Genomic DNA, 57,671 nt, shown 5'->3' with positions numbered 1-57,671 from the left:
TGGCTCCCTCCACGTGGCTGGAGGCGTTCGGCCTGGTGGTCGTGGAGGCGATGGCGGCGGGGGTCCCGACGGTCGCCGCCGGTCACGGCGCCTTCGTCGAACTCGTCGAGGACGGGGTGACCGGGCTGCTGCACCGGCCGGGCGAACCCGCCTCGCTCGCGTCCTGCCTGCGCCGGATCACGGCCGAGCCGGCCCGCAACCGGGAGATGGGCCAAGCAGCCCGGCGCCGTTACGAGCGGGACTTCAGCCCGGCCGTCGGGCTGGAGCGCCTGGTGGAGGGGTACCGCACCGCGATCGCGGGACGGTCCGGCGGCGGGGACAGCCCGCCGCCGGTAGGGGACAGAACTGGCTCGCGGCGGGTACACCCGCGCGAGCGGGATGGGGGAAGTTGATGACACGATGCCGACTCTGCGGCGCGGTGGGACTGGCCAGCGTCGTCGATCTCGGGACGACCCCGCCGTGCGAGAGCTTTCTCGCCGCGGACCAACTGGACCAACCGGAGCCTGCGTACCCGCTGCACCTGCGGGTCTGCACCGACTGCTGGCTCGCGCAGATCCCTCCGCTGATCACGCCGGAGGAGACGTTCACGCAGTACGCGTACTTCTCCTCCTACTCGACCTCCTGGGTGGAGCACGCGCATTCGTTCGTCGCCGACGCCGTACAGCGGCTGGATCTCGGCACCGACGCCTTCGTGGTCGAGGTCGCGAGCAACGACGGGTACCTGCTGAGGCACGTCGTGGACCGCGGGATCCGCTGCCTGGGCATCGAGCCCTCGGTGAACGTCGGCGCCGCGGCGCGGGACGCGGGTGTGCCCACGCTCACGGAGTTCCTGAGTCCGGACACCGGCTCGGCCGTCCGCACCGAGCACGGCCCGGCGGACCTCGTCGTGGCCAACAACGTGTACGCGCACATCCCCGACGTGGTCGGGTTCACCCAGGGGCTGCGCGCCCTGGTCGCCGACGACGGCTGGGTCTCCATCGAGGTGCAGCACCTGCTGACCCTGATCGAGGAGAACCAGTACGACACGATCTACCACGAGCACTTCCAGTACTACACGGTCGCGTCGGCGATCCGGGCGCTGGCGAGCGGCGGGCTCACGCTCGTGGACGTCGAGCTGCTGCCCACGCACGGCGGCTCCATCCGGCTGTGGGCCCGGCCGACCGAGGTGGCCGGCGAGCCGACGCAGCGGGTGGCCGAGGTGCTGGACCGGGAGAAGGCCGCCGGGCTGCAGGAACTGTCCGGGTACACCGAGTTCTCCGCTCGAGTGGCCAAGGTGCGCCGGGACCTCCTGCGGTTCCTCATCGAGGCGGCCGAGCGCGGCGAGACGGTCGTCGGCTACGGCGCCCCGGGCAAGGGCAACACCCTGCTCAACCACTGCGGCATCCGGCCGGACCTGCTCCCGTACACGGTCGACCGCAACCCCTACAAACACGGCAGGTTCACCCCGGGCACCCGCATCCCGATCCTGCCGCCCGAGCAGATAGCCGCCGACAGACCGGACTACGTCCTCGTCCTCCCGTGGAACCTGCGGGCCGAGCTGGTCGAGCAGTTGTCCTTCGTGCACGACTGGGGCGGTCGACTGGTCTTTCCCATACCGGAACTGAGCATTGTCGAGGTCAAGGCATGAAGGTCGTACTGTTCTGCGGCGGCTACGGGCTGCGTATGCGCAACGGAACCTCCGACGACGTGCCCAAGCCGATGGCGATGGTCGGCCCGCGGCCGCTGATCTGGCACGTCATGCGCTACTACGCGCACTTCGGGCACACGGAGTTCATCCTGTGTCTCGGGTACGGGGCCCACCACATCAAGGAGTTCTTCCTCAACTACGAGGAGACGACGTCCAACGACTTCGTGCTGCGGGGCGGACGGACCGAGCTGCTGTCCACCGACATCGCCTCCTGGACGATCACGTTCGTGCAGACCGGCATCGAGTCACCGATCGGGGAGCGGCTGCGCCGGGTGCGGCACCACCTGGACGGCGAGGAGATGTTCCTCGCCAACTACGCCGACGTGCTCACCGATGCCCCGCTGCCGGAGATGATCGACCGGTTCGCCCGGCGCGACGCCGGTGCGTCGATGATGGTGGTGCCGCCACAGTCCTCGTTCCACTGCGTGGAACTGGGCGAGGACGGCCTGGTGGGGGGCATCACCGCGGTGAGTGAACTGCCGCTGTGGGAGAACGGCGGCTACTTCGTTCTCCGCCAGGAGGTCTTCGACCACATCCCGGAGAACGGGGACCTGGTCGCCGACGGTTGCGCCCAACTGGCCAAGCGCGGACGGCTGGTTGCGCACCAGCACCGCGGCTTCTGGAAACCGACCGACACCGTGAAGGAGCGGGCCGCACTCGACGAGGCCTACGCCCGGGGCGACCGTCCGTGGGCCGTGTGGGAACGGGACAGTGCCGGAGCGAGAGCGTGATCCGGCTCGGGGCCGGGCGCCTGGACCGGATCGTCGCGGTGGGCGCGCACTGCGACGACATCGCCATCGGCGCCGGCGGCACGCTGCTGACGCTGTGCCTCGCGCGGCCGGGCATCCGCGTCGACGCACTGGTGCTCTCCGGCGGTGGCGGCGAGCGGGAGCAGGAGGAGCAGGCCGCGCTCGCCGCCTTCTGCCCGGGCGCCGACCTGCGGCTGACCGTGCACAAGCTGCCGGACGGCCGGCTGCCCGCGCACTGGGACGAGGCCAAGACCGCGGTCGAGGAGCTGCGCGCGGGCACGGAGCCGGATCTCGTGCTGGCCCCGCGCACCGATGACGCGCACCAGGATCACCGCGGTCTGGCGAAGCTGATGACCACCGCGTTCCGCGACCACCTCGTGCTCGGCTACGAGATCGTCAAGTGGGACGGCGATCTCGGCCGTCCGGCGGCCTACCAGCCGCTGTCGCCGGAGATCGCCGAACAAAAGGTGCGGCTGCTGCAGGAGCACTACCCCTCGCAGCGGCACCGGCCCTGGTACGACCGGGAAGCCTTCCTCGGGCTGGCCCGGATCCGCGGTATCGAAAGCAACGCGCGCTACGCCGAGGCGTTCGCCGTCACCAAACTCACTCTCGACCTGGGGGAATGAACCTTGCGCGTACTGCTGACCGGGCACCAGGGCTACCTGGGCACCGTGATGGCCCCGGTCCTCGCGGCCGCCGGGCACGAGGTCGTCGGGCTGGACGCCGGCCTGTTCGCCGACTGCGTTCTGGGCCCGACGCCCGCGGACCCGCCGGGGCCGCGGGTGGACCTGCGCGACGTCACGGCCGAACACGTGACCGGGGTGGACGCCGTGATCCACCTTGCCGCGCTGTCCAACGACCCGCTGGGATCGCTGGCGCCGGAGCTCACCTACGACATCAACCACCACGCGTCCGTGCGGCTGGCCCGGCTGGCCCGCGACGCCGGAGTGCGGCGCTTCCTCTACGCGTCGACGTGCTCGGTCTACGGCGCCGCCGGCGGCGACGACCTGGTGGCCGAGGACGCCCCGCTGCGGCCGGTGACGCCGTACGCGGAATCCAAGGTGCGGGTGGAGGACGACCTGCACGAGCTCGCCGACGGCGACTTCAGCCCGGTGTTCATGCGCAACGCCACCGCCTTCGGCTACTCACCCCGGCTGCGCGCCGACATCGTGCTGAACAACCTGGTGGGCCACGCGCTCCTGTCCGGCGAGGTCCTTGTGCTCTCCGACGGCACCCCTTGGCGCCCGCTGGTGCACGCCGGCGACATCGCACGGGCCTTCGCGGCCGCGCTGACCGCGCCGCGCGAAGCGGTGCACGACCGGGCGTTCAACATCGGCAGCGAGATCAACAACGTCACGGTCGCCGAGATCGCCGAGCAGGTCGCCGAGGCGGTGTCCGGCGCGAAGGTGGTGATCACCGGGGAGAACGGTGCCGATCCACGGTCGTACCGGGTGGACTTCTCCCGGTTCCGCGCCGCGATCCCCGGCTTCGACTGCGAGTGGACGGTGAAGCAGGGCGCGCTCGAACTCGCCGACGCCTACCGGAAGTTCGGGCTGACTCGGGAGGACTTCGAGCAGCGCTTCACCCGGCTTGCCGTGCTGCGCGCGGCGTCCGACGCCGGCGCCGTCGACGACACCCTGCGGTGGCGCCGATGACCGCAGTCGGTGAAGAGATGCACGCACTGGTGGAGCGGCTGTACCCGCTCTGCCGGAGCATCACCGGCGACGGTGTGCGCGCCACCCTGGAGATCGTCGGCGAGTACGTGCCACTGCAGGTGCACGAGGTGCCGACCGGGACCCAGGTGCTCGACTGGACGGTGCCGCAGGAGTGGAACATCCGGGACGCGTACGTCGCCGACAGCGCCGGCCAACGGGTCGTCGACTTCGCCGCGTCCAGCCTGCATGTCCTCGGCTACAGCGTGCCGGTGTCGCGGACCATGCCACTGGCCGAACTTCGCGCGCACCTGCACACCCTGCCGGACCACCCGAGTTGGGTCCCGTACCGCACCAGCTACTACAAGCCGGACTGGGGGTTCTGCCTGGCCCAGGAGACCCTGGACGCGCTGCCGGACGGCGAGTACGAGGTGCGCATCGACTCCACCCTCGCGGACGGCCACCTCACCTACGCCGAGCACGTCGTCCCCGGGCAGGTCGCGGACGAGGTGATCGTCTCCTGCCACGTCTGCCACCCGTCGCTGGCCAACGACAACCTGGCCGGCATCGCGGTGGCGACGTTCCTGGCCCGCGCGCTGGCACAGGAAACGCCGTACTACACCTACCGGTTCATCTACGCGCCCGGGACCATCGGGGCGATCACCTGGCTGGCCCGCAACGCGGAGCGGGTGGAACGGGTCAAGCACGGGCTGGTGCTGGCCTGCGCCGGCGATCCGGGCCGGCTGACGTACAAGCAGAGCAGGCGCGGCGACGCGGAGATCGACCGGGTGATGCGGCACGTGCTCCGCGCCTCCGAACGCCCGCACCAGGTCACCGAGTTCACTCCGTACGGCTACGACGAGCGGCAGTTCTGCTCGCCCGGGTTCGATCTCGGCGTGGGCTCGCTGAGCCGGACCCCGTACGCCGGCTACCCCGAGTACCACACCTCGGCGGACGACCCGGACTTCGTCACCCCGGAGGCGATGGCGGACACGCTCGCCCTCTGCCGCGCGGCATTCGCCGTGCTGGACAGCAACCGGCGGTACGTCAACCTCAGCCCCTACGGCGAGCCACAGCTGGGCCGGCGCGGGCTGTACGACTCGCTCGGCGGCCGCAGCGACGCGAAGCAGGCCCAGATGGCCATGCTCTGGGTGCTCAGCCTCTCCGACGGCGAGCACAGTCTGCTGGACGTCGCCGAGCGGTCCGGGCTGCCGTTCGACACCGTCGCCGCCGCAGCCGGTGCCCTGCGCGACGCCGACCTGATCAAGGCATGACACCGATGAGCATCGAGGGGGAGAAGACGACGGCACCGGCCGGATCCGCCAGGCGGGCCCTCGTCGGCCGGCTGTCCTGGGGACTGGCCGACCAGGCGGCCTCCAGCGTGAGCAACTTCGCGGTGGGCATCTACGTGGCCCGCTCGCTGGGGTTGACCGCGTTCGGCGTGTTCAGCCTCGCCTGGGTGACGTACGGCGTGGTGCTCAACGTCTCCCGCGGGCTGGCCACCGATCCGCTCGTGGTGCGCTTCAGCGGCGTGCCGGACGCGTCCTGGCGCGGGGCGGTGGCCCGGTCGACGGGTACCGCACTCGGCGTCGGTGCGGCCATCGGCGCGGCGTGTCTGGTGGCCGGTCTCGGCCTCGGCGGTCGCGTGGGGCCCGCGTTCGCCGTCCTCGGTGTCATGTTGCCGGGGCTGCTGCTCCAGGACGCCTGGCGGTTCTCGTTCTTCGCCGCCGGCGCCGGGCGGAAGGCGTTCGTCAACGACGTCGTGTGGGGGGTCGCGCTCGTCCCGGCCATGGTGGTGGCGGCCCGTGTGGGCAGTGTGGCCGCTTTCGTGCTCGCCTGGGGCGCGTCCGCCACGGTGGCGGCGGGGTACGGCTACATCCAGTCCGGCATCCGGCCCCGGATGTCCGAGGCGCGCGGGTGGCTTCGCGAGCAGCGCGATCTCGGCTACCGGTACCTGGTCGAGAACGTCAGCCTCAGTGGCGCGAGCCAGCTGCGGGCGTACGGGCTCGGCGCGATCGTCGGGGTCGGCGCGGTGGGTGCGGTGCGGGGCGCCGAGCTCCTGCTCGGCCCGTTCCTGGCGGTGCTCATGGGGCTTTCGCTGGTCACCGTCCCGGAGGCGGCACGGGTGCTACGGCAGGCCCCGCACCGGCTCGGCACGTTCTGCCTCCTGCTGGGCGGGGGGCAGGCCGCCGGCGCGCTGCTCTGGGGCACGGCGCTGCTTCTGATGCCCGGCCGGCTCGGCGAGCTGGTGCTCGGCGGCGTCTGGCACTCCGCCTCGCAGCTCATCGTGCCGGTCACTCTCGGCGTCGCGGGCGCGGGCCTCGGCACCGGCGCGGCGGCCGGGCTGCGCGCACTCGGCGCGGCCCGGCGCAGCCTGCGCTGCCAGCTGTTCGCCTCCGCCTGCTATGTCGGCGGCGGGCTCGGCGGGGCGGCCGCCGCCGGCACGGTCGGCTCGGCCTGGGGCGTCGCCGCCGCAACCGTCAGCGGCTCGGCGGTGTGGTGGCTGCAACTGCGGTCCGCCCTGCGCGAGCGCCACCGCAATCCCATCCGCGAAGTGAGGACCTCATGACCGACCGCCCCAGGCTGAGCATCGGCCTGCCCGTGTACAACGGCGAGGAGTACCTGGCCGAGTCGCTCGACGCCCTGCTCGGCCAGACCTACGAGGACTTCGAGCTGGTCATCTCCGACAACGCCTCGACCGACGGGACGCAGGGCATCTGCCGCAAGTACGCGGCTCAGGACTCCCGCATCCGCTACCTCCGTCTGCCTCGCAACATCGGCGCCACGCCGAACCACAACCATGTGTTCGCCGAGTCCCGCGGCGAGCTGTTCAAGTGGGCCTCGCACGACGACCTGTACGGCCGGGACCTGCTGCGGCGCTGCGTGGAGGCGCTGGACGAGCGGCCGGACATGATCCTCGCGCACACCGGCCAGGCGGTCATCGACGGCGACGGCCAGGTGAAGGTCCCCTACGAGTACGGGCTCGCCACGGACTCTCCGCACGCGCCGGAGCGCTTCCGCAGTCTGCTGTTCGAGCCGGGTGGCGACGACTTCTACGGGGTGATGCGGGCCGACATGCTGCGCCGGGTGAAACCGATGGACAGCTACCACCACGCGGACCGCACGTACGTCGCCGAGATCACCCTGCACGGGCCCTTCCACCAGGTGCCGGAGCTGCTGTACTTCCGCCGCGACCACCCCACCCGCGCCGAGCGGGCGAACCCGTCCAAGCGCTCCCGGTGCGTCAACCTGGACCCGCGTCGGGCCGGCCTGCTGCACCCGACGCCCAGGCTGCTCGCCGAGTACATGTGGGGCTTCGTCGCGGCGGTCCGGCGGGCGCCGTTGTCCCCGGCCGACCGGCGCGCCTGCTACCGCCACCTGGCCGCTTGGATGGCCAGCCGGGTCCGGCCGGGCGCCGGTGAGCGGGTCGAGGACCGCGCCCCGGTCGATCCGGGCCTGCTCACGGTCTCCGTCGACGCCCTCGTCGCCGGCCGCGAGGGGAGGCAGGCATGACGGCCGCGGACAGCGCCCCGGTGCGCGTCGGGGTGTTCGGCCTGCTCGGCTCCGGCAACCTCGGCAACGACGGATCGCTCGAAGCCGTGCTCGGGTACCTCCGCGCCGAACACCCGGAGGCGGTCGTGGACGCACTGTGCGGCGGACCCGAGGCCGTGACGACCCGGTTCGGGATCCCCGCGACACGGCTGCACTGGTACCGCGGGGAGTACCGGACCGCGTCGCGTGCGGGCGCGATCGCCGCGAAGGGTCTGGGCAAACTCGTCGACGTCTTCCGCACCGCCGCCTGGGTGCGCCGGCACGACGTGGTGATCGTCCCGGGCATGGGCGTCCTGGAGGCCACGCTGCCGCTGCGGCCGTGGGGCTTCCCGTACTCGCTGTTCCTGCTCTGCGCGAGTGGCCGACTGCTGCGCACCCGGGTGGCGCTGGTCAGCGTCGGCGCCGCGACGATCGGCAACCGGCCGACCCGTGCCCTGGTGCGCTGGTCGGCGCGGCTGGCCGCCTACCGGTCGTACCGGGACGCGCAGTCCCGCGACGCGATGCGGGCGATGGGCGTGGACACCGCGCGCGACGAGGTCTACCCGGACCTGGCGTTCGCCCTGCCGACGCCGCGGGCGAGCGCGCCCTCGGACCCGTCGGCCCCGCCGGGCCCGGTCTGCGTCGGCGTCATGGACTTCCACGGCGGCAACGACGATCGCGCCCGGGCCGATGAGATACACCGGCGCTACCTCGACGGCACGATCCGGTTCGTCCGCGCGCTGGTCGAGGAGGGCAGGGCTGTCCGGCTGCTCACCGGTGACGAGTGCGACGCGTCGGTGGTCGCCGCGATCCTCGACGCGGTGGACTCGCCGCTGGTCACCGCTGCCGAGCCGTTCTCACTGGCCGACCTGATGAAGGAAATGGCGGCTGCCGACACCGTGGTGGCGATCCGGTACCACAACCTGATCTGCGCGTTGAAGACCGGTACGCCGGTGCTCGCTCTCTGCTATGCGGCGAAGAGCGATGCGCTCATGGCGGAGATGGGCCTCGGCGCGTACTGCCACCCGGCGCGCGAGGTCGACGCCGACCGGCTGCTCGAGCAGTTCCATGCGCTGGAGAAGGGTTCGGCCGGGCTGCGGCGGACCCTCACCGAGCGGAACCTGGCCGCCGCCCGGCGCCTCGAGCACCAGTTCAACTCCTTGACCGCGGCCCTGTTCCCTGCGGCCGACCACGCCCACACCTCGCGGAAGGCTCCATGAAGGCGACCGAAGTCCCGGAGATCACCGGCGCGTACCTCTTCGAGCCGACCCCCTACGCCGACGAGCGCGGCTTCTTCTGCCGCACCTTCGACGCCGACGTGGTCCGCTCGGTGGGCCTCGACCCGGACGCCTTCGTCCAGGACAGCGTGTCCCGCTCGGTCCGGGGCGTGCTGCGCGGCCTGCACCTGCGCTCCGGCGCCGGCGAGGCCAAGCTGGTGCGGTGCTCGTACGGGAGGATCTTCGACGTCGTCGTGGACCTGCGGACGGACTCGCCGACGTACCGGAACCCGGCCTTCTTCGAGCTGTCCGACGAGACGCAGGTGACCCTGTACATCCCGGCGGGCTGCGCGCACGGCTTCCAGGCTCTGACCGACACCACCGACGTCTCGTACCGGATCGACCGGCCGCACGATCCCGCCGAGGACGTCACGATCGCCTTCGACGACCCGGAGCTCGCCATTCCCTGGCCGCTGCCGGCCAGATCGATGTCCCAGCGGGACCGGGAGGCGCCGAGCCTCGCCGAGGCCCTGAAGCAAATGGAAAGGTGAAGTTCGCGTGGACACCGAAGAGTTCCTCCTGCCTCGATCGATGATGGCGAACGAGCGGCTGCACGCCATGGTCCCCGGGGGCGCGCACACCTACGCCAAGGGCGACGACCAGTACCCCGAGAACCTGGCCCCGGTCATCAGCCACGGCCGCGGTGCCCACGTGTGGGACATCGACGGCAACCGCTACATCGAGTACGGCTCCGGCCTGCGGTCGGTCAGCCTCGGCCACGCCCACCCACGCGTGATCGAGGCGGTGCGGCGGGAACTCGACCGCGGCAGCAACTTCGTCCGGCCGTCCATCGTGGAGGTCGAGGCCGCGGAACGCTTCCTGGCCACGGTGCCGACCGCCGAGATGGTGAAGTTCGCGAAGAACGGCTCCGACGCCACCACCGCCGCGGTGCGCCTCGCCCGCGCCGCCACCGGGCGCCCGCGGGTGGCCCTCTGCGCCGACCATCCGTTCTTCTCCGTCGACGACTGGTTCATCGGCACCACACCGATGTCCGCCGGTGTTCCGGCGGCGACCAACGAGCTCACCGTGGCGTTCCCTTACGGGGACCTGGCCGCCACGGAGGAGCTGCTCACCCGGTACCAGGACGAGGTCGCCTGCCTGATCCTCGAACCCGCCACCCACACCGAGCCGCCGCCCGGGTATCTCGCCGGCCTGCGCGAGCTGGCCGACCGGCACGGCTGCGTACTGATCTTCGACGAGATGATCACCGGCTTCCGCTGGTCCGAGGCGGGCGCCCAGGGCCTGTACGGCGTCGTCCCCGACCTCTCCACGTTCGGCAAGGCGCTGGGCAACGGATTCGCCGTCTCCGCGCTGGCCGGGCGCCGCGACCTGATGGAGCTGGGCGGGCTGCGTCACTCCGGCGACCGGGTGTTCCTGCTGTCCACCACGCACGGTGCGGAAACACACTCCCTGGCGGCCGCGATGGCCGTGCTCACCACCTACGTCGAAGAGGGCGTCACCGCGCGGCTGCACACCCTCGGCGACCGGTTGGCCGCCGGTGTCCGCGACGCCGCGGCCGCCATGGGCGTCGGCGACCACATCGTCGTCCGGGGCCGGGCCAGCAACCTGGTCTTCGCCACCCTCGACGAGAACCGGCAGCCGTCGCAGCAGTACCGCACCCTGTTCCTGCGCCGGCTCCTCGCGGGCGGGGTGCTGGCCCCGTCTTTCGTGGTGAGCAGCGCGCTCGACGACGCCGACATCGATCACACCGTCGACGTGGTGGCCGAGGCATGTGCGGTGTACCGGAAGGCACTGGACGCCGCCGACCCCACCCCCTGGCTGGCCGGACGACCGGTGAAGCCCGTATTCCGCCGCTTGGCGTGACGTGATGTCAGCGACGCTCCCGCCGACCGGCGTCGGCCATCCGACCGACCAGCCGGTCAGCCGTCCGGTCCACCAGCCACCCGGTCGCCGGTATCACCGCCAGCGCGGTGCACCAGCCGCCTAGGACGTCGGTCGGGTAGTGCGCGCCCAGGGCGACCTGTGCCCAGCCCATGGCGGCGCCGGAAACCAGCGCCGCGGCGAGCACGAGCGACGTGCCGGCCGTTCTGCCGAGGCCGAGCAGGCCGGTCGCGAGCAGCGCCACCATGAGGGCGAGCGCGGTGGCGAAGGCGGTATGCCCGCTCGGATAGGACAGGTTGTCGCCGTGGATGGTGCGTCCCACCAGGGACTTGAGCAGCGTCGCCGTCCCCACGGTCATGCCGACGCCGGCAACGACGAGCACCGCCGCGCGAGGACGCCGAAGCAGCAGGCAGCCCGTCACGGCGGCCACGACCAGCGTCGCCGATCCGGCGGGCTCCCCCAAGAAGTCCATGGCCAGAGCGACGTGCCGCCATGGCGTCCCCACACCGTCCAGCGCCGTCCCGATCCGCGCATCCACCGTGCCGGGCTTGCTGTCGTCGGCATACAGGACCCCCAATACGACGACCACCAGCGCGGCGAGGGCCGCGATCAGCCCGAGCCACCCGCGCAGCGATCGGGGGAGCACCTCGCGCGCCGACCGGCCGGTCACACGCCCACCTCGTCCGGTCGGCCTGAGGTGCTTTGCCGTGATCGGTAGATGATGTTCGGATCCTGACGTCTTGAGGGAGGGTGAGGGGGCGGCCCCTCACCCGACCGATGGGCAGCCACGAATCAGCGGCTTCCTGTTTCCCCTGCTCCAGGCCCTCTTGAAGACTGCCTGGCCTGCTTTCGGTGACCTTCTTGTCTGCCATGCGCAGAGGTGCTTCATGTCCGCAGACCATCCGGCAGATCCGATGCACCTCCCCCTCCCCTCGGGGCCAACGCCATGTCACCCACCGCTACCGCGATGCCGCGTCCCCGAGAACTGCCCGCTCCCGCCCGCCGACATGGCCGGGATCGTCGGATGCACAGGCTGTGCACGGCTGGACCGAGCAGGATGGCCTGTGCAGTCCGAACTCGCCAGCCTGTCCATGACCTTGGCCAAGGGCATCGGAATCAGTCTCTACTCGCCACCCTAACCAACATGCGGTCGCGGCAAACCGCCGTCGAAAAGTCCGTGTGTCAACGCTCCGCGCATTGTTGTTCCGGATCGCCCTTCCGCGTGCGAGCCACGGAATGTCACCGAAACCGCGATCGTGATGCGTCATGGATGACGCCCTCCTGCGGGCCTCGGCTTGGGCCCGGAACGCGATGTTGGCACCGCTCGGACCTACCGGGGCCGTCGCCACGCGGCGTCACGGCCCCCAGGGGCGACCGGAGAGCGTACCACCGGCCGCGATTCTCCATGTTGGCATGATCGACCGATATCGACGGATCCCACACCGCTGGGCTCACCCGTGCTCGCACACCCGCCTCCCTGCAACTGACGGCCGCTCAGAACGAGCGTCATCCATGCGTCAACCGGCCCAGTGGCGCCGACACGCAGCCCGCCACCGCGCCACCGGAAACCGCCGCTGCCGCGGCCCGGGCCGTTGGCGATCGTCGAAGCAACCGAAGAGACCCTGGTCGCGGGCGGACCCGCGGCGCTGACGCTGGAGGCCGTCGCGGAGCGCGCCGACGTCGCCGTGCAGACGGTCTACCACCGGGTGGGCGGAAGGTCCGCCGTCCTCATCGCGGTGGCCGAACGGGCCTTCGAGGAGAACCGGGTGTACATGGACGCCGCCTACGCGACCCCGGCACGCCGCGCGAGCGCATCGCGCCGGCCGCCGAGGCCGGTCCAGCAGCCGCACCGCTTCCCGGCGTTCCGCGGCGGTGGCCGGAGCCCGGCGGCCGTCGTCCGGGGCGCCGTCGAGGCCGCTCCCGCGGCCACAGCCGCGACCAGCCCCAGCGGTACGGCGAGGAGGACGAGGCGGCGCGCGGGGCCGGGAAGCGGACGGGGGAGCCGGGGGCGTGCGGGTGGTGTGACGGCGGCTGCGACCGAAGGGCGTTGTGCTGCTCTGCGCGGCTGCCGGAGTTCCGCCTCCGTGAGACTGCGGAGTCGTTTCCGGGCGCGGAAGGGGCGGGCCCCCACCGCGCCGACGGCCAAGCCGAGCACCTCGGCCGCCGTGTGGTCGTCGAATATCTGCCCGGACGCGTCCGGATCCCGGTCTCGCACACGAGCGCGCAATGGATGCCCCACACCTCTGCCTGTCCCCCACCCGAGCCGCGGTGCCGTGACCCCTGTCGCAGCAAGGCCTGGATCTACCCTTCGTTTCAACCAGGGGGCAGGCACCTGGCACGCACATCTACGCGCCCGCCACGTACCGCCGATGACGCCCCATGAGCCAACGGACTCCCCGCCCAAGCAAGTATCAGATAAGGTAAACCTTACCTAACTTTGGAGATGGCGGATGAAGTCAGACCCCGACCAGCCCATCGAGCCGGCCCCCGCCGAGCGCGCCCGCTCGATCCTCGCGGCCGCCACGTCGCTGACCCTCACCACAGAGACGTACCGCATCGAGCTGATCGGCTTGCACGCCGTCGACGACGCGGGTCGGCTGACCCTGCAGGACCCGTCCGGAGGCTGCATCGCCGCCGCACTCACCACGACCTCGAGGCGCGACCTCGCCGCCATCGTGGAGCTGACCGACATCACTCCGGTACCCGTGCGCGACCGGGTCCGCGCCCGCCTCACTCTGGGCGGCTGGCTCAGCCCCGACGAGCCGGGCCGACTGCGTTTCCACCGCGCCCGCGCCGCCCTCCAGGAGACCGACGGGACGACCCGCCTGGGACTCGACGAACTCGCCCTCGCCGCGCCGGACCCACTCGCCCTGCACGAGGCGCACTTGCTCACCCACCTCGACACCACCCACGACGAGACGGTTGCCGCACTGTCCCGGCTGGCTCCGCCCCGGCTCCTGCTCGCGGCGAGCCGGGTACGCCCGGTCCGCCTGGACCAGTACGGTCTCGTACTCCGACTCGAACGCGCCCGTACACACAGCGACGTCCGCCTCCCCTTTCCCGGCCCCGCACGCACACCCCACGCGGCACTGGGGCAGATCGCCGCACTGGCCACACAGGCGTCCGCACACTGCACCCGCCGGCACAGCCGATCACGCAGCCACCGATGAGCCGTCGGCAACACCCTTGCCCCGGCCGGCAGCCGGCCGCCGTGCAAGCCCCGGGAGACAGGCCGATCCGAGCCAGGATTCACATCATTTAGGTTAGGTTTAGCTAATAAAATCTTGGCAGTCCGGACCCAGCGGTGTGTGCGTATCAGGGGAGGGAAATCACCCATGGGCTTGCCCGCCATCGACTCCTACCCCATGCCGGACCGCTCCGCCCTTCCCCGGTCGCGTGTCTCCTGGACGATCGACCCGGCGCGCGCCGCGCTCCTGGTCCACGACATGCAGAACCACTTCGTCGGAGCGTTCCCGCCGGGGCGTCCCCCTGTGGTGGACCTCGTCGACAACATCGCGGCGCTCCGGGAACTCTCGGGGACACTGGACATGCCCGTCGTCTTCAGCGCGGAACCGGCCGGACAGCCGCCGGGGCAGCGCGGGCTCGTCGCCGACATGTGGGGGCCGGGCATCGGGGACGAGCCGGAGGCCGCCGCGATCGTCACGCCCCTCACCCCTCGCCCCGGCGAGCATCTGCTGGCGAACGTGCGCCACAACGCCTTCCTGCGCAGCCATCTCGGCAGGCTGCTGCGTGCGAACGGGCGCGACCAGCTCATCATCTGCGGGGTGTACGCGCACCTCGGCGTCCTGCTCACCGCGGCAGACGCCTTCATGAACGACATCCAGCCGTTCGTCGTCGCCGACGCGGTGGCCGACTTCTCCGCCGAGGAGCACACCCTGGCCCTTCGGTGGGCCGCACGCAGCGGCGTGGTCTGCATGACGGACGGTCTGCTGCGCGGCCTACTCCTGCACAGGCAGCCGAAAGCGCGTGATCACATCACGCGCGATATCGGGCAGGCACACGGATACCCGGAGAGACGGAGAACATGACCTTACGAGCCGCTGTGGCCGGAGCCCATGGCTGTGTCGGTGGGGAGGTGCCCCGCCTGTTGTCCCTTCTCAGGCCCGGGGAACTGCGAGGCAGCACGGTCGTCGTCAAGTTCGGCGGCCACGCCATGGTGGACGCGAGCCTGCAGCGGACGTTCGCGCAGGACGTGGTGGAGCTGCTGCGCGCGGGACTGCGCCCGGTCGTCGTACACGGCGGCGGGCCGCAGATCAGTGCGATGCTCGACCGCCTCGGCCTGGAGACCCGCTTCGAGGCGGGCCTGCGGGTGACCACTCCGGAGACCATGGACGTGGTGCGCATGGTGCTGACCGGCCGGGTCCAGCGGGAGCTGGTCGGCCACATCAACGTCCACGGGCCCTTCGCCGTGGGCCTGACGGGCGAGGACGCACACACGATGACCGCCGTTCGACGGCCGGCCCGGGTGGACGGCCGGTCGGTGGACATCGGTCTCGTCGGCGACATCGTGGACGTGAACGCGGGCATGGTGCGGACGCTCCTGGAGCAGGGGCACATCCCGGTGGTCTCCCCCGTGGCACGCGGTGAGGACGGACAGGTCTACAACGTCAACGCCGATCTCGCGGCATCGGCCCTGGCCGTGTCCCTCGACGCCGAGCGGCTGGTGATGCTCACCGACGTGGAGGGGCTGTACGCGAACTGGCCGCACACCACCGAGGTGATCGAGCGCCTGACCGTCACCGAGTTGGACGGGATGCTGCCGGGACTGGCGAGCGGGATGCTGCCGAAGATGGAGGGCTGCCTGCGGGCCGTCCGTGGTGGCGTGCGCAAGGCACACGTGACCGACGGCCGCGTGCCGCATGCGGTACTGCGAGGGATTGCCGGCGAGACGAGCCCCGGCACCACCGTGGTTCCCGACGACAGTCCGGACCACGGCGAGCCATCTGCATGACCGCCGCAGAGGACGGGGTGCTCACGCTCTGCCGACGGACCCGTGAGGGCACAGACGTGCGGCACCCCGCCCCTGACGCTGGGCCGACGGTCACAGGATGCGCGTGAGGATCCGCGCGTTGCGCCGTGGATCCAGGGACTCCGCCCAGGACGGAGGTGCCAGGAGCGCGGTCGTGGGCACGAACCCGTGCCGGAGGAACAGACCGCCACCGCCGGTCGTCGCCGTGAACAGGGCACCGAGCGACTGAGCGCGCGCCCTGGACAGCACGGCGCGCAGGAGCCGGGCTCCCACTCCGCATCCCTGCCTCTGCCCGGCCACGCAGAAGTTGTAGACGACCCCCGTGGGGCCACCGCGGTCCTCCCCCGATTCGGCCGGATGCACGCGCAGGCCCACACAGCCTTCGACGGTGCCGTCGGGGGCCTGCGTCACGAGGAAGTCGGCCGCATGGGTGGCGTAGAGCGAGACCGGCCGCTCCCGCAGCGCCCCCGAGCGCACGAAGGGCCGGGACAGGTCAGCGAGTACGACAGCGTCCTCCCGACGGGCGGTACGCACGGAGGACGTCGGTGCGTGAGGCGTCTGCGGCGGCAGGGCAGAGCGCGGCGAAGCCGTGATCAAGGCTGTCCTTCCTCGGTTCCACGATCGACAAGTGCCCGGCACCGGTTCCGCCTTCGGCATCGCGGGTCGCGTCTAACCACACGGGCGCCCCGGATAGTCGTCGGTCTCGGGTACGCCCGCCTCTCGCATCCTGCACAGAACCTCGTGCAGGACCGTCTCGTCGCCGGCGTCCACGGGGCAGTTGGTCTCCCTGTCGAAGACCAGGGTCTCCGCTGCCGTGTTCCAGATGACCCAGCGATTCCGGAACACATCGCCCTCCCAGAGATGCGCGTAGCTCTCGACAGCCGGCGCCTTCCTGCTCACGACGCCGGCCTCCCGGTCTCACGGCCGTCGACGTACGTCGCCAACACCTCGATGTCCCCGATGCGCGAGGTGTCGACGTGCCGGGGGTCGTCGCCGAGCACGACCAGGTCGGCGAGCTTGCCCGGGGTGAGGCTTCCCAGACTGTCCTCCCGGTGGCAGGCGAAGGCGCCGGCGACGGTGTAGGCGCGCAGGGCTTCGTCGACGGTGATGCCCTCGTCCGGGCCGATCACCTGGCCGGACTCGGAGGCGCGTTCGACCATGAACTGGACGGCTCGCAACGGGGATCCGTCCGTGACGGGGCGATCGGAGCTGCCGACGAGCGTGATGCCGTGGTCCAGGAACGCCCGGCCGCGGTAGAGCCACGGGGCCCGCTGCTCGCCCATGATCGCCGCGTAGTCGTCGCCGAAGCAGCGCAGGAAGTCGGGCTGGACGACCGCGCTGATGCCGAGCTGCGCGAAGCGCGGCAGCTGGTCGGGGCGGATCAGGCCGGCGTGCTCGATGCGGTGCCGGGCACCGGGGCGCGGACGGAGGCGCTGGGCCCGTTCCAGGGCGTCCAGGGCGATGTCGGCCGCGCGGTCGCCGATCGCGTGAACGGCGAGCTGCCACCCGGCGAGGTGGCCGTCCACGATCGTGTCCGCGAGCACGTCCGGGTCGTCCTGCAACTGGCCTGTGTGGTCGAGCCCTTCGTACGGGCTGCTGAGCGCGGCGGTCCGGGCCATCATGCCGCCGTCGGTGTAGATCTTCAGCGCGCCGACCGAGAGCCGGTCGCCGCCGAACCCGGTGCGCAGGCCGAGGTCGAGGGCCCGGGGAATGCCGTCGGCTTCGTGGGCGGCGACCGTGCGCAGCCGGTCCGCGGACACCATGAGCTGTACACGCAGCGGCAACAGACCCTTCTCTGCGGCGAGTTGGTAGGCACCCAGTTCGACCGGGCTGTGGCCGAAGAGGGTGCCGCCGATGCCCGCCTCGGCGCAGGCGGTGACGCCTTGGGCCAGGCAGGTCCGGGCGGCCCGTCCGATGGCCTCCGCCAACTCCGCCTGGGAGTACGGCAGGCGCAGCGCGCGGGCGGCGCCCATGGCGCCCTCGGTGAGGAAGCCGCTGTCGTGCGGGATGTCGGCGGGGAGCAGGTCGAGAACGGCGGTGTTGACGACGCAGCCGTGCCCCGAGTCGTGCAGCAGGAACACCTTGCGGCCGTGGCTGACCTTGTCCACTTCGGCGGCGGTCAGATGACGGCCGAGGGCCCGCTGGTCGTAGCCGGCGATGCTCACCCAGGAGCCGGGCGAGCCCTTCCGGGTGACGGCTTCCTCCACGACGGCGAGCACGTCGTCGATGCGCGAGCGGCCCGCGATGCTCGGAGTGTTCTCCTTGAACCCGGTCCAGGCCAGGTGCACGTGGGCGTCGATGAACCCGGGCAGCACGGTGGCGCCCTGCAGGTCGATCACCTCACGTGCCGGCAGGGAGGTCACGGCCTCGTCCAGGCCGACGATCCGGCCCCGCCAGATGCCCAGGTCGTGGGCGACGGGGTGGTCGGGGTCCATGGTGAGGAAGCGGGCGTTCGTCAGTCTGGTGCACAGCATCAGCGAGATACCCCGGCGGTGGTCAGCCGTCCATGGACGCAGAGAGGGACCGGGGGCGCAGGTCGGTCCAGTGGGCCTCGATGAACTCCAGGCACGCCTCGCGGCTGTTCTCGTCGAAGACGGTCGTCCACCCTCCGGGCACCTCGGCGAAGGACGGCCACAGTGAGTGCTGGCCCTCGTCGTTCACCAGGACCAGGAAACGGCCTTCGGTGTCGTCGAACGGGTTGGTGCTCATCGGTGCCTCCTCGGGGCCGACGGGTCCGGTGACAGTCGCGTCGGGAGAAGTGGATCGGGTATGGAAGAGAATGCCACGCTTAGGTTAGCCTCGCCTAAGTAAGACGAGAGGAGCTTAGCCTCTCAACTTCCCTGTCACAAGGAGACGTTGTATGCGCAGGACCGATCCCGTCTCCGACCCCACGGCCGACTTGAAGGATCCCTTCGTCGAGTTCGGACTGCCCGGTGAACCCGGCACCGACGAGTTCTGGGCGGCCGCGGAGGCGGGGTCGCCCACGTCGCTGCCCGCCGGCAACGGCGGTTGGACGACCCTGTTCCTGTGGCGCGGGTCCGAGGCGAGCATCGACTTCGAGAGCTGGTCGGAGCCGGTACCCCTGCGCCGGTGGGGCGACACGGACTGCTGGTACGCCGAGGTGCGCATGCCCGAACGGCTGCGGGTCACCTACCGGTTCCTCGCGGGCGACGCGGCGTACGCCGACCCGTTCAACCCGGTCGGTGCGGGCGGTGACCGGTCCATCGCCGCCACCCCGGACGCCCCGGCCCAGCCGCACTGGCCCGTCCTCGGCGCCGCAGCCGTCCTGCCCCTGCCGCGCGCCCGGCTCCGCTGGACCAGCGAACGGCTCGGCGGGCGGCGCACCGTGCGCGTCCACCCGGCGGGCGGCGGCGGGCCGGTGGTCCTGCTGCTCGACGGGGACGACTGGCTGTACCTGCACCCGGCCATGACCGCGTTCGACTCGGCCGTCGCCGGTGGCGAGCTGCCCCCGGTCACCCTCGTCCTCCTCCCGGCCAAGGACAGGGAGGCCGAGTTCGCGTGCAGGCCCGAGCTGTGGGAGGCGATCCGGGACGAACTGCTGCCGCTGGTGGCGGACTCCGGCACCCCCGTCGACCCGGACCGGCTGGTGGTCGCCGGGCAGAGTCTCGGCGGGCTGAGCGCGATGTACGCGGCACTGGAGTTCCCGGACCTGGTGTCCCGCGTCGCCTGCCAGTCGGGGTCGTTCTGGTGGACACCCGACGCCATGGACCGGGCGGACCCCATGGGCGGCCCGGTCGGCGGGGCCGTCGCCACGCGCCTGCGGGAGCGCCCCGACCTGTCCGGTCTGCGAGTCGCGTTCGACGTGGGGGAACACGAGACGCCCATGCTGCCCCACTGCGACCTGGTGGAGTCCCTGGCCGAACAGGCCGGTGCGACCGTGCGGGTTGCCCGGTCGGCGTCAGGACACGACCGAGCGGGCTGGCGGCACGCCCTGCTCAGGGATGTCGCCTGGGCCCTCGCCTGAGCGGCCTCGGGGACGGGGCGTCCGACGAGGCCGCTCAGCGGGTCACCGGGCCACCGCGAGGCAGTAGTCCTCGTCGGTGGCCAGGAGGTTCCGATGGGTGTCCTCGGCCGTGATGACACCGTCGTCCAGGACGAGGACCCGGTCGACGGCGTCCAGAAGGGCCGGGCTGCTGGTGATCACGAGGGTGGTGCGGCCCCGGCGCAGCTCCGCGATGTTGCGCGCGATGAGCTGTTCGGTGACCGCGTCGACGGCTGTGGTCGGGTTGTGCAGGACGAGCACGTCGGTGTCGGCGGCGAGGGCGCGGGCCAGGGACAGCCGTTGGCGCTGTCCCCCGGAGAGGTTCGCGCCACGGTCGCGGACGCCGTAGTCGAGTCCTTCGCGGTGGAGGGCGACGACGTCGGTCAGCATGGACGCCGCCACGGCCTCCGGGACCATCCGGCTGGTGCCCGCCGGGTCGATGTTGGTGCGGAGGGTGCCCGCGAAGATCTCCCCGTCGTACGGGTTCACCAGCAGGTGCTCACGGACCGCCTCGACCGACAGGTCCGCGAGCCCCTTCCCGCCGACCCGCACCACCCCGTCGTACGCGTCGGGCGGGACGTTCACGGCCAGGATCGACGCGAGGTCGGCCGCCGCGCGCGGCTGGTAGGCGGCGATCGCCACGAACTCGCCGGCGGACACCTGGAACTTCAGCTTGCGCAGGGTCCCGTGTCGGACGCAGTCGATCTCGAGGTCTCCGCCTGCGGCCGGGCGCTCCGGCCCCGGGGTCGACACCGGCGGCGCGGTCAGCACCAGCGCCATCCGCTCGGCCGACGCGCGCGCGATCATGACGTACTTCGGCATCTCCGAGAACAGCTTGAGCGGCTCGATGATGAACTGCGCCAGCCCCACGGCCATGACGAGTTCCCCGATGCCGATCCGGCCGTCGAACGCCAGCCAGCCCGCCGTCAGGGTCACAGCGGCGGCGAGGATCGCGTTGAGGGCCAGCGCGGTGCCCGCGTACGCGCCGTTCACCCTGGCGACGGTGATCGCCTGGTGCCTCGCCTCCGCGCTGACCCTCCGATAGGACCGGAACGCCGCGTGGTTGCCGCCGAAGCCGTGCAGCGGGCGCAGGCCGGTGATCAGGTCGGCGACCTTCGCGCCCGCCCGTGCCACCCGGGCCTGCTGTTCGCGGGTACTGGAACCGATCCGCTTGGACATCACGCTCAGCACCGACAGGATCGCGAGGGTTCCCACGATCACCAGCAGGCCGAGCCGGATGTCGGCCAGGCCCAGCGCGACCGCCGCGACCACCACCGCGACCAGGGAGCTGATCAGCAGCGGCACCACCTCGATGATGTCGGCGGTCTGGTCGGCGTCCTCGGTGGCGATGGTCAGCACCTCGCCGGACTTCAGATCGACGTCCCGCGCGACCGGCTGGAGTCCGCAGGCCGCGACCTTCACCCGCCAGCGGTGCGCCTCGGTCGTGTTGGCCTTCTGCAGGATGCGCATCCCGAACCGCCACGACAGCGACACGGTCGTGATGATCACGGCAAGCGCGGCGATGGACAGGGCGAGCGCGCCGGAGCTCCGCTCCCGCATCGTGTGTTCGGCGATCATGCCGAGCGCGATGGGGAAGGCCGTCTCGCCGGCCTGGTACAGGCCCATGAGGACGGTGCCCCAGACCATGGCGCCGACGTTGCGGCGCAGTGCGGTCCGGAGGATGTCGGACCCCGCGCGGGGCCGCTTCGTGTCAGGAGTGGTCATCGATGTGGCGGGCCATCGCTTCCGGGGTTCGCAGGGTGAACAGGTCACGGATCGTGATCACGGGGCCGAACTCCCGGCGGAGCAGCCCGATCAGACGCACCGCCAGCATGGAGTGTCCTCCCAGGGACACGAAGTCGCCCACCGCGCTCACCTCGTCGTCGTCCAGGTCCAGTGCCTCGGCGAAGAACTCGCACACCACGGTCTCGGTCCCGGTCTCCGGTCCCCGCTCCCCCGCCGTGGTCAGCGCGCCCAGCGGCTTGGCCTCCGGCAGCGCCTTGGTGTCAGCCTTCCCGTTCACCGTCAGCGGGATGCTGTCGACCTGGGCGTAGTGCGTCGGTCGCAGGAAGTCCGGCAGCCCGGCACCCACTGCGGCGGCTACCGCCGCCAGGTCGGAGCCGTCCAGCACGAGATAGGCGGCCAACCGATAGGCGCCGTCGACCTGCGGGTCGGGTTGGGCGACCGCGGCGACGAACCGCACCGCCGGGTGCGCCGCGAACACGGCCTCGACCTCGCCCAGTTCGACCCGGTGCCCCCGGATCTTGACCTGCTGGTCGGTGCGGCCCAGGTACATCAGGTTCCCGTCGGGCCGCCGGACCACCAGGTCCCCGGTGCGGTACATGCGCTCCCCGGGTGCGCCGAACGGGCACGCGACGAAGCGGTGCGCCGTCTGGGCCGGCTGCCCGAGATAGCCGCGCGCGATGCCGATGCCCGACACGTACAGCTCGCCGGGAACTCCGTCCGGCAGGGGCCGCAGCCAGGGGTCCAGCACGTAGACACCGGTGTTGTCGATCGCCACCCCCACCACGGGGTCCTGGCACTCGAAGGTGCCGACGCCGAGGGTGTTGATGGTGTACTCGGTGGGTCCGTACAGGTTGTAGCCGACCGTCCCCTCGGTCTCGGCGAGCCGCTGCCACAACGTCGGGGTGACGGCCTCGCCGCCCAGCAGCACCAGCGCCGGCCGCCGCTGCGGGTTGTCGAGCAGGCCCTCGGCCACCAGCTGCTGCGCGTAGGTCGGGGTCACGTTGACGACGTCGATGCCGTGCTCCAGGCAGTACTCGACCAACCGGGGTGCGTCACGGCGCAGTTCCTCGTCGCAGATGTGCACCTCGTGACCGTCGGCGAGCCACAGCAGCTCCTCCCACGACATGTCGAAGGCGAACGACACGGTGTGCGCGATCCGGAAGACTCGGTGGCCGTGCTCCGCCAGCACCGGCTCGAAGATCCGGCGCTGATGGTTGATCAGCATGTTGGTGAGCCCGGCGTACTCGGTCACCACGCCCTTGGGCTTCCCGGTCGAACCGGAGGTGTAGATCGTGTAGGCGGGGTGCCGCAGGCGGTCCGGGTCGTCCGGCGCGAACGTCACGAACGGCTCGGCCTCGGGCCGAGGACGGTCCAGCTCGATCAGGTCGCCGGTCAGCCGGGGAGACACGGCGCTCACGGTGAGGATCACGTCCGGGCTGGCGTCCGCGAGGATCGAGGCGATCCGCTCGTCCGGGTGGTCCAGCTCCAGCGGCACGTACGCGGCGCCGGCGCGCAGTACGGCGAACAGCGCCACGATCCAGTCGAGGGAGCGTGGGATCGCCAGGCCCACGGTCGTCTCGGGGCCGATGCCGCGTGCGGCGAGCACACCCGCCAGCGCGCGGCTGCGGTCCCTCAGTTGAGCGAAGGTCATGGTCGCGCCGTCGGCGACGAGCGCGACCCGCTGTGGGGCGCGGTCCGCCGCCTGGTCGAACCGGTCGACCACGGTGTCCGTGCCGATGCCCGTGCGTTCGGTGGGCTCGGGCTCCGGCCCCGGACCCGGCAGTGCGCCGACCGGCCCGCTCGCCCGGGCCAGGTCCTCGAGCACGCGCAGGTAGTCGTCGAGGAGACGACGTGCGTTCTTGGTGTCGTCGTCGCGGTACTCCAGCTTGACCGTCAGCCGGTCGCCGGGCGTGACGACCCAGGTGAACGGGTAGTGGGTGGAGTCGTCGGCCTTCACCGCGGTGATGCCGTGCCTGGCGTTCATCTCGGCGAACGCGTCCATGTCCAGGAAGTTCTGGAGCACGAACAGGTTGTCGAACAGGAGGTCGTGCCCACCCGCCCGCTGGATCTCGCCGAGTCCCAGGTGCTCGTGCTCCATCGCCTCGACCCTGGCCGCCTGCACGGCCGACAGGTACTCCCGGACGGTGTCGTCCGGCCGCGCCCGTGTCCACAGGGGCACGGTGTTGAGCAGCACGCCGACGATGCCGTCCAGGTCCGCGCCCTCGCGGCCGGAGACGGTCACGCCGAACACGGCGTCGGCGCGTCCCGTGCGGGCGCCCAGCAGCAGACCGAACGCGCCGGTCAGCACCGAGTTCAGCGTGACACCGTGCGCTCTGGCCGCTTCCCGCAGCAGTTCCGACCGTCCGGCGGACAGCGTGTGCACGAGCGCACGCGGCAGCTCGTCGGAGAGGGACGGCGCCGGTCCGGCGAGCAGCGTGGGGCCGGGGAGGCCGGCCAGGTGCTCCGCCCAGAAGCGTTCCGATACGGCGGTGTCCTTCGCGTCGAGCGCCCTGGCGTAGTCCTCGAAGCTCGGCGTGACCGGGACGGACGCCGGCAACTCGCCCGCGAGGACGGCCTGGTAGGCGTCGAACAGACCCCGCAGCACGATCTCTCGGGACCAACCGTCCCACAGCAGCAGGTGGTAGCTCAGCAGCAGGCCGTCGCGGTCGCCTGGCAGACGCACCACGGTCAGCCGGATCAGCGGCGGCTCAGCCGGGTCGAATCCCGTGTCGCGGTCCCGGGCGCGCAGGGCGTCGACCTCCGCGTCCGTCGCCAGTTCGATCGTGTGGACGTCGACCCGGCGTCCCGTGGCGAGGACCTGGACGGGGTTTCCGTCCTCGTCGGTGGTGAAGCCGGCGCCCACGACCGGATGCCGCGCGATCACGTACGCCATCGCCTCGGCCAGCGCGTCGGTGTCCAGGCGCCGGTCGAAGGTGAACCAGCTCTGCGCGACGTAGTGTCCGGCCGTGCCCGCCATCTGGGCCTGGAAGAACAGGCCGCGCTGCAGCGGGGTGACCGGTGCCGTGCGCTCGGCCGTCGCGGCGGCGTCCGCGACGCGTGCCAGCGCGCTGTGCCAGTGCTCGGTGATCTCGTCGGGGATGCCCTCGGCGAGGGTGAAGGCCGCGTGCAGGCTTCCGGTGGCATCGTCGGTCCACGCGTTGACCTCGACGGCGTACGGGCTGCCCTGATCGCCGCCGGAGATGTGCAGCGCCTGGGACTCGCTGCCCCGGCCCAGGTAGTTGAACAGCACCTGCGGGCGGGCGATCAGCAGTGGGGACGTCTGCGGGTTGACGTACCTGAGTCGGCCGTAGGCGACGTGCGCGCGCTCGTCCGGCTGGCGTTCGGCGATCTCGCGGGCCGCTGCGACGGGGTCGGTGTGCGCCGTGAGCCGCACGGGCGCGATGGAGGTGAACCAGCCGACCGTGCGGGTGTAGTCGTGGTGCTCCAGCACCGGGACCCGGCCGTGCCGCTCCAGCTCGATCGCGAGATCGGTGGGGGACGGCTGTATCTCTGTCAGCGCGGTGCGCAGCGCGCCGCACAGCAGCTCGGTGAGACCGACGCCGAGCGCGGCGGGCGCGGTACGCGTCACGCGCTCGCTCACGTCGGGTGGCAGGACGAGCGTGGTCTCGCGCAGCTCGGCGACCTCGGGCAGCAGCGGGGGCGCCTCGAGGGTGGTGATCCAGTGTCCGAGGTCGTCGACGGCGTGGGCGGACCGGAGGGTCAGCGCCTCGGCGTACTCGGCGTACGACGTGGTGGCCGGTGCCGGCGCGTCCCCGCGCAGCGCGGCCGCCAGGTCGTCCAGCAGGACCAGCCACGACACCGAGTCGACGGCGAGGTGGTGCACGGTGACCACCAGGGTCCGGGTCGATTCCAGCCACGAGAACGCGATGACGTCACCGGACTCGGGATCGAGCCGCCCGGCGGCCTCGTTCGCCGCTGTCGTCGCATCGGTGGTGTCCGGGCGTACGACGGTGACCTCGCGGACGGGTTCGGTGCGCAGCGTCCACACCCCGTGCTCGACGCGCAGCCGCAGCCGGAGGACCGGGTGCGCGGCCACGACGGCGTGCGCGGCGCGCCCGACGTCGGCGAACCCGGTGCCCTCGGGGGCCACCAGCGTCCTGGCCTGGGCGAACCGGGCGAGTGATCCTCCCAGTTCCCGCTGGCGCAGGATGATCGGCGTCGGTGTCAGCGGGCCGTCCTCACGGCGGACGGGCGCGGGCGCCGCGATGGGCGGTGTGCCCGTCCCCAGGTGCTCGGCGAGCGCGCGCGGTGTCCGGAACAGGAACACGTCCCGTGGCGCGATCGTCAGGCCCAGCGCCCTGGCCCGGTTGATCACGGTGATGGCGACGATGCTGTCACCCCCGGCCCTGAAGAAGTCGGTGTCACCGTCCACTTCGGAGCCCGGCAGCGTCTGCGCGAAGAGGTCGACCAGTGCGGCCAGCACGGAGTCGTTCTCGTTCACGGAATCGCTCGCCGCCGCCGGGGTCGCGTCCCGCGAGGCCCGCTCGGCCAGGGCCTTCCGGTCCAGCTTGCCGTTGACCGTCAGCGGCAGGGCATCGACCGGCAGCACCCGGCCCGGCACCATGTGCACGGGCAGCTTCGCGGACAGCAGGCCGGTGAAGTCGCCGGGCACCCGGCCCACGACGTGCGCGACCAGGTGGTCGCCGCCGTCCGCCACGGTGACGGCCACATCGACCACGCCGTCGAGTTCCCTGATCGCAGCCTCCACCTCGCCCAACTCGATGCGGAATCCCTTGAGTTGGACTTGGTCGTCGGCACGGCCGGTGAACTCCAGCTCACCGTCGAGCGTGCGGCGGGCGAGGTCGCCCGTGTGGTACATGCGGGAGCCGTCGCCCGCGAACGGGTTCGCCACGAACCGGCCCGCGGTGAGCCCCGGCCTGCCCAGGTAGCCGAGCGACACCTGGTCGCCGGCGACGTAGATGGCACCCACCCGGCCCGGCGGCACCGGCCGGAGCCGGTCGTCGAGCAGATAGGTGACGAGGCCGGGAATCGGGCCGCCGATCGGGCTGACGTCGAAGCCGGAGTCGAAGTCCCCGTCGGTCAGCACCCGGTGGGTGACATGGACGGTGGTCTCGGTGATGCCGTACATGTTGACCAGCTCGGGCGAACCGGTGCCGTACCGCTCGACCCAGTCGCGCAGCCGCCCGGGATCCAGCGCCTCGCCTCCGAAGATGATCCGGCGCAGCGCGGTGAGCGGCTCGTCGGCGTGCCGGTCGGCCTCGATGAACTGGTAGAACGCCGACGGGGTCTGGTTGAGCACGGTCACACCGCGCTCGCGGACCAGCCGGTGGAAGTCGACCGGAGAGCGCGTCAGACCGTACTCCGGCACCAGCAGCTCACCGCCGTGCGCCAGCGCACCCCACAGCTCCCAGACCGCGAAGTCGAAGGAGTACGAGTGGAACTGGACCCACACGTCGTGCGGGCCGAAGTCCATGTCGGGCCGGGTGTTCGCGAGCAGCGTCACGACGCTGGAGTGCGGGACGACGACGCCCTTGGGCCTCCCGGTCGATCCGGACGTGTAGATCACGTAGGCGGGGTCGTGCCACCTGGCCCCGGGCCGGGGCTCAGCGGTGGCCGGCGGCGACTCGTCTTCCGGCACCAGCACGTGGGCCGACACGCCCGCCCGGGCGAGCACCTGCGTGAAACGGTCCCGCTGCTCACGGTCCACGAGAACGACCTGCGGAGCGGAGTCGGCGAGGATGTACTCCAGCCGTTCGTCCGGGTAGGCCAGGTCCAGCGGCACGTACGCGCCGCCCGCGGTGACAACCGCGACCAGCGCGACGACCTGCTCGACGGATCTCGGGACGGCGACGGCGACCCGCTTGCCCGGACCGACACCGGCCGCGCGCAGGACGGACGCCAACTCGTCCTTGGCGTCGGCCAGTTCACCGTAGGTCAGGGACCTGGTACCGCCGTCGAGACCGCACTGGGTGACGGCGGTGGCGGCCGGGTCGCGGTGCGCGGCGGCGTCGAACAGTCCGCCCAGCGTCGTCGGGGTGCTGCGTACTCCTGGGGGGCGACCCCCCAGACCCCCACGAAGCGCGGGAGGCCGGGAGTCCTCGGACGCCAGGCCGTCGACGATGGCGTCCGGCCGGGTGAGCAGGGCGGTGAGGGTCCGGGTGAACGTGTGCAGGACCGCCTGGGCGCTCGCCTCCCGCAGCAGGTCGCCGTCGTAGATCAGGCTGAAGCGCGGACCGCCGTCGACTGCGCGCCCCACCACCAGCGTCAACGGGTAGTGCGGGGCGCCCTCGTTGACGATGTCAGTGATGACCAGCGTGTCGTCGGCCCCTCGCAGACCGTCCACATCGGTCGCCACGTCGAACACCACCAGGGTGTCGAACAGGGAGCCGCCGACGCCGGCCTGGCGGCCGATCCTCGCCAGCGAGACGTGCTGGTGCGGCAGCACCGCGCTCTGGTGGTCCCGCACCGAGGCGAGCAGGTCGCGCGCCATGGTGGTTCCGGACCAACGGGCGTGCACGGGAATCGTGTTGATGAACAGACCCACCATGTCCTCGATGCCGGGCACCTCCGCGTCGCGCCCGGACACCGTGGAACCGAACACCACGTCCCTGCCGTGCAGGATGCCGCCCAGCGTCACCGCCCAGGCGCTGTGCACGGCCACGCTCAGCGGCACGCCGGCCGACCGGGCGGCCGCGTCGATGTCGTCCTCCGGCTCCATGGCGGTGTCGGCGAACCGGGCGGACGGGATGTGCCCCTCGGCGACCAGCGAGGGGCCGGGCAGTCCGGCGAGTTGCTCGCGCCATACCCGGTCGCTCTCGTCGTCGCGTCCGGCGAGCCAGCGCACGTAGTCGGGGAAGCCGCCGACCGGGTACACGGTCCCCGGCGCGTGGTACTCGGCCAGCAGCGCACGGAGCATCGGCGGCACCGACCAGCCGTCGGCGATGATGTGGTGCACGGTCTGCACCAGGATGTTCCGGCCGGAGCCCGCGCGGATGAGCGTGTACCGCATCAGCGGGCCGGCGGACAGGTCGAATCCGACGCGTCGGTCCTGCTCGGCGTACGCGCGGATCTCGGCGTCCGTGATCCCGGGACGGTCCAGGGTGGTGAAAGGCGCCTGGACACCGTTCTCCAGCACGGAGACCACACGGCCGTCGGCCAGGGCCGTGAACCGCGCTGCCAGGTTCGGGTACAGCGTGAGCAACCGGGCGGCCGCCGCCGCGAGCCGGTCGGCGTCCGCCTCGCCGTCCAGCGTCATCACCTGCTGCTCGACGTAGGCGCCCGCCGAGTCGTCGTCGAAGACCGAGTGGAAGTACAGGCCCTCCTGCAACGGGGTGAGGGGCAGGATGTCCCGCAGCGCCGGGCCGTCCAGGGCGTCGACATCGGCCTGTGTCAGTGAAACGAGGCCGAAGTCGCTGGGAGAGTGGCCGCCCTGGTCGAGCGCGGCCAGCGCGACCAGGGTCGCCCGGAAGTACTCGCCGATGGTCGTGATGTCCTCGTCGGTGAACATGCCGTCGGGCCAGGAGATGGCGGTGACCAGTTCGTACTCGCCGGTCGTTGCGGGTTCGGCGATCGCGTTGAACTCCAGGGCGCGCGGCAGGCGCATACCGGGATCGCGCCTCTCGCCCAACTGACCCGTGGTGTGCGCGAGTTGCCAGTCACCGGTGGCTCCCGCGTCGTAGCGGCCCAGGTAGTTGAAGAGCACCTGCGGTGCGGGCGTGTCGAACTCGCTGTGGGTCAGGTACCGCAGGGCACCGTAGGAAACGCCGTTGTCCGGTACCCGGGCGAGGTCGTCCTTGACCGCCTTGAGCGCGGCGGCCAGGTACTCGGGTGCGGTGAGGTCGGCCGCCGCGCCGGGGTCCAGCACCACCGGGAACAGGGTGGTGAACCAGCCCACGGTCCGCGACAGGTCCGGCTCGAATCCGACCGCGTCGGCCACGAACCGTGCTTCGCGGCCGTGTCCTTCGAGTTCGATGTGCGCGAACGTCTGGTCCTGTCCCAGGTCACGGCGCCAGCGGGCGAGGGTGACGGCCAGCGCGGTGAGCAGCACGTCGTTGACGCCGGCGTGGAACTTCGCGGGAATCCCGCCCAGCAGAGCGGCCGTGCTCTCGGGTCCGACCGACACGGTCCGTACCCGCTCCCGCGCGACGGTGTCGGCGGCCGACAGCGCGCGCCTGCCCACCGGCCCATCGGCTCCTGGCAGGGGACGCCGGTAGTAGGCACTGTCCGCGTCGAACGCCGCGCGCTCCAGCACCTGCGTCCAGCGCCGGAACGACGTGCCCACCGCGGGCAGCTCGATCGGCGCGCCCGAGGCGAACTGCCGCCAGGCCGTGGCCAGGTCGTTCATGAGGATCCGCCACGACACGCCGTCGATCACGACATGATGGGCGACCACGGCCAGCTGCCGTGCCTCGCGGCGCCAGACGGCACGCAGCATCACGCCACCCGCAGGGTCGAGCCCGTCGGTGGCGAGCGCGATGCACTCGTCGAGCGGCCGGTCGCTCTCCTGCCACATGGCCGTGGCCCGGCCGGCCTCCGGGATGTCGAAGCTCCAGCGGTCGCCGCGCACCAGCCGGGCACGCAGCATGTCGTGCCGCCGGACCACGGCGGCGAGGATCCCGTCGAGGGCGTCGCCGGTCAGGTCCGCCGGCGTGTTCAGCACCACCGACTGCACGAAGCCGTCGATCGCGTCCGTGGTCCCGCCGAGCCACTGCACGATGGGCGAGCCCACGACGGAACCGGTCGCGACATCGCGGTGGTCCACCGTGGACACGTCGTCGCGGCTCGCCACCGCCGCCAGCTCCCCGACCGTGCTGTGGGCGAAGATCTGCCGTGCCGTGACGTGCAGGCCCGCGTCGCGCAGCGCGCTCAGCAGCGAAATCGCCAGGATGCTGTCTCCGCCGAGCCGGAAGAAGTCCTGGTCGACGCCCACCTCGTCGAGCCGCAGCAGTGCCGCGACCGCCGCGCACACCACGCGCTCGTTCTCGGTGACGGGCAGGACGAGCGAGCCCGTGCCGATCGCCGGCTCCGGCAGCGCACGCCGGTCGAGCTTGCCGTTCGCCGTGAGCGGGAACTCCTTCATCACCACGATGTGGGCGGGCACCATGTACTCCACCATGTGCTCACCGGCCCACGCCCTGACCTCGTCCGCCCGCAGCTCCTCGCTCCCGGCGGCGGGGATCACGTACCCCACCAGGTAGGTGCCGCCCGCTGCCTTCTTCTTCGCGACGACGCAGCTGTGCCGTACCGCGGGATGCTCCGCGAGACCGGCCTCGACGTCCTCGATCTCCAGCCGCATGCCGCGGATCTTGATCTGGTTGTCGGCCCGGCCGAGGAAGTCCAGCGATCCGTCCGGGTTGAACCGCGCGAGGTCACCGGTCCGGTACAGCCGGGACCCGTCGCCGGCGAAGGGGTTGGCGACGAACCGGGACGCGGTCAGACCGGGCGCGCCCACGTATCCGCGCCCCAGGAGGAACCCTCCCACGTACAGCTCGCCGCCGACCCCGACCGGGACCGGGCGCAGTTCGTCGTCCAGCACGTACAGCTGAGTGTTGGGATTGGCCCTGCCGATCGATGTGGACAGGCGTTCCGCCGCGCCCCGGTAGATGACGTGCGAGACGCCGATCGTCGTCTCGGCCGGGCCGTAGCCGTGGTACATGGGGATGTCGAGCCTGGTGCGGAAGCGCTCGTACAGCTCCGGGGTCAGTACCTCGCCACCGCACCACACGTGCCGCAGGCTGTCCAGCCGTCCTGAGTCGCCCGCGATCTCCAGCAGCACGTCCAGCATGGACGACACCAGGTAGGTGAAGGTGACGCGCTGCTCGGCGATCACGCTCAGCAGGTGGTGCGGGTCGCGTTCGCCGCCGGGCCGCAGAACCACCAGCCGGGCGCCGCTCACCAGGGGCAGGAAGATCTCGTTGACGGAGATGTCGAAGGACAACGGCGCCTTGAACAGCGACGCGTCGTCGTGGTCGAAGCCCAGGATCTCGTCGACCTGCCACAGCAGGCGCTCGCTGATCGCCGCGTGGCGGATCATCGCGCCCTTGGGCCGCCCGGTCGAACCGGACGTGAAGATCACGTACGCCAGGGCGTCGCCGTGGACGGTGACCCCGGTCCCCTCGGTGGGGTGGGAACCGAACCGCCAGTCACCGAGGTCGACGGCCACGGCTTCCGGTTCACCCGGGGCGTGTTCGCCCGAGTCGTTGAGCTGCACCACGACCCCGGCGTCCTCGATGACGACGGCTCGGCGCGCGGCGGGCCACTGCGGATCGAGCGGCACGAACGCGCACCCCGCCTGGAGCACGCCGAGCAGCCCGATCACCATGTCGGCGGAGCGACCCAGTGAGATGCCGACGACCTGTTCCGCGGTGAGTCCGCGCTCGATCAGGTGGTGCGCCAACTGGTTTGACAGTTCGACTGTCTGACGATAGGTCAGTGACCGGTGTTCGTCGACGACGGCGACGGCGTCCGGCCTGGCCCGCGCCTGCTCCCGGAACATCTCCACCATGGTCGGGCGGACTCGGTCGGCCCCGGTGTCGTTCCACTCGGCCAGCGCCTCGAGCCTCGCCGCCACACCGGACGGGCCGATGGTGCCGATGGGCCGGTCCGGGAAGTCGGCCAGGTCGTCCAGCGCGAGCTGCGCTTCGGCGAGCACAACACCGTCCGGAACGGCGATGCTCCGACCGTCCGCGCCGGCCTCCCAACCGCCGTCCCCGGTACCGCCGTTGTCGACCCACCCGAGAATGTCGGCGAACAGGGTGCCGGGGGTGAGGTCGATGCCGTCGGGGCTCAGGCCCCTCGCCCAGTACGACAGCCCGATGGCGCAGGCTTCGGCGATGGTCCGGTCGGAATAGTCGCCGGCTCGGCGCCGTACGTCGGCCAGACGCCGGGGAGAAAGCAGTACGAGACGAGCGCTCGGTTCCATCATCGAAGACTCAGCGTCCCTTCCAAGACGTGAAAGTGAGGCCAAACTGACTTAGGGTTACCTAACTGCCCTCTCGCCAGGCCCGCCACAGTCGTGCGTACCGGCCGCCGAGAGCCACCAACTCCTCGTGCGTTCCGTGCTCCACGACGCGTCCCGCATCCAGCACGGCGATCCGGTCCGCCGCCATCGCCTGGGTCAGCCGGTGCGCCACGAACAACGTGGTCCGGCCCGCGCATGCGGCCAGCACGGCACGCTCCAGCTCCGCGGCGCCCTCGCTGCCGGCCTCCGCCGTCGACTCGTCGAGCACCACCACCGGCGACCGGCGCAACACCAGCCGGGCCAGGGCGATCTGTGCGTCCTTGGTGACGTCCAGACGCTCGCCACCCTCACCGACCAGGGTGTTCAGCCCGTCGGGCAGCGCGTCGGCCCACCCGTCGGCGCCGACCGTCCGCAACGCGTCCATCAGCTCGGCGTCGGTCGCTTCCGGCGCGGCCAGCCGCAGGTCGTCGGCGAGCGGACCGGAGAACACGTGCGTCTCCTGCGTCAGCAGGCTCACCAAGGCCCGCGCCCCGGCCTCGTCCTGGCCGGCGAGGTCGGTCGCACCCACGCGCACCACCCCGGTCTGCGGGGTCCCGATGCCCGCGATCAGCGCGGCCAGCGTCGTCTTGCCCGCGCCCGTCGCCCCCACCAGCGCGAGCGAACCGCCGGCCGGGATCGTCAGGCCGACATCCCTCAGGACCGGTTCCTCGGCGCCGGGATAACGGAACGTCAGCCCCTCCACCGTCACCGGCAACGGCGTGGCGTCCGCCGACGTGACCGCCGCGTCGCCGACCAGCCGGTCCTCCGCGGGCTCCCCCACCACTCCGACCAGCCGGGTCAGGCTGGCGCCCGACTTCTGCGCCTCGTCGAAGGTGAACATGATGAGGCCCAGCGGGGTGAACAGCCGGTGGAACAGCAGCGGGGCCGCCGACACCTCGCCCAGGCTGGCGGCGTCGGCCTCCAGCAGGGCGTACCCCACCACGATGATCAGGACCAGTCCGATGAACTCCGCGCGGTTCTCCCTGCCGACGAACCGCCCGAAGAACCGGAACACCTCGACACCGAGATCGCGCACCCGCCACGACTCACGGTCGACCTTCTCGCGGAAGGCGCTCTCCAGGCGGTACGCCCGGACCGTGTCGATCCCGTTCAGACCACTGATCAACGCCTGCGCCCGGTCGGCCTGGGCCGCCCGCTGCTTCCGGTAGAGCGGGGCGGACCTCGGGAGGTACCAGCGCAGGGCCAGCGCGTACGCGGGCAGCGCACCGGCACCCGCCAGGCCGAGCCGCCAGTCCAGTCCGAACATGCCGGCCGTGGCGATGGCGACCAGCACTCCCGCCGAGAACACCGTGGGGATGGCCGTGCGGATGCCCTTGGAGATGACGGCCACATCGTCACCGACCCGGGACAGCACGTCTCCGCGGCCGACCTGCTCGATCCGTGTGCTCGGCATGCCGAGCACCGCCCGGACGGCGCCTTCGCGCAGCCGCGCGAGCAGATCCGCGCCGAGCCGCCCGATCAGGTAGGTCGACACCGCGGTGGCCGCCGCGCCGAGCAGAGCGGCGGCCGCCATCAGGGCCCCGATCGTGACCAGGACCGACTGCGACGCACCCTCGACCACCCCGTCGACCACCCGGCCGAGCAGGAGCACCGGAACCACCTGGAGCGCCGCTCCGGCCACCGTGGTGAGCACGGAGGCGACCGTCAGCCCCGGCACCTCACGGCAGTGCGCCGCAACCCATCGGCTCGCCTCGCGTCCGGTCGCCGTGCGCAGGGTCGCCGGGGCGACGCGCGTGTCGGTGGTGCTCACACCTAACCGACCGACTTGACGAGCTCGTCGATCGCGTACGGCAGGGACAGCAGGGTGCTCTGGGAGATGGCTGCGCCGACCGCCGGGCCCTCGCTGTCCGGCAGGTACGACACGTGCCCCTTCTTCACGGCGTCCAGGTTGGCGAACAGCTTGAACTTCTTCAGCGCGTCCGTGTCCGCCTTGTCGTTGATGACAAAGATGCGGTCGACGTCGACCAGGTCGATGCGCTCGGGGGAGAGCTTGGTGTAGAAGCTGCCGCCCGCAACCTTGTCGATCTTGGTCTGGTACGGGAAGCCGATGCCCGTCACCAGCCGTCCGCGTACGTCGGTGGAGGTGAACGGCGCCACCGAGTTCTCGTACCAGGACAACGCGACGGCGGTTCGGTTCGCGAACGCCGGGTGCGCCTTCTTGGCCGCGTCGAGCTTGTCCTGGATGCCCTGCACCAGCTTCTTGCCCTCGGCCTCCTGGCCGAGTGCCTTGGCGATCTGGAGGGCGTTGTCCTGCCACGGCGCGCTGAACGGCTCCTTCTCGGCCTTGGTGCGGCCCACGGTCGGAGCGATCTTGGAGAGCTTGTCGTAGGCGGCCTGGTCGATCTCGGAGTAGACCGCGATGATCAGGTCCGGGCGCAGGGCGGCGATCTTCTCGTAGTTGGGGCCGGAGTCACCGTTCTTCATGATGACCTCGGGCTTGGTGTCGCCCCACTTGTCCTTGACCCAGGGCCACTGGGTGTTGATGTCGGGAGACTTGCCCGCCGGGTTCGGGTACTGGTCGACCATGCCGACCGGCTTGACGCCGAACGCCAGGATGGTCTGGTCGTCCGTGTAGCCGACGGAGACGACCCGCTGGGGGGCCTTGGTGATCGTCGTGGATCCGAACGCGTGCTCCACGGTGGCCGGGAACACGCCGGCTGCGGCAGTCGAGGTGTCGTCGCCCGCCTTGTCCGCCGAGTCGGACGAGCCGGAACCGCATCCCGCGAGAAGTCCGACGCCGAGAGCCGCGGCGGACAGTGTCGCCGCCAACCGCCGCCAGGGCTTCGTACGCGTCGTTCGGTGGAGGAGCATCCAAGATCCCCTTGCTTTCGCGCTGTCCACTGCACCCCCGTCTAAGGGCAGGCAAACCTTACCGTGGAGAAGTGAGGTTAGCCTAGCCTAACCAATGCAACTTCGCCGGGATCTAGTCGAGTTGGACGTGCGCGCGGCCGATCGGCACGATGAGCGGCCGATCGCCCACCGGGTCGTCGATCACCTTGGCACGCAGTCCGAACGCCTCGTGCAGCAGCTCAGCGGTGATCACGTCACGCGGGTGCCCCTGCGCCAGGATCGCCCCCTCCCTCATCACGATGAGGTTGTCGCTGTAGCGCGTGGCCAGATTGAGGTCGTGCAGCACCATGACCACGGTGCACCCCGACTCGTGCAGGTCGTCCACGAGGTCGAGCACGTCGATCGCGTGCGCCAGGTCCAGGTAGGTGGTCGGCTCGTCCAGCAGGAGCAGGTCGGTGCCCTGGGCCAGGGTCATCGAGATCCAGACGCGCTGACGCTGCCCGCCGGACAGTGAGTCGACCGGGCGGTCGGCCAGGTCGGACACCCCGGTCATGGCCAGCGCGCGCTCCACGACGGCTGCGTCGTCCGACGACCACTGCCGCAGCCAGCTCTGGTGCGGATGGCGCCCCCTCGCGACCAGGTCGGACACCGTGAGCCCCTCGGGCGCGACCGGCGACTGCGGCAGCAGGCCGAGCTTCTTCGCCACGTCCCTGGTCCGGAGCTTGACGATGTCGTCGCCGTCCAGCACGACCGTTCCCCTGGTCGGCCTGAGCAGCCGCGACAGGGTGCGCAACAGGGTCGACTTCCCACAGCCGTTGGGGCCGATGATCGTGGTGATGATCCCTGACGGGATCGCCGCGTCGAGATCGTCGATGACGGTCCGGGCACCGTACCCGACCGTGACGCCTCTGGCTGCCAGACGTGAGGTGTCATCGACCGCGGACTCGATCCCGGTGATGGACTGAGCGACCACAAGGCCTCCTGATTCAGGCTTCGCCAACTTCTTGTCAGCTATCTGCGGTTCGCCCGCACCAGCAGATAGACGAGGAAGGGGCCGCCGAACGCAGCGGTGACCACGCCGACCGGGAGACCGATCGGCAGTGCCGTGCGCGCGACCAGGTCCGCGCCGATCAGCAGCAACGCTCCCGCCATGCCGGAGGCCGCCATCGGCGGCGTCGGACACCGCGCCAGACGCATCGCCACCTGCGGAGCCACCAGCGCGACGAACGGGACCGGGCCCGCCGCGCTGACCGCCACACCGGCCAGCAGCACCGCGCACAACAACAGGATCGCCCGCACCGCCGAGTACCGGACGCCCAGGCCGGCGGCGACCTCGTCGCCGAGGTGCATCGGCTTGAACTGGAACGCGACACACGTCACGACGACCAGGAGCACGATCGTGCACCAGAGCGCCACCCGGACCTCGCCCCACGACCGGTTGTCCAGCGAGCCGACCAGCCATGCCTGGGCCCGGGCCACGTCCCTGATGTCGGCCGTGGCCAGCAGCCAGGTCGTGATCGCCTCCGTCACGGCGCTGACCGAGATGCCGATGAGGATGAGCCGGAAGCCGTCGACCCCGCGCCGCCAGGCCAGGAAGTAGACCAGCAGACCCGTGCCGAGACCGCCCGCGAGCGCCGCCGCGGACAGGCCCACGGCGTTGACGATCGCCGCGGCGGTCCCGCCCGACACCGTCACCAGGAACACCGCGACCGCGCTGGCGCCCCCGGTGATCCCCAGAATGTCCGGGCTGGCCAGCGGATTGCGCGCGATGGACTGCGTGATCGCCCCGGACACTCCCAGCGCGATGCCCACGACGAGTCCGGCCAGGGCCCGCGGCATCCGCAGGTCCATGATCACGAACTCATCGACCTGCTCACCCCGGCCGAGGAGCGTCGCGATCACCTGGGGCAGGCGGATGGGGAAGTCCCCGACACCGATGGACAGGCAGAACACCAGGAAGGTCGCCGCCGCCAGCAGCAGCGTGACGAGGGCGATCCAGGGCCGCCATACGAACGACACATGGCCGAGCCGCACGCCCGGCGCCACCGATGGCTTCAACTCTGTCCCGTTCATGCGTTCTTGAACTTTCCACGCCACACCAGTGCCGCGAAGAACGGGGCGCCGAGGAGGGCGACGAGGACACCCGCGTCCAACTCGCCCGGCCGCACCACCAGGCGCCCCACGATGTCGCAGACCAGAAGGACGACGGCGCCGAGCAGACCCGCGTAGGGCACCAGCCAGCGGTAGTCGGGCCCGGTCAGACAGCGGGCCACATGAGCCACCATGAGCCCGAGGAACGCGATGGGGCCGCACGCCGCCGTCGCCGCGCCGGCCAGCAGGGTGACGGCGGCGATGCCGATGGTCCGGCTCAGCGCGAGGTTCACCCCGAGCGCGCGTGCCACGTCGTCACCCAGGTTGAGCAGATTGAGTGCGGGCAGCGTGATCAATGCCAGCACCAACCCGGCCGCGATGAAGGCGGACACCGGCCAGATGACGTCGAATCCGACACCGGCCAGCGAGCCCGCGTTCCAGAACCGCAGCGCGTTCAGCGCCGCCTTGTCCGACAGTGAGACCGCGGTGGTCATCGCCGCGAGGAACACCGTGACCCCTTGCCCGGCCAGGGCGAGCGTCAACGGGCTGCCGGCCCCCCGGCCGATGCTGGCCAGCCCGAACACGACGACACCGGCGACCGCCGCGCCCAGGAAGGCGAACCAGACGTACTGGAACGGGTTGGCGAAGCCGAACACGGCGATCACCGACACGACCGCGAACGAGGCACCGGAGTTCACCCCCAGCAGGCCCGTGTCGGCGATCGGGTTGCGCGTGTACCCCTGGATCAGCGCTCCGCCGACCCCCAGGGCGATGCCTGCCACGATCCCGAGCACCGTCCGGGGCACCCGCACGGTCTGCACGATGAGCCTGATCTCCGTGAGCCGCTGGTCGGAGTCCGGCGCCGCGAACAGCCCGTGCCACACTTCGGCGGGACTCAACGCGCGTGCGCCGACGGCCAACGACACCGTCGCGGTGATCACGAGGAGCACCACAAGCGTGCCCAAACCCACGACCCGTCGCCGACGGGCCTCTGTTGTGCCCCTGGGCGCGGGGCGCTCGACTGCGGTCGTGCCCATGTCGACGTACGTCATCCCTCTTGATGTCACGGGGTTGCACAGTGCTGCCGCGCCTGCCGGGTGGGGCTCCGCCCGTCGGGGCGCGGCCGTGGGGGGTGGACCGGCTAGCGGGCGGTGCTGCCGGTTCCGTCGGCGACCGTCCGGGCCTCGTCGGAAACGGACTTGAGGCCCCGGTCGAGGAGCGAGTCCAGGATCTCACCGACCCTGACGGCGGTGTTGGACAGCAGGGACGAGGTGATGCCGTGCGTATGCTCCGTGCCGCCCTGCAGATAGATGCCGCAGCGCAGGTCGGGGTCCGTCGCGATGCGGTAGTCGCGCTCGACGCGGACGCGGCCCCCGTCGTCTCGGAGGCAGCGGTCCGCGACCTCGCCGAGCAGAGCGACGGGGTCGGCGGGACTGTAGCCGGTGGCGAAGACCACGACGTCGGCGTCGAGGAGGGTCTCCTCGCCTGTGACGAGGGAGGTGACGGTGGCCCGGACCCTGTCCGGTGTCTCCTCGACGTCGGTGAGGTGGGACACGTTGAGGAAGCGGAGCCGCTCGGTGCCCAGGACCTTCTCCTGGTACATCTGCCGGTACAGGTCGTCGATCAGGTCGATGTCCACCACGGAGTAGTTGGTGTTGCCGTGGTAGTCCATCAGCCGGCGCTTGACGTTCTCCGGCGCGGTGAAGTACTCGTCGACAGCCGTGGGATCGAAGATCCGGTTGGCGAAGCTGCTGTCGTCGGCGGGACTGTAGCCGTAGCGGGAGAAGACGGCGCAGACCTCGGCCTCGGGGAACCGGCGGTGGAGGTAGGCGACGTTCTCGGCGGCGCTCTGTCCGGCGCCCACGACCATGAACCGGGAGGGCGAGGTGCCCTCCAGTCCGTCGACCTTCGCCAGCAGTTCGGAGTTGTGCCAGACGCGGTCGGTGCGCTCCACGCCCTCCGGCATGAGGGGACGCAGGCCGGTGCCGATGACGAGGTTGCGTGCCCGGTGGACCGCGAGCCCCTCAGCCGACCGGACCGTCACATCCAGATACTCCACGGCACCGTCGAGGACGACCGGCATGACGCCCACGACCTCGTGGCCGTAGGAGACCAGGTCGTCGACCTTGTCGGCGGCCCACTCGAAGTAGTCGTGGAACTCCACCCGTAGCGGGAAGAGGTTCTTGTGGTTGATGAAGTCGATCAGCCGTCCCCGGCTCTGGAGGTAGCACAGGAAGCTGTACTCGCTGGCGGGGTTCCGGAGCGTCACCAGGTCCTTGAGGAAGGACACCTGCATGGTCGCGTCGTCGATGAGCATGCCACGGTGCCAGCCGAAGCGCGGCTGCTGCTCGAAGAAGTGAGCGGTGACCGCTTCCTCCCTGCCGACGCGTGCGTTGTGCTCGCTGAGCGCGATCGCCATGGCCACGTTGGACGGCCCGAAGCCGATGCCAATGAGGTCGTGGATCAAAGGGGCGTCGCCAGGACGAGCCTGTGCCATGTCACTCCCATCGTGCGGGGGCAGCCGCCATGCGGGGCAGGCAGCCGTTGGTCTTGCAGCGGGAAGTACGGAAGTCGGGCACGCCGAAGAGTCGCGACCCGGAACTTAGGTAAGGCTAAGCTCAGCACATGAAGCTGTCCATAGGCAAAACGGACAGCTGGGAGCGCCGCGGTCTCCAACACCCGTCCGGACAAGCCCCGTTGACCACTTAGGTAAGCCTTGCTTTACTGGCCACGGCCAATCCCTGTCCTGAGGAGGAACCCCATGCGGGTCGTCATGTTCGGCTACCAGACCTGGGGGCACCGGACCCTGCAAGCCCTCCTGGAATCCGAGCACGACGTGGTTCTGGTCGTGACGCACCCCAAGAGCGAGCACGCGTACGAGAAGATCTGGAGCGACTCCGTCGCCGACCTCGCCGAGGAGCACGGCGTCCCGGTCCTGATCCGCAACCGCCCCGATGACGACGAGCTGTTCGAGCGCCTCAGGGAGGCCGACCCGGACATCATCGTGGCCAACAACTGGCGGACGTGGATCCCTCCGCGCATCTTCGGTCTCCCCCGCCACGGCACGCTGAACGTCCACGACTCGCTGCTGCCGAAGTACGCCGGCTTCTCCCCCCTGATCTGGGCCCTGATCAACGGCGAGCCCGAAGTCGGCGTCACCGCGCACATGATGAACGACGAACTCGACGCGGGCGACATCGTCCGGCAGGAGGCGGTTCCGGTCGGACCGACGGACACCGCCACCGATCTCTTCCACAAGACCGTCGCCCTCATCGCCCCGGTCACCGTCGGCGCGCTCGACCTCATCGCCGCCGGACAGACGGAGTTCACCCGGCAGGACCGCTCCCAGGCGAGCTTCTTCCACAAGCGGTCCGCCGAGGACATCCGCATCGACTGGACCTGGCCTGCGGAGGATCTTCAGCGCCTGGTCCGCGCCCAGTCCGAGCCGTACCCCAGCGCCTTCACCTTCCACAAGGGCAGGCGACTCGAGGTCCTCGCCGCCGTGGTGTCCGAGGGCCGCTACGGCGGCACTCCCGGCCGCATCTTCTACCGCGAGGGCGACGGCGTGGTGATCGTCGCCGGAGCCGATGCCCGCACCGGCCGCAACCACGGCCTGGCCATCACGCGCGTACGGACCGAGGACGGCCGGGAGTTGGTGGCGACGGAGTACTTCACCTCCATGGGCGGCTACCTGACCAGCCACGCCTGACACGCCTTCCACGCCGGCATCGCAGCATGTCGGCCCCGGTACGGTCTCGGGACCGACAGGACATCGCCGTCGCGCCGACCACCGGTCCGCGCGGCGGCGATCGTCTTCGGCCAACTCCGCACAGGCAAGCCTTAGTTAGGCTAACCTAACGGAGGCACTCCCCGGGGTGCGGAGGTGACACCCGCGGCGGGGGCGGCCACCGACTCGGGCACGCCGAACAGCAGGGAACTGCCTCGATCCGCGCACGGCAGCGCGTCCCCCTCCGTACGGACCGGTGTTCACACAGACGGAGACGGAGAAGAGGAGAGCCGTGGAACGATCGGTCGTCACAGGAACGGCTCAGGACCCGTCCGGCCTCAGGTTCGCCGTCATCGGGCTGTCGAACACGCCCACCGACTGGGCCCAGGTTCTCCATGCGCTGAACAGCGAACTGACCCTCGACGCCCTGACGGTCCAGGACGGCGGAACGGTCCGGGCCGGCAGGCGTGCGGAAGGTCCGCCCCACGAGGGGGGCGACGATCGCAGCGAGGTCCTCGGTCCACCGCGCCTGAGCACGACGCCGCCCAGCGTGCTGGACCTCAACGCGTACCTCGTCTACGCCATGGGAAAGGCCGCGCGCCGGAGACTGTCGGAGAAACTGACAGCCAGGGGGTTACGACTGTGGCATCTGACCGCCATGGCCATGCTGGCCGACCTCGGCCCGCAGCCCAAGAGCACTCTGGCATCCAGGCTGGACATGAACGCGAGTGACCTGGTCAAGATCGTCAACGACCTGGTCAAGGCCGGACATGCCGAGTGCCTCCGCCAGCCCGGCGACCGCCGCCGTGTCTACGTGCGGCTCACCCCCGAGGGACGGTCGGCCCTGGACCTGCTCAACGCCGACATCGCCTCGGCGGACGATGATCTCCTGGCCCCTCTGAGCGAGGAGGAGCGCGACCAACTCGGCTCCTTGCTACGCCGTGTGCACGCGCATCTGACCCCGGCCACGTCCAGCGTCGTCCAGGAGGAACGGACCTGACCGCACGGCATGCGTCAGGGGCAGGGCGGGCGGTACGTTCCAGGGCCTGACCGACTTGCCGAAGCTCCCGGAGGCGAGTGTCCGCCCGTCCGGGCTGAACGCCACCGACCAGAGCCGGTGTGCCCCTTCAGCGGGTTGCCGCGCGACCTGGGCCGGTTCGGGTCCGAGACGCTCCGGGTGGCCGTAGCGGTCCATCGTCGCCCGTCCGGCACTGCCCTGAGCCACAATGCCCCCATGACCGATGATCAGTCCCGGATTCCTGCCCGTCCGTTGCTACGTCGCCCCCGGGACGGTGAACTCATAGACGTCGCCGGTGTCGCGCACTTCTTCCGGCTCACCGGCGAACACACAGGCGGGCACCTGGCCTTCGAGGAGTTCAGCCTCGCCCCTGGCACCATCGGTGCCAGGCCGCACGTGCATGAAGGACACGACGAGTACTTCTACGTCCTCGAGGGCGAGTTGACGCTCCACGCCGGGGACGGCGAGGTCACGGCCGGCCCCGGGCATCTGCTCGCCGCGACCCGCGGCACTCCGCACGGCTTCCGCAATGCGGGCCCCGTCCCCACACGCGCCCTGTGCATCTACACCCCTGCCGGCTACGAGGACTACTTCCGCGACGTCCACGCCGCAGTGAGCGCCGGGGCCGAAGCGACCGACGAGTTGCTGGCCGAGTTCCGCAGCCGTTACCGGACCAGTTCCTACCTGCGGGGGTAGTCCCCCGTGTTGCCCTTGAAGCGCCGGCCCGCGGCGATCTCCTCGCCGACCACCGACCGGACGGTCTCGTCGTCCTGGAAGGGGAGCGGGTCGATACTGCTCGTCTCCTGACGGATACGCTCGACCTCGCGCTCCAGGCGCTCGAAGCCGGCTTCCTCGTCGCCGTCGTCGCCGCTGAAGGTGAACTCTTCGAGCAGGCGCTGGAAGCGGAGGGTGACGTGGACGAGGGAGGAGACGTCCGTGTGGAGTTCCTGCACGGTCTCCTCGTCGGCGTCGAAGGCGTGCACCTTGCCGGAACCGGGGTCGAGGGCGAGGTAGGCGTTGAGCAGCCGGCCGATGACGGGCCATTCGCCCGCGTCCTCCGAGGCGTCCTCGAAGTCCTCGATGTGGACGACGTCCTGGACTAGGGGCAGGAGGCCGGTGTCCTCGTCGGGCTGACGCAGCAGGAGCGTGCCGGTGGGGAAGCCGACGGTCTGCAGGAGGCGGGCGCCCTCGGTGTCTGCGATGGAGGGCGGGAAGGCGGTGGCGGGCAGGGTCGCGAGCCGGTCCTCGCCGAAGATGTCTGCGAGTTCACTGCGGGTGACGTCGAAAACCACTGCCGGAACTCCGAACTCGGCGGCCCGGGCGCCGTAAGACTCTTGGTGGACGGAAGCGGTCACAACAACAGCGTTGCGGATCGAGGCGCTTGCGGCGACTCCGATTCGCCCCGCACGCGCACCCGCCCTCTTACGGGACGAACTTGTTGTCCGAGGGCGAGAGGTGCCGCCATCAGAAACGGCGTCTTGACCCACTCCCGTACGTGGCCCCGTCCCCGCCGATCCGGATCAGATGCCTCGTTCGATCGAGTCCATGAGCCGTTCCCCGGCTTCGTGGGCCTGTACGGGAAGCAGACCGCGCAGGGGGCCGTCGATCAGGAGTACGGCCAGGCCGTGCACGGCGGACCAGACGAAGTACTCGGCGCCGGGGCGACGGTCCGGCGGCAGGGCGCCGGTTTCGACCAGGTCGTCCAGGGCTTCGCCCAGGAGCTGGAACGCGGTCAGGCCGCCGGGGCCGTCGGCGGCTTCGTTCTCGGTGTCGGCCATGTCGGTCGTGGAGAACGCGGCGCGGAACAGCCCCGGTTCGGCCTGGGCGAAGCGCAGGTAGCCGGCGGCGAGGGCGCGGACGCGGGCGCGGGCGGACTCGACCGGGTCGCCGGCCGGCGGCAGGGCCGCCGGCTCCGTCTCCATGGCGGCGGCCAGTTGGGCCAGCGCGGCCTGGCGGATGGCGCGCAGAAGGGCGTTGCGGTCGGCGAAGTGGCGGTAGGCGGCGTTGGGGACCACGCCCACCCGCCGGGTGACCTCGCGCAGGACCACCGCGTCCGGCCCGCCGTCGCGGACCAGTTCGAGTCCGGTCTGGATCAGTGCGTTCCGCAGGTTGCCGTGCCGGTAGGTGTCGCGCTTCCCCGCGCTGGTCCTGGAAGTCATCGCCACTCCTTTTGTGGACGGCGTCCACATAGCTGTGTACCCTGCGAAGCATCTGCCCCCACATGATGGCGTCTCTTGCGGCGCCGCAATGTGGACAGCGTACACAAGGTGCATTGAGCAGCTGGATCGTCCGTTCCGCGGCACTGTGCGGAGCGGCGGTGATCCAGCTGTCACAGTCAATGACGGGGGATCCATGGATCACGCAGTACGACTTGATTCGCTGACCAAGACCTACGGATCGGGCGACAGTGCGGTGACCGCGCTCCGCGACATCCGGGTCTCCTTTCCGAACCGGAGCTTCACCGCCGTCATGGGGCCGTCCGGCTCCGGGAAGTCAACGCTGCTGCAGTGTGCCGCCGCCCTCGACCGGCCCACGTCGGGCCGCGTCTTCATCGACGGCACGGATGTCGCGGGGCTGAGCGAGACCCGGCTCACGGAGTTCCGGCGGGAGTCGACCGGCTTTGTCTTCCAGGCGTTCAACCTGCTGCCCTCGCTGACCGCCGAGCAGAATGTGGCGCTGCCGGTGCGCCTGGCCGGGCGCAGGCCCGATCGGCAAGCGGTGCTGCAGGCACTCGCCCAGGTGGGGCTGGAGAAGAAGGCGGGGAGCCGTCCCGGTCAGCTCTCCGGCGGCCAGCAGCAGCGCGTCGCCATCGCCCGCGCGCTGGTGACGCGCCCGGCCGTGCTCTTCGCCGACGAACCCACCGGTGCGCTCGACCTCGCCACAGGACGCGAACTGCTTGATGTACTGCGGAAACTGGTCGACAGCCCCGCAGGCGACGGACTGACCACGGTGGTGATGGTCACCCACGATCCGAATGTGGCCTCGTTCGCGGACCGGGTGCTCTTCCTCGCCGACGGCAACCTGGTCGGCGAACTGGTCTCTCCCACCTCCGACGCGGTCGCCGCGCGGATGACCGGGCTGGCGGTGCCGAAGTGCTAGGAGTGGCTTTCCAGACCCTGCGGGGTCGCTGGGTGTCGTTCCTCGGCACCGCTGTGGCTCTGGTGCTCGGGGTCGCCCAGGTCGCGGCCATGGGCGTCCTGCTGACGACCATGCTCGACCTGCCGGACCGGCCGGTGGAGCGGTTCGCCGGGGCCCCGGCCGTGGTGATGCCCTCCGACCCGACGTGGAATCCCGCCCACCACGACCTCGGCGTCCGCTCGCTGCCGCAGGCCAGGGGCATCACGCAGGATCTGCTGCGGAAGGTCTCCGGCACCGGCGCCACCGTGGTGGACCGGGCCTTCTACGCCCAGCTCCAAGGCGGCCCCCAGGACCAGGTCGGGCATCCCTGGCCGGTGGCACGGTTCGGCGGGTACACGTTGCTGGACGGCCGCGCGCCCGCCTCGGACAGGGAGGTCGTCGTCCCCTCCGGCCAGGCGCGGACCGGCCACAAGGTGACCGTGCTGACCGCCGCCGGCGTCGGAACGTACACGGTGAGCGGCACCCTCTCGCCGGTCGGCTGGGAGGACGCGGTCTTCTTCACCGACACCGAAGCGGCCCGCCTCGCCCCACGGATCGACGCTCTCGTCGCGCTCGGCGCGACCGACAAGGTGCGCGAGGCGGTCGGCAAGGACGCCGCGGTGCTCACCGGGCAGGACCGTCACCAGGCCGACGCCAGCGAGGACCGCGACCGCGAGGCGCTGGACAACACCGTCACCCTGGTGCCGGTGATGGCCAGTGTGGCGGGCACCACGGCGGTGTTCGTGGTGGCCTCCACCTTCGTCTTCGCAGTGATTCAGCGCCGCCGCGAGGTCGCGCTGCTCCGCACGGTGGGTGCCACCCCCCGGCAGGTGCGCCGGATGATCCGGAACGAGGCGCTGCTGGTCAGCGGCTTCGCATCGATGGTGGGTACGGTACTCGGCCTGTTCGGCGCGCAGTTGCTGGCCGACCTGCTCATCGGGCTGGGTGTCTCCCCACCCTGGTTCCGTGTCGAACCCTCGCTGCACTGGACAGTGCTGGCGCCACTCGCCGCCGCCTTCCTCGTCGGCGTCCTGGTGGCGCTCTGCGGTGTGGCCGTCGCCGCACGGCGGGCCGGCGGCATCCGTCCTGTCGAGGCGCTGCGCGAGGCGGCGGTCGACGACTCCGGGACGACCCCGGGGCGACTGCTGCTGGGTGCCGTCGGGCTGGTCTGCGGAGCCGGGCTGACTGTTTGGATCGCGCTCGGCGATCCGGCCATGGTCCTGTCGCCCAGCGCCTACGCCCTTGCGCTGCTGGTTCCGGTACTGGCCGCCGCTGTGCTCGCACCGCTCGCCGTCGGACCGTTCACCCGGCTGCTGATGTGGCCGCTGCGCGGCTGCTCGGGCCCCATCGCCATGCTCGTACGGGAGAGCGTGCTGACCTCGCGGCGGCGCACCGCCGCCACCGCCGCACCCATCCTGCTCACCGTCGGCCTGACCTTCTCACTCCTGGCCGCCACCGACACGCTCGGGGCGGCACGCGAAAGCGGGTTGCAGAACCAGGTGCGGTCGGAGTATGCACTCGCTCCCGACGGCACCCCGGGCATCAGCCCGCAGGTCGTCGAGAAGGTCTCCCGTATCGACGGCGTACAGGTCTCGGCCCCCGTCCTCACCACCCTCTACACCCACGACGAGGACCGGTTGGAGATGAACGACGGTCTCGTCATGGACAGTGCCGCGCTGCAGCGGATGACGGATCTGAAGGTGGTCGACGGCTCGTTGGACACCCTGGACGACCACAGCACGGTCCTGCCCGATCTGTGGGGCAGGAAGGCCGGCTCGACGCTCACGGTCCTGATGGCCGACGGCGAAGAGGCCGACCTGCGTATCGCGGCCACCTACCATGCGCTGCGCGGCGAGGACGTCGCCTATCTGCCCCAGCGGTTCGCCGGCACGGCCGTCTACGCCCGCGACGGACTCGCGCGGCGCGCCTACATCTCACTGGAGTCCGGCACCGACCGCGCCGCCGCGACCACGGCCATCCGCAAGGCGGTCGCCGGCACCGGAGCGCGCTTCGTCACCAGGGACCAGTTGGTCGCCTCGGAGAGCGCGTACGCACGCCACCTGACCGAGGTGCGGCAGCGCTCCATCACCGTGATCGTCGTGATGTTCTGCTTCATCGCCGTTCTCAACACCCTGCTCATGGCGACCGCCGACCGGCGACGCGATCTGGCGGTGCTCCGGATGGCCGGAGCCACCCCGAAACAGGTCATGCGGTTCTTCGTTGCCGAATCGCTTCTCGTGGCCGCCATCGGGGTGTCACTGGCCCTGATCGCGACGGCGCTCAACCTCACCGGTCTGTGGGGCGCACTGCACCAGTTGTTCGGCACCGCACCCATCACGGCGCCCTATCCGGTGATCACCGCCATCGCCGTCATGTCCACGCTGCTCGCCGTGGCCGGAACCGTGCTGCCCGTCGGCGCGGCATTGCGCGCCCGGTGTCTCTACCTGTGTTCGGGGTTCTCGTAGTCGTGGCGGCAGCCGGCGTCCCAGGCGGTGCGCTGGTTGCCGTAGGCGGGGATGCCACCGAGGTCCTTCAACGCCCGGGCCAGGTGCAGCAGGTTCCAGGTCATGAAGGTGGTGTTGCGGTTGGTGAAGTCGTTCTCCGGGCCGCCCGAACCGGGATCGAGGTAGGAGGGGCCGGGGCCTGCCTCGCCGATCCAACCGGCGTCCGCCTGGGGCGGGATGGTGTACCCCAGGTGCTGCAGGCTGTAGAGGACGTTCATGGCGCAGTGTTTGACGCCGTCCTCGTTGCCGGTGATCAGGCAGCCGCCGACGCGGCCGTAATAGGCGTACTGGCCGGCTTCGTTGAGCAGGCTGGAACAGGCGTAGAGGCGTTCGATCACCTGCTTCGTCACGGAGCTGTTGTCGCCCAGCCAGATGGGGCCGGCCAGCACGAGGATGTCGGCCGCCATGACCTGCTGGTACAGATCCGGCCAGGCGTCCGTCTCCCAGCCGTGCTCCGTCATGTCGGGCCACACACCGGTGGCGATGTCGTGGTCCACGGCCCGTACGACATCGACGCTCACTCCCTGCGCGTCCATGATGGCGGTGCTGCGGTCGATCAGGCCCTGGGTGTTGCTGGTCTCCGGCGAGCGCTTGAGGGTGCAGTTGATCACCAGGGCACGCAGGTCGTCATACCGGGCCGGCGGTGCGTCGGTGGCGGGCGGCGAAGTGGTCACACGGTCCTCCCAGAGCCCGGCAGCCGCACGGTTCGGCGGCGCGTCCACATCCGCCTCCAGCGTGCGGGGCGACCTCGGCGGGCGCCACCACGGCTCCTCCGAACGGCCTCGGCAGCGCCTGCGGCGCGAGCACACCCGCCGCCGCGCTCGTGAACCGTTCGCGGGTCCGCGTTGCAGGGGGTTCGATGCGGAGTGAGACTTGTGGGTGGCGGTTGCGTCCCGGGGTGCCGGACCCGTGGACCGCTCGTCCGGCGGCTCAGGTCCGCCGGAAGCGTGTCGTGTCCCCGCAGGACGCCTCCTCTCCCGCCGCTCTCGCTGCTCATGGACGGAGGGGTCATGCTGCGTGACCCTTGGCGAACTCTGAGCGTCTCCGTAGTGGCTTTGCTCGGTGGCGTGACCATGCTGGCCGCGCCGCCGGCTGCCACGGGTGCAACAGGCCCGACGGACACGGGCGTTGCCGCTCCCGACGTTTCCTGCGCGTGGCCGGCCGTCGTCAGACCCGGCAGGCTGAACTTCGCCTTTCCCGAGACCAACGCGACGTACTGGATGATGCCCTACCGACTGGGCGAGGGAGACCGCATCGTGGCGCAGGGGACGTACCCCTCCGCCCGGTTCACCTCGCTGACGTCGTACGACAGCAAGGGCTCGACCGTCGATTCCCTCGCCGACCACGAGATCGCCCCGAGTTCCGGCAGCAAGAACCCGTTCGCCGTCCCGGACGCGGGTACCGACCCGGCGCACCATCGCTACCAGGTCACTCTCAAGCCTGGTACCGCGGCCGGCGCCGGCGGCAACACGATCGCCGCCACCGGCAACAGCTCCGGGGCGGGATCGGGCTTCCTGGTGCTGAGGATCTACGTGCCGGACAAGGGCTCCGACCCGACGGGCGGCGTTGCCCTGCCGTCGCTTTCGGTACAGCGTCAGGGCAGCAGTCCCAGGGCCGTCCCGACCTGCCCCGGGGCCTCTTCGGCGCAGGGCGCCGCCGGCCCGATCGCCAACGAGCTGAAGGATCTGGTGAAGAAGTACGCACCGCCCGGAGGATTCGAGGGCTGCGGAAAGTACACGGCGAGCGACCCGGGCTTCGCAGAGCCCAACAAGGCGGCTGGGCTGTTCCCCAACCCGTACAACAAATACCTGTGCACGCCGCTCGAGTACAAGTCGGGCCGCATCGCCGTCATCCGCGGCAAGGCACCCACGTTCCCCGACACCATCAACGGTCAATCGGTGCTCACCAAGGCCCAGGTCAGGTACTGGTCGCTCTGCCAGAACCAGCTCCGACTCCCGTACCCGGTGAGTTCCTGCGCCGCGGACTTCCAGACGGCCCGGAGCAAGGACGGGCACTACACCTACGTGGTGTCCACCTCGCAGGACCGTCCCGCCAACGCGACGACACCGGACGGCGTGACGTGGATCGACTGGGGTCCCACCAACGTCCAGAGCCTGCTGCTCCTGCGGAACATGCTTCCGGCGCAGGACTTCCCCGACGCGGTCCAGGACGTGAAGAAGGGTGACGACCCGGAGAAGGTCATGGGCGCCTACTACCCGGCGGTCACCTACTGCAGCAAGGACACCTTCGCCAAGGGCGGAGCGGACGCCTGCGCAGGCTGAGCCGCACGTCGAGCCGGTCGCAACGATGCGGCCCGGCTCCCTGCCCATGGTGCCGACCCGCCGGACCGCGGCTTTCGCGTCCTGACCGTCAGGCCGGTGCGCTCACGCCGTGACAAGGGTCAACGCGGCGGCGCGGCGGCGACCGTGCGGGCTCTGCCGGCGGCGAGGCCGGCCATGACCTGAACGGCGCAGGCGGTCAGCAGTGCGGCCAGGGGCCACGCCCAGGTTCCGGTCATGTCGTGCAGTGCTCCCGCGCCCAGGGGACCCAGTACGCCGATCAGATAGCCGATGCCCTGGCCCATGGCGGACAGGGCGGCCGTTGTCGGCGCGTCGGGGGAGCGCAGGGCGAACAGGCTGAGCGCGAGGGCGAATCCGGCTCCGAGTCCGAGTCCGAGAACGGCCACGGACGGCCAGATCAGGCTCCTGGGGCCCGCCACGACTCCCGCGAGGCCGGACGCGGTCAGGCAGGCCACGGTCACCCCGGCCGCCCGCTGGTCGGCAAGGCGCCGCCCGGAAGCGGCCAGCAGCCAGGCGCCCAGTACACCCACGGCGTTGCACAGGGACAGTGCGAGGCCCGCGGATGCCGCACTCAGGCCACGGTCCTGCCACATGGTCGGCAGCCACCCGAAGACGGTGTACGACAAGAACGCCTGTGCGCCGAAGAACAGAGTCACCTGCCAGGCCAGCAGGCTCCGCCACAGCCCGGGCGGCCGCCCGCCGGAGTCCGGTGCCGCCGCGGTGTCCCCGCCGCGCGGCTGCCGGTCGAGGGCCATCAGCAGCACCACGACCGTCACCACCGAGAGGGGCACCACGAGGAGCAGCAACGGTATCCGCCAGGCCGATCCGGTGGCCTCGGCGAGGGGGACGGCCACGGCAGGGCCTCCCGCGGCGCCGAACGTGAGCGCGCCCGAGTAGAACGCGGACACACGGGGCACGGACTGCGGGAACCGGCGCTTGATGAGACCTGGTATCAGCACGTTGGCGACCCCGATCGGTGCCGCGACCAGCACCGTCCCCGCGAACAGCGCGACGGGTGAAGCACCCGTCCGTACGAGTCCGCCCACGGTGAGGACGACGAGCGAGACGGTCAGGAGGGTGCGCCCGGAGTAGCGGCGGTCGAGCCGCGGGGCGACGAAGGCGAAGAGTCCCAGGCACAGCACGGGCAGGGAAGTGAGGACGCCCACCGCCGTGTCACTGAGGTCCAGGTCGTCGCGCAGCGGCTTGAGCAGCGGGGCGACGGAGGTGAGAGGCGCTCGGAGGTTGAGCGCGAGCAGGGCCAGGGCCACGAGAAGCAAGGGCCTGCTGCGGGAGGGTAATTGCGGTGCTGGAACCTGGTCCGCTTCGCGGCGGGAGGAGGGGGAGCTGAGGGCCATGGCACGGTCCGATCTGCACGTGGGGATCGACGTCCCGATTACGATACAGTGCGTACTGAATCAGTTTGCGGGCATGCCGAGTCGCTCCTCGGATCCGGCGGCGGCCGCACCCGGCAGACTGAGCGGAGAGACACCTCGAACCGCATCGGAAGGCAGCCCTGTGCCCCGCAGCTCGACACCTCCGGACAGTGCCACCCGCACGGCCGGCCGGAAGAAGGACCCGCAGATCGACCAGGCGGTGCTGCGCGCCACCCTCGAACTGCTGGAGGAGATCGGGTACGCGGGAACCTCCATCAGCCAGGTGGCTTCCCGCGTGGGGGTCTACCGGCCCGCCATCTACCGCCGCTGGCCGTCGAAACAGCACCTGGTCGCGGCGGCCGTCGTCTCGGCCCTGGGCCACGAGCCCACGCCCGACACCGGGGACCTGCGGGCCGACCTCCTCACCGGTATCGGAACGCTCGTCGACGCCTTCACGTCGACGAGCGTGAGCCGGGTGCTGACCGCTCTTGTGGCCGACCTCGCCCAACAGCCCGATCTGCGCCAGGAGTTCCTCGACTCGGTCTTCCAGTCCCGCCGGGCCTCCACCGCCCGCCGCCTGCACACCGCGGCCGCGCACGGAGACATCCGCCCGGACTTCGACCTGGAGTTCGTCCTGGACGCCCTGGCCGCCCCGGTGTACTACCGGGCTCTGTTCGGCCACGGCCCCGTCACACCGACCGTGGCCGAACAGAGCGTCGATCTCGTACTGACCTCCTTGCGGCCGCACTGACGGCGCGGGTTCGCCCGGTCCCCGCCGCGCGCGGCGGTGCGGCGGGGAGGGGGCCGCCCCGGGATCACGAGGCCGGGCGGAGCGTCATCGAGCGGGGGCCGCGGTCGGGCGGGCTCATCGCGGTGTCGACACGGCGCAGGGCCCGGCGGCCCGGGTCGGGGAGCTGGTCGGCGACCGCGGCGGGCAGGTCGGCACGGCCGGAGACGGAGAGTTTGCGGTAGACGCGGCTGAGGTGGAGTTCGACGGTGCGCCGGGTGACGTAGAGGCGGTCGGCTATCTCCTTGTTCGTCAGGCCCTCGGCGGCCAGCAGGGCGGTGCGGTGCTCGGCCGGGGTGAGGGCGTCGAGGCCGGTCTCGGCGCCGCGCCGGGGGCGGGCGCCCGCCGAGGCGAGGTCGTCGCGCAGGGTGTCGACGAGCGCCCCGGCGCCGCACTTCTCGGCCAGGGCGAGAGCCGCGCGCAACTGTTCGCGGGCCTGGCGAACCTTGCGCAGTCGCCGCAGTTCGTGGCCCAGGGAGCGCAGCACGCGGGCCTGTTCCAGCCACGCCCCGGAGTCCTGGAGCAGCTCGGCCGCCTCGTACAGCAGGGGGGCGCGCTGCCCGCACCGGGTGACGAGGGCGAGTGTGTGCAGGGCGGTGGCGACGGCGTGCGGAGCGCCCCAGGCGCGGGCCAGGTCCAGTTCCTCGCGGGCCAGCCGCTCGGCGGTGGCGGAGTCGCCCGCGTGGGCGTGGACGGCGGCTGCGGCCGTGCGCCACGGGTAGGGGTCGTGGTGGTGCGCGCCGCGCAGCAGCAGCTGCCCGCACTCCTCCAGGTCGGCGAGCCCGGCCTGGGTGCGGCCGAGCGCCGCCTGCAGCCGGCCCCGGTGGAACAGCAGATCGGGCAGGGCCGCCTCGGGCAGGTCGGTCAGCGCCAGGTCGTCCAGAAGCAGCCGGCGCGCCCCGTCCAGGTCGCCGGTCTCCAGGAGGATGCCGCCGAGCCGGCAGCGGGCCAGGGCGCTGCCCAGCCAGGTCCCGGCGGGCCCGTCCGCGAGGGCCGCGCGGGCCGCCCGGGCCGCCTCGCGCAGCCGTCCGGCCTTGTAGCCGCAGACGGCCAGGGTGGTCTCGGCGAGGGCCGCCATGGTGCGGGCGCCCTCCTCGCGGGCCGCGGCGGCCAGTGCGCGGCAGGCGTCCAGTGCCTCGTCGTGCTCCCCCGCGTCGCACAGCAGGTGTGCGAGCAGCAGCCGCAGCGGAGTGGTGGGCACGTCGGCCGGGCCGACGGGTTCGTTCAGCCCGGTGCGGGCGTGGCGGACGACGTCCTCGCGCCGCCCGCCCTGTGCCCGGGCGGCGAGCGCCGACAGCGTCGCCTGGGCGCAGCGCACCCAGGGGGTGCGGGCGGCGGTGGGAGCGGCCGGGACGGGCAGCGGTGTGCGGTTGCCGCCGGTGAGCAGGGTGAGCACACCGAGGACGGCGACGGCGCCGGCGGCCGGTTCCTGGGCGTGGTCGACGGGTCCGAGGTCCACGAGCGCGCCCCGTACGGTGCGCTGGGCGCCGTCCAGGTCGCCGTCGAGAGCGGTGGCCTGGACGAGGTTGACGAGGGAGGCGATGGCGGCGGTGTCGGCGCCGTGGCGCGGCAGGCCCAGGGCACGCAGCCGGCTCACGGCGGCTGCGGGCGCGTCGGCGGCGAGTTCGACGCAGCTGAGCCGGCGCAGCAGTTCGGGCTGGTCGCAGGGTTCGCCTTCCTGTGCGCACCGCTCCAGCAAGGCGCGGGCCTCCTCCAGGTCGCGCCGGGACAGGGCGGCGCAGGCGGAGTCGAACAGCAGCCGGTAGGCCCAGCGTTCACCGATGCGCGGGGCGTGCCGCAGATGGTGGACCACTTGGTGCGCGGGGGCGCCGGAGGCGTGCAGGGCGTGGGCCGCCGCCGCATGCAGCCGCGCGTGTTCGCTGGGCGGCAGCGCGGCAAGAAAGGAGACCGGCATCATCGGCTGGGCGAAGGCGACGCCCTCGCCGGTCTCCTGCAGCACGCCGCAGCGTACGAGGGTGTGGAGCATGTCGGCGGCCTCGGTACGGGAGATGCCGACGAGGTCGGCGACGAGGGCTGCGGTGCCGGCCCGGCCGGTGACGGCGACGGAGTCCAGGGCCCGGCCGACGCCGGGGAAACGTTCCTCGAAACGGGCGACGACGGTCTCCGCCACTTCCACCGAGCCGAGGGAGTCGATCTGTTCGCAGGTCGGTTCGGTCGCGGTGCCGCCGCGTCTGAGTTCGCGCAGCAGGGCCTGGACCAGCAGCGGGTTGCCGCCGGTGGCCCGGTGACAGGCGTGCACCAGGGCGTCGGCGACGGGCCGGCCGAAGAAGGAGGCCAGCAGGTAGCCGACGGCGTCCGGGTCCAGGCCGGGCAGCACCGTGCGCTGGTGGAAGTCGGAGACGACGCGGGCGAGGGTGGCGGTGCCGTCTCCCCGCGAGCGGTCTGCCCGCGTGCCCTCGCCACCGCGCCCGGTGCCGTCGCCACGCGCCGTGTCGTCGCGGGGCAGGGTCAGACCGGGGGCGATCGTGGCCAGCAGAGCCACCGGCAGCCCCTCCAGACGGGCCATCAGGTGCTCCAGCCAGAGCAGCGAGCGCTGGTCGGCCCAGTGCAGGTCGTCCACCGCGATCAGCAGCGGTGTACGGGGGGTGAGTGCGCCGATGAGCTGGTCGAGCCGGCCGGCGGCGGCCTCGGGGGTGCCCGGTTCCTCGGCGGGCCGCCCGGCGGACGCGTCTGCGGGTATCAGGACGGCCCGCGGGCGGGGGTGCAGCTGGCGCAGCACGTCGCAGGTCAGGGCGGTGCCGGACGGCCGGGCGCGGATGGAGGTCGTCTCGAATCCGCCTGCGCGGGCGGTTCTGACGGCGGCACGCATCAGGTACGACTTGCCGGACCCGATGCCCCCCTCCAGCAGGAGGCTGGCGCCCGCGCCGGTCGCCGCGGAGGCCAGGACCCTTTGTAAATCAGACACTTCACAGTCGCGGCTGAGCACACGAATCCCTTCGTCGTTCCGTTGGCCCGGGAATGCTGTGGTTCTCGCGCCCCGCGTGATGCCGTACGCGGCCCGGGCCGGCGCGGCCGGACGCCCTCCGGTGTCCACCGGCCGGAGGGTGTCCGGATTCAGACGCTGTCCACGGCCCCGTGGTGGCTGCGCCACTGCGGCGTGGCCACACCGGCGAGGACGACCTCCACCACGTCCTCGGCGAGGGTGGGAGTGAGCGGCAGGTGGCCGAAGAGCACCCGGTAGTAGGCGGTGGAGGCGAGCATGTCCAGCAGCAGGTCGATGTCCGCGTCGGGGCGGATGTCGCCGCGCCGGATGCCCCGGCGCAGGGCGGCCGCAGTCGCGGCGCGACGTGGGTGGAACAGCTCGTTCAGGAACTCCGACTCCAGTTCCGGGTCGTCGGCGAGGTCCGCGATCAGCGCGGGCAGCGCGCGTCGACCGACGGTGGTGGTGAAGGCATGGCTCAGGGTGCGGATCCCGGCGATGAGGTCGCAGTGGGTGCAGCCGGTGTCGGGGGTGGGTGAGGCGCCCATGGTCTGCACGAGCGCGCTGACCACGAGGTGCTGCCGGGAACGCCAGCGGCGACGCAGTGTCGGCTTGCTGGTGCCGGCCCGGGCGGCGACCGCCTCCAGCGTCAGCCTGCCGTAGCCGACCTCGTTGAGGATCTCCATCACCGCGCGCCGTACCGCGGCGTCGATGCGTTCGTCCCGCGGTCGGCCTCGCGACCGCTGCGCCGTCGTCGGGGCGGTACCCGCGGCGCCCTGTGGCGTGTTCACCATGCCTCCAGTATATTTATGATTCCGTTCCGCATCGGAATGGAATTCTCTCACACGAGGTGACGTCATGTCTCAACACGTCGGCGAGTTACCGGACGACCTGGGGAGCCCTGCGACCGCCGCCGAGTCCACGCGGCCGGTGCGGGCGGAGAGCGTCTTCTCCGGTCCCTACCGGGCGCTCAGTCTCGGCGTGATCCTGTCGGTCGGCATGGTCGCGTTCGAGTCCCTGGGCGTGGCCACGGTGCTGCCCGACATCGCCCGGTCTCTGGACGGCCTGGGCGCCTACGGCTGGGGCCTGTCGGCGCTGATGCTCGCCAACATCATCGGCACCGTGCTCGCGGGGCGGGCTGCCGACCGCCGGGGCCCGTGGGGGCCGGCGACGGCGGGGATGGCCGTCTTCGCGGTGGGCTGCGCGGCGGCCGGGGCGGCCGGCTCCTGGCCGCTGTTCCTGGCGGGCCGCTTCCTCCAGGGCCTGGGCGTGGGCGCCGTGATGGCCATGGCCTACACGGTGATCGGACTGGCCTACCCCGAGCATCTGCGGGCCCGGATGTTCGCCCTGCTCTCCTCGGCCTGGACGATCCCGTCGCTGATCGGCCCGGTCGTCGCGGGCACGCTGGCGGACAGCACCACCTGGCGCGCGGTGTTCCTGCTGATGCTGCCGATCGTGGCGATCGCGGCGCTGCTCACGCTGCCCGGTCTGCGCCGCCTGGAGCGTCCGCAGGCCCGAACGGGGGCGGCCCCGGCCGAACCGTGGTGGAAGGGCCCGCTGGCCAGTGCCGTGCTGCTGACACTGGGCACCGGTGTGCTGCTCCAGGCGCTGCTGCTGGAGAACATGGTTCTGCTGGTCGTGCTCGCGGTGGCGGGCATCGCCGTCGCCCTGCCGGCGCTGCGCCGGGTCACCCCGGAGGGAACCCTGACCGCGCGCGCGGGGCTGGGTGCCGGTGTGGTCATCCGGGGCCTGCTGTGCGGGGTGTACTTCGGCAGCGAGGCGTACCTGCCGCTGGGCCTGCAGGAGTTGCGCGGGCAGAGCGCGTGGGCGGCCGGTCTCGGCCTGTCGGCGGGTGCCATCGCCTGGGTGGTCGGCTCGGCCTGGCAGGCCAAGCGGGACACCGCGGCGGGCGGACGGACCGGCAGCGTGGCCCTCGGCTTCGTCGTCCTGCTGCTGGGCGTCGGCGTGATCGCCCTGTCGATCCTGACCGAGTCGGTCCCGGCGTGGTGCGCGGTCGTGGGCTGGGCCGTCGGCGGCATCGGCATGGGTGTGGCGTTCAACGCCGCCACCACCGACACGCTGGAGCAGACACCGGCGGAGCGGCAGGGCGAGATGAGCGGGGCGCTCCAGCTCGCGCAGACCCTCGCCACCGGCGTGATCGCCGGCCTCGGCGGCGCGGCGCTGGCCATCGCCGAGCACTACGACTCCACCACCCGTACGGCGCTGGCCGGACTGTTCGCCGTCACGGCACTGCTCGCTCTGATCGGCGTCCTGCTCTCCAGGCGCCTGCGGCCCGCCGCCACGACCGGGTGACGGTCTGAACAAGGCGTCCGGCACCGGGACGGCTCACGGTGCCGGACACCGAACGGCCTGCCGTACGCACCGCGAGGGCGGGCATGCGGGCCGTGTGCCACCCCCAGACTGCCGCCGGGTCGACCCGATCCGGGCGGACGGTGAGCGCTCCATCCCCCGTCGCGCGACACCGGACCGCCGGACCTGCCCGGCGGCACAAGGAAGTCCTCGCCCGGCCGTTCAGCACGGCCG

43 protein-coding genes and 1 pseudogene (1 of these 44 running past the window's edge) are annotated in these 57,671 nt (G+C 71.4%); 24 read left to right on the top strand and 20 right to left on the bottom strand.

The window, feature by feature from the left end; all coding sequences use genetic code 11:
* The 11 genes in view from ABZ471_RS26710 to ABZ471_RS26660 are tightly spaced (at most 7 nt apart) and all read left to right on the top strand, a layout consistent with a single transcriptional unit that may run on beyond the window.
* Positions 1 to 392, top strand: the final stretch of a protein-coding gene (locus ABZ471_RS26710) for a glycosyltransferase (protein WP_359069630.1). It extends 877 nt beyond the left edge of the window; the window shows 392 of its 1,269 coding nt (coding positions 878-1,269); its start codon lies off the left edge, out of view; it ends in the stop codon at positions 390 to 392.
* On the top strand, positions 392 to 1,627 hold the full coding sequence (locus tag ABZ471_RS26705) for a class I SAM-dependent methyltransferase (protein WP_359069628.1): 1,236 nt from the start codon (positions 392 to 394) through the stop codon (positions 1,625 to 1,627). The genes ABZ471_RS26710 and ABZ471_RS26705 overlap by 1 nt, the downstream gene beginning before the upstream one ends.
* Entirely contained in the window at positions 1,624 to 2,418 is a 795-nt protein-coding gene (locus ABZ471_RS26700) for a sugar phosphate nucleotidyltransferase (protein WP_359069626.1), read from the top strand. Before ABZ471_RS26705 ends, ABZ471_RS26700 begins: the two co-directional genes overlap by 4 nt.
* Positions 2,415 to 3,062, top strand: coding sequence for a PIG-L family deacetylase (locus ABZ471_RS26695; RefSeq protein ID WP_359069624.1), 648 nt, complete (start codon positions 2,415 to 2,417; stop codon positions 3,060 to 3,062). The genes ABZ471_RS26700 and ABZ471_RS26695 overlap by 4 nt, the downstream gene beginning before the upstream one ends.
* Positions 3,063 to 3,065: 3 nt before the next feature.
* A complete protein-coding gene (locus ABZ471_RS26690) occupies positions 3,066 to 4,091 on the top strand; it encodes an SDR family oxidoreductase (RefSeq protein WP_359069622.1) in 1,026 nt (341 codons plus the stop codon).
* A complete protein-coding gene (locus ABZ471_RS26685; protein ID WP_359069620.1) occupies positions 4,079 to 5,362 on the top strand; it encodes a DUF4910 domain-containing protein in 1,284 nt (427 codons plus the stop codon). Before ABZ471_RS26690 ends, ABZ471_RS26685 begins: the two co-directional genes overlap by 13 nt.
* On the top strand, positions 5,359 to 6,657 hold the full coding sequence (locus tag ABZ471_RS26680; RefSeq protein WP_359069618.1) for a hypothetical protein: 1,299 nt from the start codon (positions 5,359 to 5,361) through the stop codon (positions 6,655 to 6,657). The genes ABZ471_RS26685 and ABZ471_RS26680 overlap by 4 nt, the downstream gene beginning before the upstream one ends.
* Positions 6,654 to 7,601 (top strand): glycosyltransferase family 2 protein, encoded by a 948-nt coding sequence (locus ABZ471_RS26675; protein WP_359069616.1) that lies wholly within the window; start codon positions 6,654 to 6,656, stop codon positions 7,599 to 7,601. Before ABZ471_RS26680 ends, ABZ471_RS26675 begins: the two co-directional genes overlap by 4 nt.
* Positions 7,598 to 8,839, top strand: coding sequence for a polysaccharide pyruvyl transferase family protein (locus tag ABZ471_RS26670; protein ID WP_359069614.1), 1,242 nt, complete (start codon positions 7,598 to 7,600; stop codon positions 8,837 to 8,839). Before ABZ471_RS26675 ends, ABZ471_RS26670 begins: the two co-directional genes overlap by 4 nt.
* Positions 8,836 to 9,387: a dTDP-4-dehydrorhamnose 3,5-epimerase gene (rfbC, locus tag ABZ471_RS26665; RefSeq protein WP_359069612.1), complete on the top strand. Its 552-nt coding sequence runs from the start codon at positions 8,836 to 8,838 to the stop codon at positions 9,385 to 9,387. The genes ABZ471_RS26670 and rfbC overlap by 4 nt, the downstream gene beginning before the upstream one ends.
* Before the next feature lie 7 nt (positions 9,388 to 9,394).
* Positions 9,395 to 10,720: a glutamate-1-semialdehyde 2,1-aminomutase gene (locus tag ABZ471_RS26660; protein WP_359069610.1), complete on the top strand. Its 1,326-nt coding sequence runs from the start codon at positions 9,395 to 9,397 to the stop codon at positions 10,718 to 10,720.
* Positions 10,721 to 10,727: 7 nt separating this feature from the next.
* Here the strand turns inward: ABZ471_RS26660 and ABZ471_RS26655 are convergent, their stop codons facing one another.
* Entirely contained in the window at positions 10,728 to 11,408 is a 681-nt protein-coding gene (locus ABZ471_RS26655; protein ID WP_359069609.1) for a phosphatase PAP2 family protein, read from the bottom strand.
* Between the two features lie 859 nt (positions 11,409 to 12,267).
* On the opposite strand from ABZ471_RS26655, the pseudogene ABZ471_RS26650 reads away from it, so the two are divergent.
* A pseudogene (locus ABZ471_RS26650) lies at positions 12,268 to 12,462 on the top strand (helix-turn-helix domain-containing protein); the annotation flags it as partial.
* A gap of 59 nt (positions 12,463 to 12,521) precedes the next feature.
* Here the strand turns inward: ABZ471_RS26650 and ABZ471_RS26645 are convergent.
* On the bottom strand, positions 12,522 to 12,965 hold the full coding sequence (locus ABZ471_RS26645; protein ID WP_359069657.1) for a hypothetical protein: 444 nt from the start codon (positions 12,963 to 12,965) through the stop codon (positions 12,522 to 12,524).
* 223 nt (positions 12,966 to 13,188) lie between these two features.
* On the opposite strand from ABZ471_RS26645, the gene ABZ471_RS26640 reads away from it, so the two are divergent.
* The 3 genes from ABZ471_RS26640 to argB all read left to right on the top strand — a co-directional run bounded on the left by ABZ471_RS26640 (position 13,189) and on the right by argB (position 15,710).
* On the top strand, positions 13,189 to 13,908 hold the full coding sequence (locus tag ABZ471_RS26640) for a DUF2470 domain-containing protein (protein ID WP_359069606.1): 720 nt from the start codon (positions 13,189 to 13,191) through the stop codon (positions 13,906 to 13,908).
* A gap of 165 nt (positions 13,909 to 14,073) precedes the next feature.
* Positions 14,074 to 14,787, top strand: a complete 714-nt coding sequence (locus tag ABZ471_RS26635; protein ID WP_359069604.1) for an isochorismatase family protein — start codon at positions 14,074 to 14,076, stop codon at positions 14,785 to 14,787.
* A gap of 59 nt (positions 14,788 to 14,846) precedes the next feature.
* A complete protein-coding gene (gene argB / locus ABZ471_RS26630; protein WP_359069602.1) occupies positions 14,847 to 15,710 on the top strand; it encodes an acetylglutamate kinase in 864 nt (287 codons plus the stop codon).
* 90 nt (positions 15,711 to 15,800) lie between these two features.
* On the opposite strand, the gene ABZ471_RS26625 is transcribed toward argB, so the two are convergent.
* From ABZ471_RS26625 to ABZ471_RS26610, 4 genes are all read right to left on the bottom strand, one after another.
* Positions 15,801 to 16,262, bottom strand: a complete 462-nt coding sequence (locus tag ABZ471_RS26625; protein ID WP_359069600.1) for a GNAT family N-acetyltransferase — start codon at positions 16,260 to 16,262, stop codon at positions 15,801 to 15,803.
* Between the two features lie 135 nt (positions 16,263 to 16,397).
* On the bottom strand, positions 16,398 to 16,628 hold the full coding sequence (locus ABZ471_RS26620; protein WP_359069599.1) for a hypothetical protein: 231 nt from the start codon (positions 16,626 to 16,628) through the stop codon (positions 16,398 to 16,400).
* The gene (locus ABZ471_RS26615) at positions 16,625 to 18,202 is read right to left on the bottom strand and encodes an amidohydrolase (protein ID WP_359069597.1); all 1,578 of its coding nucleotides are present in this window, start codon (positions 18,200 to 18,202) and stop codon (positions 16,625 to 16,627) included. The genes ABZ471_RS26620 and ABZ471_RS26615 overlap by 4 nt, the downstream gene beginning before the upstream one ends.
* Before the next feature lie 22 nt (positions 18,203 to 18,224).
* Entirely contained in the window at positions 18,225 to 18,437 is a 213-nt protein-coding gene (locus ABZ471_RS26610; RefSeq protein WP_359069595.1) for an MbtH family protein, read from the bottom strand.
* A gap of 151 nt (positions 18,438 to 18,588) precedes the next feature.
* Here ABZ471_RS26610 and ABZ471_RS26605 point away from each other — a divergent pair, with 151 nt between their 5' ends.
* A complete protein-coding gene (locus ABZ471_RS26605; protein ID WP_359069593.1) occupies positions 18,589 to 19,713 on the top strand; it encodes an alpha/beta hydrolase-fold protein in 1,125 nt (374 codons plus the stop codon).
* 42 nt (positions 19,714 to 19,755) lie between these two features.
* On the opposite strand, the gene ABZ471_RS26600 is transcribed toward ABZ471_RS26605, so the two are convergent.
* The 8 genes from ABZ471_RS26600 to ABZ471_RS26565 all read right to left on the bottom strand — a co-directional run bounded on the left by ABZ471_RS26600 (position 19,756) and on the right by ABZ471_RS26565 (position 39,857).
* On the bottom strand, positions 19,756 to 21,456 hold the full coding sequence (locus ABZ471_RS26600) for an ABC transporter ATP-binding protein (protein WP_359069591.1): 1,701 nt from the start codon (positions 21,454 to 21,456) through the stop codon (positions 19,756 to 19,758).
* Positions 21,443 to 32,383, bottom strand: coding sequence for an amino acid adenylation domain-containing protein (locus ABZ471_RS26595; protein ID WP_359069589.1), 10,941 nt, complete (start codon positions 32,381 to 32,383; stop codon positions 21,443 to 21,445). Before ABZ471_RS26595 ends, ABZ471_RS26600 begins: the two co-directional genes overlap by 14 nt.
* Before the next feature lie 58 nt (positions 32,384 to 32,441).
* A complete protein-coding gene (locus tag ABZ471_RS26590) occupies positions 32,442 to 34,229 on the bottom strand; it encodes an ABC transporter ATP-binding protein (RefSeq protein ID WP_359069588.1) in 1,788 nt (595 codons plus the stop codon).
* 2 nt (positions 34,230 to 34,231) lie between these two features.
* A complete protein-coding gene (locus tag ABZ471_RS26585; RefSeq protein WP_359069586.1) occupies positions 34,232 to 35,290 on the bottom strand; it encodes an iron-siderophore ABC transporter substrate-binding protein in 1,059 nt (352 codons plus the stop codon).
* Positions 35,291 to 35,402: 112 nt separating this feature from the next.
* Positions 35,403 to 36,242: an ABC transporter ATP-binding protein gene (locus ABZ471_RS26580; RefSeq protein WP_359069583.1), complete on the bottom strand. Its 840-nt coding sequence runs from the start codon at positions 36,240 to 36,242 to the stop codon at positions 35,403 to 35,405.
* A 38-nt stretch (positions 36,243 to 36,280) separates the two neighbouring features.
* Positions 36,281 to 37,342, bottom strand: a complete 1,062-nt coding sequence (locus tag ABZ471_RS26575; protein WP_359069581.1) for an iron ABC transporter permease — start codon at positions 37,340 to 37,342, stop codon at positions 36,281 to 36,283.
* A complete protein-coding gene (locus ABZ471_RS26570) occupies positions 37,339 to 38,397 on the bottom strand; it encodes an iron ABC transporter permease (RefSeq protein WP_359069654.1) in 1,059 nt (352 codons plus the stop codon). The genes ABZ471_RS26575 and ABZ471_RS26570 overlap by 4 nt, the downstream gene beginning before the upstream one ends.
* Positions 38,398 to 38,501: 104 nt before the next feature.
* Positions 38,502 to 39,857, bottom strand: coding sequence for a SidA/IucD/PvdA family monooxygenase (locus ABZ471_RS26565; protein ID WP_359069580.1), 1,356 nt, complete (start codon positions 39,855 to 39,857; stop codon positions 38,502 to 38,504).
* Positions 39,858 to 40,121: 264 nt separating this feature from the next.
* Here ABZ471_RS26565 and ABZ471_RS26560 point away from each other — a divergent pair, with 264 nt between their 5' ends.
* The 3 genes from ABZ471_RS26560 to ABZ471_RS26550 all read left to right on the top strand — a co-directional run bounded on the left by ABZ471_RS26560 (position 40,122) and on the right by ABZ471_RS26550 (position 42,801).
* The gene (locus ABZ471_RS26560) at positions 40,122 to 41,069 is read left to right on the top strand and encodes a formyltransferase family protein (protein WP_359069578.1); all 948 of its coding nucleotides are present in this window, start codon (positions 40,122 to 40,124) and stop codon (positions 41,067 to 41,069) included.
* Positions 41,070 to 41,379: 310 nt separating this feature from the next.
* Positions 41,380 to 42,087 carry a winged helix DNA-binding protein gene (locus ABZ471_RS26555; protein WP_359069577.1) on the top strand — a complete coding sequence of 236 codons (708 nt, stop codon included), beginning with the start codon at positions 41,380 to 41,382 and terminating at the stop codon, positions 42,085 to 42,087.
* Between the two features lie 234 nt (positions 42,088 to 42,321).
* The gene (locus tag ABZ471_RS26550) at positions 42,322 to 42,801 is read left to right on the top strand and encodes a cupin domain-containing protein (protein ID WP_359069575.1); all 480 of its coding nucleotides are present in this window, start codon (positions 42,322 to 42,324) and stop codon (positions 42,799 to 42,801) included.
* Here the strand turns inward: ABZ471_RS26550 and ABZ471_RS26545 are convergent.
* Positions 42,786 to 43,397, bottom strand: coding sequence for an SUKH-4 family immunity protein (locus ABZ471_RS26545; RefSeq protein WP_359069573.1), 612 nt, complete (start codon positions 43,395 to 43,397; stop codon positions 42,786 to 42,788). The genes ABZ471_RS26550 and ABZ471_RS26545 overlap by 16 nt on opposite strands.
* A 228-nt stretch (positions 43,398 to 43,625) precedes the next feature.
* Positions 43,626 to 44,264: a TetR/AcrR family transcriptional regulator gene (locus ABZ471_RS26540; RefSeq protein WP_359069571.1), complete on the bottom strand. Its 639-nt coding sequence runs from the start codon at positions 44,262 to 44,264 to the stop codon at positions 43,626 to 43,628.
* Between the two features lie 193 nt (positions 44,265 to 44,457).
* Here ABZ471_RS26540 and ABZ471_RS26535 point away from each other — a divergent pair, with 193 nt between their 5' ends.
* Positions 44,458 to 45,204 (top strand): ABC transporter ATP-binding protein, encoded by a 747-nt coding sequence (locus ABZ471_RS26535; protein ID WP_359069570.1) that lies wholly within the window; start codon positions 44,458 to 44,460, stop codon positions 45,202 to 45,204.
* Between the two features lie 2 nt (positions 45,205 to 45,206).
* Positions 45,207 to 47,687: an FtsX-like permease family protein gene (locus ABZ471_RS26530; RefSeq protein WP_359069568.1), complete on the top strand. Its 2,481-nt coding sequence runs from the start codon at positions 45,207 to 45,209 to the stop codon at positions 47,685 to 47,687.
* On the opposite strand, the gene ABZ471_RS26525 is transcribed toward ABZ471_RS26530, so the two are convergent.
* Positions 47,663 to 48,400 (bottom strand): flavodoxin family protein, encoded by a 738-nt coding sequence (locus ABZ471_RS26525; RefSeq protein ID WP_359069567.1) that lies wholly within the window; start codon positions 48,398 to 48,400, stop codon positions 47,663 to 47,665. The two genes, ABZ471_RS26530 and ABZ471_RS26525, sit on opposite strands and share 25 nt — an antisense overlap.
* A 336-nt stretch (positions 48,401 to 48,736) precedes the next feature.
* Here ABZ471_RS26525 and ABZ471_RS26520 point away from each other — a divergent pair, with 336 nt between their 5' ends.
* Positions 48,737 to 50,008: a hypothetical protein gene (locus tag ABZ471_RS26520; RefSeq protein WP_359069565.1), complete on the top strand. Its 1,272-nt coding sequence runs from the start codon at positions 48,737 to 48,739 to the stop codon at positions 50,006 to 50,008.
* Positions 50,009 to 50,127: 119 nt separating this feature from the next.
* On the opposite strand, the gene ABZ471_RS26515 is transcribed toward ABZ471_RS26520, so the two are convergent.
* Positions 50,128 to 51,294, bottom strand: coding sequence for an MFS transporter (locus ABZ471_RS26515; RefSeq protein WP_359069652.1), 1,167 nt, complete (start codon positions 51,292 to 51,294; stop codon positions 50,128 to 50,130).
* Between the two features lie 247 nt (positions 51,295 to 51,541).
* On the opposite strand from ABZ471_RS26515, the gene ABZ471_RS26510 reads away from it, so the two are divergent.
* Positions 51,542 to 52,150, top strand: a complete 609-nt coding sequence (locus ABZ471_RS26510; protein ID WP_359069563.1) for a TetR/AcrR family transcriptional regulator — start codon at positions 51,542 to 51,544, stop codon at positions 52,148 to 52,150.
* A gap of 64 nt (positions 52,151 to 52,214) precedes the next feature.
* Here ABZ471_RS26510 and ABZ471_RS26505 read toward each other — a convergent pair whose 3' ends face one another.
* Positions 52,215 to 55,133 (bottom strand): AAA family ATPase, encoded by a 2,919-nt coding sequence (locus tag ABZ471_RS26505; protein WP_359069561.1) that lies wholly within the window; start codon positions 55,131 to 55,133, stop codon positions 52,215 to 52,217.
* A 128-nt stretch (positions 55,134 to 55,261) separates the two neighbouring features.
* The gene (locus tag ABZ471_RS26500; protein WP_359069560.1) at positions 55,262 to 55,921 is read right to left on the bottom strand and encodes a TetR/AcrR family transcriptional regulator; all 660 of its coding nucleotides are present in this window, start codon (positions 55,919 to 55,921) and stop codon (positions 55,262 to 55,264) included.
* 64 nt (positions 55,922 to 55,985) lie between these two features.
* Between ABZ471_RS26500 and ABZ471_RS26495 the strand changes: the two genes are divergently transcribed.
* Positions 55,986 to 57,440 (top strand): MFS transporter, encoded by a 1,455-nt coding sequence (locus ABZ471_RS26495; RefSeq protein WP_359069559.1) that lies wholly within the window; start codon positions 55,986 to 55,988, stop codon positions 57,438 to 57,440.
* Positions 57,441 to 57,671: the final 231 nt, after the last annotated feature.

The organism is Streptomyces sp. NPDC005728 (assembly GCF_040630895.1).
Classification (GTDB): Bacteria; Actinomycetota; Actinomycetes; order Streptomycetales; family Streptomycetaceae; genus Streptomyces.
This window is presented reverse-complemented; position numbering and strand designations above follow the sequence as displayed.

Excerpts from the sequence above, each read along its gene's own strand:
- ABZ471_RS26705 (WP_359069628.1), top strand. The coding sequence starts at position 392 with ATGACACGATGCCGACTCTGCGGCGCGGTGGGACTGGCCAGCGTCGTC.
- ABZ471_RS26700 (WP_359069626.1), top strand. The coding sequence starts at position 1,624 with ATGAAGGTCGTACTGTTCTGCGGCGGCTACGGGCTGCGTATGCGCAAC.
- ABZ471_RS26680 (WP_359069618.1), top strand. The coding sequence starts at position 5,359 with ATGACACCGATGAGCATCGAGGGGGAGAAGACGACGGCACCGGCCGGA.
- ABZ471_RS26675 (WP_359069616.1), top strand. The coding sequence starts at position 6,654 with ATGACCGACCGCCCCAGGCTGAGCATCGGCCTGCCCGTGTACAACGGC.
- ABZ471_RS26670 (WP_359069614.1), top strand. The coding sequence starts at position 7,598 with ATGACGGCCGCGGACAGCGCCCCGGTGCGCGTCGGGGTGTTCGGCCTG.
- rfbC (WP_359069612.1), top strand. The coding sequence starts at position 8,836 with ATGAAGGCGACCGAAGTCCCGGAGATCACCGGCGCGTACCTCTTCGAG.
- ABZ471_RS26640 (WP_359069606.1), top strand. The coding sequence starts at position 13,189 with ATGAAGTCAGACCCCGACCAGCCCATCGAGCCGGCCCCCGCCGAGCGC.
- ABZ471_RS26635 (WP_359069604.1), top strand. The coding sequence starts at position 14,074 with ATGGGCTTGCCCGCCATCGACTCCTACCCCATGCCGGACCGCTCCGCC.
- ABZ471_RS26615 (WP_359069597.1), bottom strand. The coding sequence starts at position 18,202 with ATGCTGTGCACCAGACTGACGAACGCCCGCTTCCTCACCATGGACCCC.
- ABZ471_RS26610 (WP_359069595.1), bottom strand. The coding sequence starts at position 18,437 with ATGAGCACCAACCCGTTCGACGACACCGAAGGCCGTTTCCTGGTCCTG.
- ABZ471_RS26605 (WP_359069593.1), top strand. The coding sequence starts at position 18,589 with ATGCGCAGGACCGATCCCGTCTCCGACCCCACGGCCGACTTGAAGGAT.
- ABZ471_RS26600 (WP_359069591.1), bottom strand. The coding sequence starts at position 21,456 with ATGACCACTCCTGACACGAAGCGGCCCCGCGCGGGGTCCGACATCCTC.
- ABZ471_RS26595 (WP_359069589.1), bottom strand. The coding sequence starts at position 32,383 with ATGATGGAACCGAGCGCTCGTCTCGTACTGCTTTCTCCCCGGCGTCTG.
- ABZ471_RS26585 (WP_359069586.1), bottom strand. The coding sequence starts at position 35,290 with ATGCTCCTCCACCGAACGACGCGTACGAAGCCCTGGCGGCGGTTGGCG.
- ABZ471_RS26575 (WP_359069581.1), bottom strand. The coding sequence starts at position 37,342 with ATGAACGGGACAGAGTTGAAGCCATCGGTGGCGCCGGGCGTGCGGCTC.
- ABZ471_RS26570 (WP_359069654.1), bottom strand. The coding sequence starts at position 38,397 with ATGGGCACGACCGCAGTCGAGCGCCCCGCGCCCAGGGGCACAACAGAG.
- ABZ471_RS26565 (WP_359069580.1), bottom strand. The coding sequence starts at position 39,857 with ATGGCACAGGCTCGTCCTGGCGACGCCCCTTTGATCCACGACCTCATT.
- ABZ471_RS26560 (WP_359069578.1), top strand. The coding sequence starts at position 40,122 with ATGCGGGTCGTCATGTTCGGCTACCAGACCTGGGGGCACCGGACCCTG.
- ABZ471_RS26550 (WP_359069575.1), top strand. The coding sequence starts at position 42,322 with ATGACCGATGATCAGTCCCGGATTCCTGCCCGTCCGTTGCTACGTCGC.
- ABZ471_RS26540 (WP_359069571.1), bottom strand. The coding sequence starts at position 44,264 with ATGACTTCCAGGACCAGCGCGGGGAAGCGCGACACCTACCGGCACGGC.
- ABZ471_RS26535 (WP_359069570.1), top strand. The coding sequence starts at position 44,458 with ATGGATCACGCAGTACGACTTGATTCGCTGACCAAGACCTACGGATCG.
- ABZ471_RS26520 (WP_359069565.1), top strand. The coding sequence starts at position 48,737 with ATGCTGCGTGACCCTTGGCGAACTCTGAGCGTCTCCGTAGTGGCTTTG.
- ABZ471_RS26500 (WP_359069560.1), bottom strand. The coding sequence starts at position 55,921 with ATGGTGAACACGCCACAGGGCGCCGCGGGTACCGCCCCGACGACGGCG.
- ABZ471_RS26495 (WP_359069559.1), top strand. The coding sequence starts at position 55,986 with ATGTCTCAACACGTCGGCGAGTTACCGGACGACCTGGGGAGCCCTGCG.